Source organism: Thiomicrospira pelophila DSM 1534, from assembly GCF_000711195.1.
GTDB classification, from domain to species: domain Bacteria; phylum Pseudomonadota; class Gammaproteobacteria; order Thiomicrospirales; family Thiomicrospiraceae; genus Thiomicrospira; species Thiomicrospira pelophila.
Genome location: NZ_JOMR01000001.1, coordinates 692,058 through 749,728, shown reverse-complemented (window position 1 = coordinate 749,728; position 57,671 = coordinate 692,058). Strand labels below are relative to the sequence as shown.

Annotated in this window: 56 protein-coding genes and 2 tRNA genes (2 of these 58 cut by a window edge); 5 read left to right on the top strand and 53 right to left on the bottom strand. The window is 43.8% G+C overall.

All coding sequences use genetic code 11. The annotated features are described in order from the left end of the window. The 16 genes from N746_RS10935 to N746_RS0103480 form a co-directional block, all read right to left on the bottom strand. A protein-coding gene (locus tag N746_RS10935) for an HD domain-containing phosphohydrolase (protein ID WP_029933988.1) crosses the window boundary here: on the bottom strand, positions 1-1,740 show its 5' portion. Its footprint begins 639 nt before the window's first position; only the first 1,740 of its 2,379 coding nucleotides appear in the window; the start codon lies at positions 1,738-1,740; its stop codon lies off the left edge, out of view. Between the two features lie 18 nt (positions 1,741-1,758). Then, complete coding sequence (locus N746_RS0103555) at positions 1,759-3,912, bottom strand: CHASE2 domain-containing protein (RefSeq protein WP_029933987.1); 2,154 nt, start codon at positions 3,910-3,912, stop codon at positions 1,759-1,761. 2 nt (positions 3,913-3,914) lie between these two features. After that, positions 3,915-5,273: a tetratricopeptide repeat protein gene (locus N746_RS0103550; RefSeq protein ID WP_029933986.1), complete on the bottom strand. Its 1,359-nt coding sequence runs from the start codon at positions 5,271-5,273 to the stop codon at positions 3,915-3,917. Further along, the gene (locus N746_RS10605; RefSeq protein WP_051678493.1) at positions 5,270-6,727 is read right to left on the bottom strand and encodes a FecR family protein; all 1,458 of its coding nucleotides are present in this window, start codon (positions 6,725-6,727) and stop codon (positions 5,270-5,272) included. Before N746_RS10605 ends, N746_RS0103550 begins: the two co-directional genes overlap by 4 nt. 223 nt (positions 6,728-6,950) lie before the next feature. Continuing rightward, entirely contained in the window at positions 6,951-8,525 is a 1,575-nt protein-coding gene (locus tag N746_RS0103540; RefSeq protein WP_029933984.1) for a peptide chain release factor 3, read from the bottom strand. A gap of 28 nt (positions 8,526-8,553) precedes the next feature. Continuing rightward, positions 8,554-9,567 (bottom strand): protein translocase subunit SecF, encoded by a 1,014-nt coding sequence (gene secF / locus N746_RS0103535; protein ID WP_029933983.1) that lies wholly within the window; start codon positions 9,565-9,567, stop codon positions 8,554-8,556. Between the two features lie 9 nt (positions 9,568-9,576). Beyond that, the gene (gene secD / locus N746_RS0103530; protein WP_029933982.1) at positions 9,577-11,460 is read right to left on the bottom strand and encodes a protein translocase subunit SecD; all 1,884 of its coding nucleotides are present in this window, start codon (positions 11,458-11,460) and stop codon (positions 9,577-9,579) included. Between the two features lie 81 nt (positions 11,461-11,541). Next, positions 11,542-11,916, bottom strand: a complete 375-nt coding sequence (yajC, locus tag N746_RS0103525) for a preprotein translocase subunit YajC (RefSeq protein ID WP_051678492.1) — start codon at positions 11,914-11,916, stop codon at positions 11,542-11,544. A 105-nt stretch (positions 11,917-12,021) separates the two neighbouring features. Further along, positions 12,022-13,134, bottom strand: coding sequence for a tRNA guanosine(34) transglycosylase Tgt (gene tgt / locus N746_RS0103520; protein ID WP_029933980.1), 1,113 nt, complete (start codon positions 13,132-13,134; stop codon positions 12,022-12,024). Between the two features lie 71 nt (positions 13,135-13,205). Then, positions 13,206-14,231: a tRNA preQ1(34) S-adenosylmethionine ribosyltransferase-isomerase QueA gene (gene queA, locus N746_RS0103515; protein ID WP_029933979.1), complete on the bottom strand. Its 1,026-nt coding sequence runs from the start codon at positions 14,229-14,231 to the stop codon at positions 13,206-13,208. Positions 14,232-14,425: 194 nt separating this feature from the next. Next, positions 14,426-16,420, bottom strand: a complete 1,995-nt coding sequence (locus N746_RS10600; protein WP_051678491.1) for a flagellar hook protein FlgE — start codon at positions 16,418-16,420, stop codon at positions 14,426-14,428. Positions 16,421-16,440: 20 nt separating this feature from the next. Beyond that, positions 16,441-17,121: a flagellar hook assembly protein FlgD gene (locus N746_RS0103500; protein ID WP_029933978.1), complete on the bottom strand. Its 681-nt coding sequence runs from the start codon at positions 17,119-17,121 to the stop codon at positions 16,441-16,443. Between the two features lie 10 nt (positions 17,122-17,131). Continuing rightward, positions 17,132-17,542 (bottom strand): flagellar basal body rod protein FlgC, encoded by a 411-nt coding sequence (gene flgC / locus N746_RS0103495; RefSeq protein WP_029933977.1) that lies wholly within the window; start codon positions 17,540-17,542, stop codon positions 17,132-17,134. Between the two features lie 2 nt (positions 17,543-17,544). Further along, positions 17,545-17,946, bottom strand: a complete 402-nt coding sequence (gene flgB, locus N746_RS0103490; RefSeq protein WP_029933976.1) for a flagellar basal body rod protein FlgB — start codon at positions 17,944-17,946, stop codon at positions 17,545-17,547. Between the two features lie 179 nt (positions 17,947-18,125). Continuing rightward, positions 18,126-19,274, bottom strand: a complete 1,149-nt coding sequence (locus N746_RS0103485; RefSeq protein WP_162173028.1) for a hypothetical protein — start codon at positions 19,272-19,274, stop codon at positions 18,126-18,128. Positions 19,275-19,338: 64 nt separating this feature from the next. Beyond that, positions 19,339-20,307, bottom strand: a complete 969-nt coding sequence (locus N746_RS0103480) for a chemotaxis protein (RefSeq protein ID WP_029933974.1) — start codon at positions 20,305-20,307, stop codon at positions 19,339-19,341. Positions 20,308-20,504: 197 nt separating this feature from the next. Between N746_RS0103480 and flgA the strand changes: the two genes are divergently transcribed. From flgA to N746_RS0103460, 4 genes are all read left to right on the top strand, one after another. Further along, a complete protein-coding gene (gene flgA, locus N746_RS0103475) occupies positions 20,505-21,137 on the top strand; it encodes a flagellar basal body P-ring formation chaperone FlgA (protein WP_051678490.1) in 633 nt (210 codons plus the stop codon). A 114-nt stretch (positions 21,138-21,251) separates the two neighbouring features. Then, positions 21,252-21,566, top strand: a complete 315-nt coding sequence (flgM, locus tag N746_RS0103470; RefSeq protein WP_029933972.1) for a flagellar biosynthesis anti-sigma factor FlgM — start codon at positions 21,252-21,254, stop codon at positions 21,564-21,566. Positions 21,567-21,590: 24 nt separating this feature from the next. Then, positions 21,591-22,070 (top strand): flagellar export chaperone FlgN, encoded by a 480-nt coding sequence (gene flgN / locus N746_RS0103465; RefSeq protein ID WP_029933971.1) that lies wholly within the window; start codon positions 21,591-21,593, stop codon positions 22,068-22,070. A gap of 80 nt (positions 22,071-22,150) precedes the next feature. Further along, complete coding sequence (locus N746_RS0103460) at positions 22,151-22,738, top strand: PilZ domain-containing protein (protein ID WP_029933970.1); 588 nt, start codon at positions 22,151-22,153, stop codon at positions 22,736-22,738. A 222-nt stretch (positions 22,739-22,960) separates the two neighbouring features. Here N746_RS0103460 and N746_RS0103455 read toward each other — a convergent pair. The 23 genes from N746_RS0103455 to rlmE all read right to left on the bottom strand — a co-directional run bounded on the left by N746_RS0103455 (position 22,961) and on the right by rlmE (position 44,060). Continuing rightward, positions 22,961-23,037, bottom strand: a tRNA-Met gene (locus N746_RS0103455). 70 nt (positions 23,038-23,107) lie between these two features. After that, entirely contained in the window at positions 23,108-23,431 is a 324-nt protein-coding gene (locus tag N746_RS0103450; RefSeq protein ID WP_029933969.1) for a DUF2818 family protein, read from the bottom strand. A gap of 72 nt (positions 23,432-23,503) precedes the next feature. Continuing rightward, entirely contained in the window at positions 23,504-24,946 is a 1,443-nt protein-coding gene (gene nuoN, locus N746_RS0103445; RefSeq protein WP_029933968.1) for an NADH-quinone oxidoreductase subunit NuoN, read from the bottom strand. A 25-nt stretch (positions 24,947-24,971) separates the two neighbouring features. Beyond that, positions 24,972-26,486 carry an NADH-quinone oxidoreductase subunit M gene (locus tag N746_RS0103440; protein ID WP_029933967.1) on the bottom strand — a complete coding sequence of 505 codons (1,515 nt, stop codon included), beginning with the start codon at positions 26,484-26,486 and terminating at the stop codon, positions 24,972-24,974. Positions 26,487-26,518: 32 nt separating this feature from the next. Next, positions 26,519-28,492 carry an NADH-quinone oxidoreductase subunit L gene (nuoL, locus tag N746_RS0103435; protein ID WP_425426646.1) on the bottom strand — a complete coding sequence of 658 codons (1,974 nt, stop codon included), beginning with the start codon at positions 28,490-28,492 and terminating at the stop codon, positions 26,519-26,521. Between the two features lie 12 nt (positions 28,493-28,504). After that, on the bottom strand, positions 28,505-28,810 hold the full coding sequence (nuoK, locus tag N746_RS0103430; RefSeq protein WP_029933965.1) for an NADH-quinone oxidoreductase subunit NuoK: 306 nt from the start codon (positions 28,808-28,810) through the stop codon (positions 28,505-28,507). After that, the gene (locus N746_RS0103425; protein ID WP_029933964.1) at positions 28,810-29,448 is read right to left on the bottom strand and encodes an NADH-quinone oxidoreductase subunit J; all 639 of its coding nucleotides are present in this window, start codon (positions 29,446-29,448) and stop codon (positions 28,810-28,812) included. The genes nuoK and N746_RS0103425 overlap by 1 nt, the downstream gene beginning before the upstream one ends. A gap of 20 nt (positions 29,449-29,468) precedes the next feature. Further along, entirely contained in the window at positions 29,469-29,960 is a 492-nt protein-coding gene (gene nuoI / locus N746_RS0103420) for an NADH-quinone oxidoreductase subunit NuoI (RefSeq protein WP_029933963.1), read from the bottom strand. Positions 29,961-29,973: 13 nt separating this feature from the next. After that, entirely contained in the window at positions 29,974-31,035 is a 1,062-nt protein-coding gene (gene nuoH / locus N746_RS0103415) for an NADH-quinone oxidoreductase subunit NuoH (protein ID WP_029933962.1), read from the bottom strand. Positions 31,036-31,049: 14 nt separating this feature from the next. Then, positions 31,050-33,161 carry an NADH-quinone oxidoreductase subunit NuoG gene (gene nuoG, locus N746_RS0103410; protein ID WP_029933961.1) on the bottom strand — a complete coding sequence of 704 codons (2,112 nt, stop codon included), beginning with the start codon at positions 33,159-33,161 and terminating at the stop codon, positions 31,050-31,052. Positions 33,162-33,191: 30 nt separating this feature from the next. Next, positions 33,192-34,472, bottom strand: a complete 1,281-nt coding sequence (gene nuoF / locus N746_RS0103405; RefSeq protein WP_029933960.1) for an NADH-quinone oxidoreductase subunit NuoF — start codon at positions 34,470-34,472, stop codon at positions 33,192-33,194. 2 nt (positions 34,473-34,474) lie between these two features. Beyond that, complete coding sequence (locus N746_RS0103400) at positions 34,475-34,978, bottom strand: NADH-quinone oxidoreductase subunit NuoE family protein (RefSeq protein ID WP_029933959.1); 504 nt, start codon at positions 34,976-34,978, stop codon at positions 34,475-34,477. Further along, positions 34,975-36,228, bottom strand: coding sequence for an NADH-quinone oxidoreductase subunit D (locus tag N746_RS0103395; RefSeq protein ID WP_029933958.1), 1,254 nt, complete (start codon positions 36,226-36,228; stop codon positions 34,975-34,977). The genes N746_RS0103400 and N746_RS0103395 overlap by 4 nt, the downstream gene beginning before the upstream one ends. Before the next feature lie 24 nt (positions 36,229-36,252). Then, the gene (locus tag N746_RS0103390) at positions 36,253-36,906 is read right to left on the bottom strand and encodes an NADH-quinone oxidoreductase subunit C (RefSeq protein ID WP_029933957.1); all 654 of its coding nucleotides are present in this window, start codon (positions 36,904-36,906) and stop codon (positions 36,253-36,255) included. A 30-nt stretch (positions 36,907-36,936) separates the two neighbouring features. Then, a complete protein-coding gene (locus N746_RS0103385) occupies positions 36,937-37,413 on the bottom strand; it encodes a NuoB/complex I 20 kDa subunit family protein (protein WP_029933956.1) in 477 nt (158 codons plus the stop codon). After that, positions 37,404-37,760, bottom strand: coding sequence for an NADH-quinone oxidoreductase subunit A (locus N746_RS0103380; protein ID WP_029933955.1), 357 nt, complete (start codon positions 37,758-37,760; stop codon positions 37,404-37,406). Before N746_RS0103380 ends, N746_RS0103385 begins: the two co-directional genes overlap by 10 nt. Before the next feature lie 60 nt (positions 37,761-37,820). Further along, positions 37,821-37,905 (bottom strand) — tRNA-Leu (locus tag N746_RS0103375). An 11-nt stretch (positions 37,906-37,916) separates the two neighbouring features. Next, a complete protein-coding gene (secG, locus tag N746_RS0103370; protein ID WP_029933954.1) occupies positions 37,917-38,240 on the bottom strand; it encodes a preprotein translocase subunit SecG in 324 nt (107 codons plus the stop codon). Next, complete coding sequence (gene tpiA / locus N746_RS0103365) at positions 38,228-38,998, bottom strand: triose-phosphate isomerase (protein WP_029933953.1); 771 nt, start codon at positions 38,996-38,998, stop codon at positions 38,228-38,230. Before tpiA ends, secG begins: the two co-directional genes overlap by 13 nt. 69 nt (positions 38,999-39,067) lie before the next feature. Beyond that, positions 39,068-40,408 carry a phosphoglucosamine mutase gene (gene glmM / locus N746_RS0103360; protein WP_029933952.1) on the bottom strand — a complete coding sequence of 447 codons (1,341 nt, stop codon included), beginning with the start codon at positions 40,406-40,408 and terminating at the stop codon, positions 39,068-39,070. 16 nt (positions 40,409-40,424) lie between these two features. Beyond that, positions 40,425-41,258 (bottom strand): dihydropteroate synthase, encoded by an 834-nt coding sequence (gene folP / locus N746_RS0103355; RefSeq protein WP_156018268.1) that lies wholly within the window; start codon positions 41,256-41,258, stop codon positions 40,425-40,427. Between the two features lie 86 nt (positions 41,259-41,344). Then, the gene (gene ftsH / locus N746_RS0103350; protein ID WP_029933950.1) at positions 41,345-43,288 is read right to left on the bottom strand and encodes an ATP-dependent zinc metalloprotease FtsH; all 1,944 of its coding nucleotides are present in this window, start codon (positions 43,286-43,288) and stop codon (positions 41,345-41,347) included. A gap of 154 nt (positions 43,289-43,442) precedes the next feature. Then, positions 43,443-44,060: a 23S rRNA (uridine(2552)-2'-O)-methyltransferase RlmE gene (rlmE, locus tag N746_RS0103345; protein ID WP_029933949.1), complete on the bottom strand. Its 618-nt coding sequence runs from the start codon at positions 44,058-44,060 to the stop codon at positions 43,443-43,445. 85 nt (positions 44,061-44,145) lie between these two features. Here rlmE and yhbY point away from each other — a divergent pair, with 85 nt between their 5' ends. Beyond that, positions 44,146-44,454: a ribosome assembly RNA-binding protein YhbY gene (gene yhbY, locus N746_RS0103340; RefSeq protein ID WP_029933948.1), complete on the top strand. Its 309-nt coding sequence runs from the start codon at positions 44,146-44,148 to the stop codon at positions 44,452-44,454. A 32-nt stretch (positions 44,455-44,486) separates the two neighbouring features. On the opposite strand, the gene N746_RS0103335 is transcribed toward yhbY, so the two are convergent. The 14 genes from N746_RS0103335 to leuD all read right to left on the bottom strand — a co-directional run. Further along, positions 44,487-45,707 (bottom strand): O-succinylhomoserine sulfhydrylase, encoded by a 1,221-nt coding sequence (locus tag N746_RS0103335; RefSeq protein WP_051678489.1) that lies wholly within the window; start codon positions 45,705-45,707, stop codon positions 44,487-44,489. After that, positions 45,667-47,190, bottom strand: a complete 1,524-nt coding sequence (gene purF / locus N746_RS0103330; protein WP_029933946.1) for an amidophosphoribosyltransferase — start codon at positions 47,188-47,190, stop codon at positions 45,667-45,669. The genes N746_RS0103335 and purF overlap by 41 nt, the downstream gene beginning before the upstream one ends. Positions 47,191-47,283: 93 nt before the next feature. After that, the gene (locus N746_RS0103325) at positions 47,284-47,967 is read right to left on the bottom strand and encodes an SPOR domain-containing protein (RefSeq protein ID WP_029933945.1); all 684 of its coding nucleotides are present in this window, start codon (positions 47,965-47,967) and stop codon (positions 47,284-47,286) included. Next, positions 47,955-49,235 carry a bifunctional tetrahydrofolate synthase/dihydrofolate synthase gene (folC, locus tag N746_RS0103320; RefSeq protein WP_029933944.1) on the bottom strand — a complete coding sequence of 427 codons (1,281 nt, stop codon included), beginning with the start codon at positions 49,233-49,235 and terminating at the stop codon, positions 47,955-47,957. Before folC ends, N746_RS0103325 begins: the two co-directional genes overlap by 13 nt. A gap of 9 nt (positions 49,236-49,244) precedes the next feature. Beyond that, a complete protein-coding gene (accD, locus tag N746_RS0103315) occupies positions 49,245-50,096 on the bottom strand; it encodes an acetyl-CoA carboxylase, carboxyltransferase subunit beta (protein ID WP_029933943.1) in 852 nt (283 codons plus the stop codon). Continuing rightward, entirely contained in the window at positions 50,093-50,929 is an 837-nt protein-coding gene (gene trpA / locus N746_RS0103310) for a tryptophan synthase subunit alpha (RefSeq protein ID WP_156018266.1), read from the bottom strand. Before trpA ends, accD begins: the two co-directional genes overlap by 4 nt. 1 nt (position 50,930) lies before the next feature. Continuing rightward, a complete protein-coding gene (trpB, locus tag N746_RS0103305) occupies positions 50,931-52,136 on the bottom strand; it encodes a tryptophan synthase subunit beta (RefSeq protein WP_029933941.1) in 1,206 nt (401 codons plus the stop codon). Between the two features lie 25 nt (positions 52,137-52,161). After that, on the bottom strand, positions 52,162-52,785 hold the full coding sequence (locus N746_RS0103300; RefSeq protein ID WP_029933940.1) for a phosphoribosylanthranilate isomerase: 624 nt from the start codon (positions 52,783-52,785) through the stop codon (positions 52,162-52,164). Then, a complete protein-coding gene (gene truA / locus N746_RS0103295; protein ID WP_029933939.1) occupies positions 52,776-53,558 on the bottom strand; it encodes a tRNA pseudouridine(38-40) synthase TruA in 783 nt (260 codons plus the stop codon). Before truA ends, N746_RS0103300 begins: the two co-directional genes overlap by 10 nt. Before the next feature lie 8 nt (positions 53,559-53,566). Further along, a complete protein-coding gene (locus N746_RS0103290; RefSeq protein ID WP_029933938.1) occupies positions 53,567-54,586 on the bottom strand; it encodes an aspartate-semialdehyde dehydrogenase in 1,020 nt (339 codons plus the stop codon). Between the two features lie 35 nt (positions 54,587-54,621). Beyond that, on the bottom strand, positions 54,622-55,098 hold the full coding sequence (locus N746_RS0103285; protein WP_081835971.1) for a bactofilin family protein: 477 nt from the start codon (positions 55,096-55,098) through the stop codon (positions 54,622-54,624). Continuing rightward, positions 55,020-55,976: a M23 family metallopeptidase gene (locus tag N746_RS0103280; RefSeq protein WP_029933936.1), complete on the bottom strand. Its 957-nt coding sequence runs from the start codon at positions 55,974-55,976 to the stop codon at positions 55,020-55,022. Before N746_RS0103280 ends, N746_RS0103285 begins: the two co-directional genes overlap by 79 nt. A 3-nt stretch (positions 55,977-55,979) precedes the next feature. Next, positions 55,980-57,056 (bottom strand): 3-isopropylmalate dehydrogenase, encoded by a 1,077-nt coding sequence (gene leuB, locus N746_RS0103275; protein WP_029933935.1) that lies wholly within the window; start codon positions 57,054-57,056, stop codon positions 55,980-55,982. A 25-nt stretch (positions 57,057-57,081) separates the two neighbouring features. Beyond that, positions 57,082-57,671, bottom strand: the 3' portion of a protein-coding gene (leuD, locus tag N746_RS0103270) for a 3-isopropylmalate dehydratase small subunit (RefSeq protein WP_211245119.1). The gene runs 55 nt beyond the window's last position; 590 of the gene's 645 nt are visible here — the last part of the coding sequence; its start codon lies off the right edge, out of view; its stop codon occupies positions 57,082-57,084.

Sequence of the window (57,671 nt, the reverse complement as noted above, 5' to 3'; positions counted from 1 at the left end):
CACTGGATAATTGAGCTGCATCCGCAGCGCATTTTTTTCCATTTCGGCTCGAATATGCAAAGCCCGCTGTTCCACCAACTCAATCCGATCAAAATGCCCATCCAACTTGGTCGCTTTATCCATCACCGTTTCAGGCGTAGCCAGTTTGCCAATATCGTGCATCAGGGCGGCTAACTTGATTTGTTTGGTTTGTTCACCGGTATAAGCTTTAGTCGCATAAGTGTGCTGGTCATGATGAATCGCATCTGCCAATAATTCGCTCAACGCCACCATACGGGTGATATGACCCGCCGTATAAGGTGACTTGCGCCCCATCGTATAAATAATGCTGTTTAAGAAAGATTCGAGCAAGTTTTCCAAGTCATCAATTAATTGTGCATTGGTTAAGGCCACCGCGGCTTGGGACGCTAATGACAAGGTCACCGCTTCGTCTTGTTCAGAAAAACTAACCGTTGTTAGATCGACATCCTGCTTGTTTAACAACTGCAAAACGCCAATGACTTTTTGCTCAAAATTGCGCAACGGAATCACTAGCATGGACTGAGAGCGGTAACCGGTGCCCTGATCAAACTTTTTGGTACCATCAAACGAAAAACCTTCGGCCTGATACACGTCTTCGATATTAATGACTCGATCTTCAAGCGCACAAGTAGCCGCTACCATTTTTTTATTTTCGCGCCCATCGTCTAAAACCAAAGGCAACGGCGGCCAGCTTATTGGATCGCCAGTGCCTCCCATTTTTATTCCTAGCGAGTCCGTTTGCGCGACCGTAAAATGCAGCTGATGATTTTTTAATAAATACAGGGTTCCACCATCCGCACCCGTCAGGTTTTTGGCTTCGCTGACAATCATTTCTAACAGGTGATTGATATTTTTTTCAGCCGATAATGCGACCCCAATTCGATTCAGCTTTTCAACTTGCTCGGCCTGATTAACTGGCTCATAGTGTTTGACTATCGCCCCAGTATCGAGTTGAATCTGGTCGCCTTCGTTTAGGATATTTTGGCTGGATAATCCAATGGCGTTAAGTTCCGAATGAATCTCATCTAGATAAGCGGGTTTTAAATGAAAAACATAGATTTGAACATCATGCCGTTTCAAGTTTAACAACTCTTGCGCAAGCAACTTAGGGGTTAAGTGCTGACTGGCATTCGCAAGCTGTGATAAACGATTTGGAAACGAGACATCCAACACCACCGATCTTATCGCTGGATTGGCATTAATCAGCGGCCAAATATCGGGGTTACAATAGCCATCGCCGCCAAAGACCAAAGCTTGATCGGCATGCTCGATCACATAACCGCAACTACCTTGCGTGTGATGGGCATTGATCGGCGTCAGCACCAGGCCTGGTTCTATTTCATAGCGTTTATTAAGCTCGATCGGCACAAACTCAAGCGCAAACGCATCCGATTCGATTAATCGAATATTTGAAAAATCCGGCCAAATTACACCATTAAACACATGCTGTTTAAGCGCCGCTAAGGTTTCGGGTAGTGCGAACACTTGCAGTGATTTTTGACGGATTGCAAAATAATGATCTAGCCAAAAACCTAAATCTAAAATATGGTCTAGATGCGCATGAGTTAAGAAAATGCGCTCCACTAACCGAGCCTCATCGCCCAAACCATTCAAGATATTACCCGCGTCTATCAGGGTCGTATCCGACACTTGAATGCAGGTGGGCTGAGAAGACGCTGTCCGACTGCCGTGTGCGCCTAAAAAACGAATGCTATGCATATAGTTCAAGCCTCTTAATTACTTATTGCTCAAGGTGAATACGCCGTCAAAATCAGACGGCGTATTCTCAATATAATGCTGACACCGTTCAACGTACATCGCATAAAGCGTTTGCGGGTAATCATTTTGCAAGGCTTCAAATAACCTTAAAGCCTCATCAAAGCAGGCCTGGTGGTAAGCGTCTTGTGCTTGATTATAACGTTGCGCCTCGGGTTCTTGATAATCATACCAGGCCTGGTGCTTATCGCCCAAACACTCATACACCGAAACCGGTTGCGTTTTGCCTTTCACTCTAACTTTATCTAAAAATCGAATTTTATATTGTTGCGGATCTTGTAATGCCGCGAGTGTAAACTCAGTCAGTACGATTTGCGCGCCATAGGGTTTACTTAATCCCTCAGCTCGTGAGGCTAAGTTTACGGGATCGCCGATCACCGTATAATCAGATCGGCCTATTGAACCCATTTCACCCACCACTGACAAGCCAGTGTTTAAGCCTATGCCAATTTTCAGGTTGGGTAAGCCCTCTTGGGTTAGCTGCTGATTTAAGGCATCCAAAGCAAAAATTTGTTCGATCGCGGCTTTTAGGGCTTGATCAGCATGTTGCTCTATCGGCAAGGGCGCGTTCCAATAGGCCATAATCGCGTCACCAATAAATTTATCCACCGTGCCCTGATAGCGTGTAATCACCTCCACCATCGGCGTCATATACCGATTAAGCAATTTAATTAACGCCTGCGCCGACCCCATATTTTCCGACAAGTGGGTAAACCCGCGTATATCGCTAAAGAAAATCGTGACTTCTTGCTCGCGACCTTCCAAAACCAAATTATCGGGATGATTGATGAGCTCTTCCACCACCGCCGCCGAAACTTTTTGGGCGAATCGGTTTTTAATGCGGGCTTTTTGTTGGGATTCATAAAAGTAATTCACCACGATGCCCAGTAGGAATAAACCAACCAACACAAACATCGGCATGACGGTGTTTAGCAATAAACCCTGCTGGGTAAACGCATAGTAATGCCCAAAACCAATACCAAAGAACAAACTAGCGCCGACTAGAAAACCGGCAACCGAGCCCAGCCAAATCAGCATCGCACCGACCACCAAGCTCAAAAATACGATGCTCAGAAAATCCGCCCCCAACACCCACATGGGCTTGGCAATAAATTCCTGATTTAATATATTGTCGAGCGCGGTCGCATGCACCTCGACGCCCGGATAGACGTTATCAAATGGCGTCGCACGCAAATCTAACAAACCCGCCGCCGACGTACCTACCAAAGCGATTTTGCCAGCCACTTGTTCGGCCGGAATACGACCATGAATAATGTCCGTCGCCGAAATATACTCATAACGATATGACTCGCCGCGGAAACTTAACAATAAGCGGCCATGCGTATCGGTGGGGATTCGTAAATCGCCAATATAAACCGACTCGACTCCATTATTTTCATACTGAATAGTTAAGCGATTCTCACCCAAAATAATGCGCATCATCTCCAGGCTCAAAGCCGGAAACAGCATGCCGTCATATTCCATCACTAAGGGCACACTGCGCACCACCCCATCGGTATCCGGAATCGTATTGAAATAACCGCTTGAATAAGCGCTATTTTGAACTTCCGGAATATTCAAAACCGTACGATAGGGTTTAAACAAATAGGACGCATCAGGCTTGTCGCGCTCGACAATGATGGCTTGAGAACGTGGCGCGTCGCCTGGAGCAACGGGATCAGGATTTTGGATAAACACATAACCTAAAATAGTAGGCGTTTCGGCTACGGCCTGCGCCAACATAGCATCGAAGTCTGGCAAGTTTTCCGCTTGCATCCCCAAACGTTCGAACACACGTTTGGGCGAACTGTTATCGGCTTCGGCAAACACCACGTCCAGCCCAATCATACCAACATCCAAATCCGCTAAACCTTTCAACAAAGCCGAAACCTGGTCGCGTGGCCAAGGCCATTGACCGATTTCTTTTAAGCTCTGTTCATCAATATCAATAATCACAATCGCCGGATCAGCTGGCAATTCGCCACGCCAGATCATCATTTGATCTTTGATTTTTAATTCGAAGGGTTCTTGCAGGTGAGGAGCATAAAGCGTGATGTATAAACTCGCCAGTAACACACTCAAGGTCAAAACAACTTGGATAATGACCCTGGTCATATCTAAAACCGGTAAATGTAATTTAGATTGGCCTGGGTTTTATTAAACTCGTAAGGGCCTTGGTTTGATTTGTGGAAAGCCTGACTTAGATTCGCACTCACCAGAGAAACACGGTTAAGCTGATACTGGCCGCCCAAGTCAAAACGGGTAATTCGGTCAGAGCGTTTATTTGCAAACAAGGCAGTTTCTTGTTGATAGTCAGTATTGGTAAACGAAGCTCCAGCCATTAAACGCCAGCGTGCGCTTAATACTTTGTTGACGTTTAACTTGAATATTTTTTCGGTTAAAGAAGCCGGATCCGAAGCCGCATTTTTTGCTTGTTGACGATTTTCATAGCTAAAATTTGCGGCTAACACCAACGGCTTTTCACCAATCGCATGTCGATAACTCATTGAATAGATATTCGACCAAGCATCTCGAACTGCATTGTCGCCATCATACTGCATCGAACGTAATTTATAAGCCGCCGCTAAGGTTTGATTGGCGGACAGGAGTTGCTCTAAACTCGCCCCTAACGAAGCATTAGAAAGATAGTCTTCGCCATCCACAAACACTCGATCCACCTCAAGTGGAAACGCTACTTTATAAATATCATGTTGATAACTGGGAGCCGTCAGAGCACCAAAATATGTCACATTATTTTGTGAATAATCCTTATTAAGGCGATTAAACCCGACAAACTGACTATTAAGCGTCCAAGCTCCACGCTCGCCTAAATCATAGCCGTGATTGTAAACCAGCGTTTGACCAAACCCATAATCTTCGGCTTCGGCATTGCCCGACAGTTCTAAGCCACCAAAACCGTCCAATGCAAAGTTATTACCTGCACCAATATCGTTGTTCACATTAGAATCATAACCTAAGGTAAAAACCAGTGTGGTAGCATGAGAATGTTTGGATTGTTGCTTATCAATACGCGCTTTAAAATCGATCACATTTTGACGTACCTTATCTGGTAAGTTGGTGCTCAACGCCCTATCCAACTCGGCATGTGCCAATGCATACTCACCCATTTCAAAATAAAGTTTCGCCAACTCTAAACGCGTGCGCACACTTTGCGGGTTCAGCATTAACACCCGATCAAATGCGGCAATGGCTTGATCTGTTCGCTTTAAAGCGGCCGCGCTCATCGCAAAATAAAAATTAACCAAAGCATTGGATGGTGCTCGATTTAATAAGCCCTCAAATGCCACATAAGCTTGATTAAACTGCCCATGATCGAACAAGGACTTTGCTGTTTCAAAATCGGTTTTTAAGGCAGCTTGAGTTTGCGAATTAGTATCTTGTTCGCTACTAGAGACATATAACGGAAAGCCGCAAAGATTTAAAACCACAAATGATTGAATGAAAAACTTAATCACGGCTTAACCGCCTTAAAGACACCATTGGCTTCATAGTAATCCAACGACTGCCCCTCAGTTCCAAAACTAAAAATCCCACCTACTGAATTAGCTTCTTTACCAAAGAATTTGCCGTCCATATAACCGTAAGCAAACGCAGATTCTTGATTAACATCACCCGATGTACTCACACTAAATCCACCAGATTCAACATAACCTGAATCAATCATCATATTCCAATCCGTACTCGCTGAACTAAACGAAACATGCCCATTAATGGCACCTGTAGCAAAGTTAAACTCCAAGCCTAAGCTACTAGCGCTAATGTCTTCAACCGATTCATTAACGAGAACCTCACCTAAAAGGTGGCCTGCATAAGAATATGAGCCCCCTTGCTGAATCAAAGAGTCAATATGATCGGCTGCAGCGCTAGCTTCGGTGCCACCCACCCAGTAACCAAACATGCCATCCTGCTCCCAAGTACCCCAGCCCACGTTATCATCAAAGGTTCCGAGTAAATCAGTTTGTGAAACTTCAAACGTATAACCTAAGTAGAGGTCATCTTGGACAGGCTCGCCCTGACAATCGATACAAGGATCCTGTATAAAATAATCAGATAAATAAGATGGGACCTTCCACCCTACTACTGACAAACTCGAACTTGACGATAGCTGACTATCGATTTCTTGTTCAATTTGAGCATTCAATGCTTGATCGACAAGACGGGTATCCACATTCTGTTGATCATTATTTATAGAGTCGTTTTGATCGGCTAAATCGTCCGAATTTTCAAGTTCTTGAGTTTCGTCATTTGTACCCGCTTGGTTTTCTGAACCTTCACCAGACCCGCCTTCTGTTTGGCCACTTTCACCTTCTTCGTTCATGTGTTGCAACTCTTGAGTCGTCAAAGGTTTAGGCGGCTCAGGCGGTTGGCCTGGCATAATATTGGTAAATTGACCGGCTGGTACTTCAACACTCAAACCGGTTTGATCTTCAATAACATAAATAAGGCCGCTAAGCGTCGCAATCATTTCTCGCTCAGGTGTAACGCGACCGCTAAAGATCGTGCCACGAATCCCGATGGTAGCGGTACGGGTTTTGACTTTAAATTTATCAGGGGCGGCTTTACCGATTTGGCCAGTGATCGCCTTAAACGTGCCTTTGGCGATATTGAATTTGGCTTCAGCTTGGTTAGAGCCTTCATTTAAAAACGTCTCAACACCGAATTCGGTGTTACGTCCAAGCGTAATCACGGTGTTATCACTAAAGCGTAGCTGAGCACGCGCGTTGTCGCGCGTGAGAATTTTGTCTTGCTCAAAAATAGACGATCCGGTTTTTGCTTCGATTAACTGATCCGCACGTTGAATTTCAACCTCGCCAGTAGCCAGCACAATCGTACCCACCGACGACCAGGCCTGGTGACTAAAAAATAGGATCAAAATAAACAAGAATAGAGGGTTTGGACGCTTAAACATGAGCTATCCCCTTGTCATAAAAGTAGTGATTAGGTAAATCTTACCAAACATAAATCCAAAAAACGTCTAAATTACAACACATTAGAATTTACTAACACCTTAATCGTAATTTTTATCTACAAAAACTAAGACTTGAGATAAAGCCTTCAAAAACGACAAAGCCACCAGACCTGGTGGCTTTGTCGTTAGCTACGCTTAGCCGATAACTGAGTTTTAATCTTATCTAATGTTCACGGGTTGCCGTGAACTTTAAATTCGGCCAACGTTCTTCGGTTAATTGTAAATTCACTCTTGTGGGCGCAATGTAAACCAGTTGGTCTGCAGCATCATACGCTACGTTATCGGTGACTTTATCGAGAAACTTTGAAATTTCGGCCTTATCACCCAGCACCCAGCGAGCCGTTGCAACACTTACCGGTTCAAACTGACAGGCCACTTTGTATTCATCGGCTAGACGTTGCGCTACCACTTCAAACTGCAACACCCCAACTGCGCCTAAAATTAGGTCATTGTTGTTGATAGGTCGGTAAAGTTGGGTCGCGCCCTCTTCTGAAAGCTGTGTTAACCCTTTTTGCAAGGCTTTCATTTTCATCGGATCTTTCAACTGTGCACGACGGAATAACTCCGGCGCAAAGTTTGGGATTCCGGTAAATTTAAGGTCTTCACCCTCGGTAAAGGTATCACCAATTTTGATTGTTCCGTGGTTGTGCAAACCAATAATATCGCCTGGATAAGCGACTTCAGCTTGCTCACGCTTATTAGCTAAAAAAGTAATGGCTTTAGAGATTTTGACGTCTTTGCCGATGCGCACATGTTTGAGCTTTTTACCGGCCTCATACTTGCCTGAGACAATCCGCATAAACGCAACCCGGTCGCGGTGAGCCGGGTCCATATTGGCTTGAATTTTAAACACAAAACCAGTCATTTTTTCTTCAGCCGCATCCACAAAACGCGTTTCGGTTTCGCGACCTTTTGGCGGTGGTGCATACATGGCAAACCCATCAAGCAATTCTTGTAAACCAAAGTTATTAACCGCTGAACCAAAAAATACCGGCGTGAGTTTTCCGCTTAAAAAAGCGTCCAAATCAAATTCATGACTTGCACCACGCACCAATTCAATTTCATCACGCAACTCTTGTGCTTGACTGCCCAGGACTTCATCTAAACGCGGATTATCCAAGCCTTCCAACAACTCACCCGCTCCAGCACGCTGACCATCCGCTTGGGCAAACAGGCGCACCGTATCATTATAAAGATGATAAATACCCTTAAAACGTTTACCCATACCAATCGGCCAGGTCATAGGGGCGCATTGGATTTTGAGAATGTCTTCGACTTCATCCAACAACTCAATCGGTTCTTTACCTTCACGGTCCATCTTGTTAATAAAGGTCAAAATCGGCGTATCACGCAAACGGCAAACTTCCATCAATTTAATAGTACGATCTTCCACCCCTTTCGCGACGTCGATTACCATTAAGGCGGAATCCACCGCCGTTAATACACGATAGGTGTCTTCCGAAAAATCCTCGTGACCCGGTGTGTCGAGCAGGTTCATCATCACATCTATATAAGGGAACTGCATCACCGATGAGGCCACCGAAATACCACGCTCCTGCTCCATTTTCATCCAGTCGGACGTCGCGCCTCGGTCTGTTTTTCGACTTTTAACCGCGCCCGCCATCTGAATGGCACCACCATAAAGCAATAACTTTTCAGTAACGGTAGTTTTACCGGCGTCGGGATGCGAAATAATCGCAAAGGTGCGGCGTTTGGTTTTTTCTAAAATTAACGACATCGAATCTCTTTACTCACTTAATACTCATTTAGTCTTGCAACTTACGCTTGGCTTCGGCTTCTAAAAATGCGCGCTGCAATTCATCTTCTTTTTCGTCGGAATCATCATCCGCTTTAACCGGTGGCATCAAGTCTTGCTTTGAAACGCCTAACATTAAAGCGACATTGCTCGCTACATAAACCGATGAGTATGTCCCCACCACGACACCAATGATTAACGCAGTGGCAAATCCATGAATAATTTCTCCACCTAAGAAAAACAGCGCCACTAGTACCATTAAGGTTGTTAAGGAGGTCATCAAGGTACGCGACAGCATGTCGTTTAGAGCTTTATTTGTAACTTCGGATGGCGACCCTTCACGAATCATACGAAAGTTTTCGCGTACACGGTCAAACACCACGATAGTATCGTTCAGTGAGTAACCAATAATCGCCAGTAAGGCGGCTAATACGGTCAAGTCAAATTGAATTTGCGTCCAGGCAAACACGCCTACCGTAATCACCACGTCATGCACTAAGGCGGCTATCGCGCCTAATGAAAAACGGAACTCAAAACGCAACGCCACGTAAATTAAAATACCAATTAAGGCATACAAAACCGCCAGCGCGCCATCCGAAGTCAGCTCTTCGCCAACTTGTGGGCCGACAAATTCGACTCGACGTAATTCAATCGTTTCATCACTCGCGGCTCTTAAGCTCGCCATCACTTCGTTACTTAAAGTCGCTGAAGCCATATCTTCACGCGGTGCAATACGAATCAACACTTCACGTGATGAGCCAAAATGTTGCACTTGAGCTTGTTCGTAACCGGCTTCAACCAGCTGGTCTCGCAAAATATTCAACTCGGCACCATTTGGATAAGACAACTCAATAATGGTTCCACCGGTAAAGTCTACCCCTAGGTTGAGACCTTTCACCCATAACCCAGCGAGTGAAGCAACTAACAACACCAAAGATAAAATCATCGCTGGTGTACGAACTTTCATAAAGTTGATTTTGCCTAGATCAACGGAAGTCTGGGTCTTTGTTTGTTCTTGTGTCATGTTGACCTCCTAAATAGACAGTTTCGAAACACGTTTGTTACCGTAAATCCAATTTACAATCGCACGTGTTCCTAAGATGGCCGTAAACATTGAGGTTATGATGCCGATCGTTAGCGTAATCGCAAAACCTTTGATCGGTCCGGTACCAAAACTAAATAATACAATCGCCGCCAACAAGGTGGTAATGTTGGCATCCGCAATGGTAATAAAGGCTTTTTCGTAACCGGAGTGTATCGCGGCTTGAATTGAGCCATTTTTAAGCTCTTCTCGTATCCGTTCAAAAATCAATACGTTCGCATCTACCGCCATACCGACTGTCAATACAATCCCAGCAATCCCAGGCAAAGTTAAGGTAGCTTGCATTAGCGACAGTACGGCCACAATTAACACTAAGTTTAAAACTAGAGCCATGTTTGCAATCATGCCAAAGGTTTTATAACGCCATGCCATTAGAATCAGTACCAGAATAAAGCCGACCACAACCGACATTAGACCTTGGTCTATATTGTCCTGGCCCAAACTTGGACCAACCGTACGCTCTTCTACAATTTCCATTGGCGCGGCTAACGCACCAGCGCGTAATAATAACGCTAAATTTTGGGCTTCTTGTGGGCTATCTAAACCGGTAATCTGGAAACGATTAGCGAACTGATCACGAATCACCGCCGCGTTAATAACATCGCGCGTGACGACACGTTTTTTAACCATCTCACCATTTTCTTCAACCGTATCTACTCGGCTTTCAATAAACACCACCGCCATACGATTACCAATATTGTCACGTGTGGTATCTAACATACGACGGCCACCGGCTCCGTCTAAGGTAACACTCACCTGGGCTGACCCGGCTTGGGCATCAATACCCGATTGAGCGTTAATGACGCTATCACCGGTAACGATCACACTGCGTTGCAATAAAATCGGACGACCATCACGGAACTGATAAAGTTGCGACTGACCTGGTGCGACACCGGTACGTTGCGCACGTTCGGCATCGCCACGTTCATCAACTAAGCGAAACTCCAAGGTCGCGGTTGCACCCAAAATTTCTTTGGCGCGCGCGGTGTCTTGCACACCAGGTAACTGCACCACAATACGGCGCTCACCTTGTTGCTGAATCACTGGTTCCGCCACACCTAACTCATTAATACGGTTACGCAAGGTGGTAATGTTTTGCTGAAGCGCGAACTTTTTGGTTTCAGTAATGACACTGTCCGACAATCGCAATGAAACGCTCGCCTGTTCGTTTTCATCAACCGATAGGATTTGCATTTCGTTGGCGTATTCGTTTTCTAGTTCGACTAAACCTTGATCGCGCGCATCCGCACCTCGGAAAACCACTCGAAGCGTTTCATCTTGATAATCAACCGATTGATAACGCACTCGTGCTTTGCGCAAAAGGTTACGAATTTCATCATCGTAACGGCGATACGCGCCTTCCACGGCCGCATCCATGTCGACGTCCATTAAGAAGTGAACCCCCCCACGCAAGTCGAGACCCAAATACATCGGCTGACCACCTAACGACCGTAACCAAGTAGGCGTCGCAGGCGCTAAATTTAATGCGACCACGGCTTGACGCTCGAATAACTCACGTAATACATCGTTGGCTTGCAACTGGGCTTCGACATCACTAAAACGCAGCAGATACTGATTGCCATCAAACTCCAAGGTTTTCGGCACCAGGCCTGATTCAGTCAAGCGTGTTTCAATAGCCTGCGTGGTGTTTTGATCAAACTGACCCGCCTGTATCGGAGAAACCTGAACCGCCGGATCATCACCAAACAAGTTCGGCATGGAGTAGGTTAAGCCTAAAACCACGACCGTAATCAGTAGAAGGTATTTCCATGCCGGAAAGCGATTATTAATAATATTACGTTGAGATTCAAACATATGATTTGCCTTTTCAATGGCCGCTAGAATTTTGTTTCATCATTAAAAAAGGGGCCTTAGCCCCTTTTTTGACTTGACTGATTAAGCTTCGCTATCCGCTTCAGCTTGATCCTTCTTATCGTTGTTTGCCGTGCCTTTTAGCGTGCCTTTTGGCAATAGGCGGGCGATGTTTTGACGGTCTACTTTTACCACTACATTGTTAGCGATTTCTAGATCACAAAACGCTTCATCTAAATCACGAATTTTGCCACCCATACCGCCGTAAGTAATAATTTCGTCACCCTTAGACAGTTCGCTCACTAACTTGCGGTGTTCTTTTACTTTTTTCTGCTGTGGGCGGATTAGCAAAAAGTAGAAAATTACAAATAGTAAGATTAGAGGAATCAATCCTTCCCATCCAGCACCACCAGAAGCGGCTGCACCTTCAGCCATTGCATCGCTAATAAAAAAGCTCATATTCCTACTCCATGTATTTAAAAAAATGTGTCGCGGTATTTTGGCATAAGCCGACCTAAAAATCAGCTTTTTTCAGCAGGCCTGGTGGTTTTGGTTGAATAAAACCTACAAGGGCGGCACGTCCAAATCGCGTGCCGCATAAAACTCAGCGACAAACGCTTCTAAGCGCTGATTGGCAATCGCATCACGTAAGTCTTGCATTAAAGCTTGGTAATAATGCAGATTATGGATGGTGTTTAAACGCGCGCCCTGAATTTCGCCGCACTTATCTAAGTGGTGCAAATAAGAACGCGTGTAATTTTTGCAGGTATAGCAATCACACTGTGCATCAATCGGCGCCAAACTGGTTTTGTGCACGGCATTGCGAATTTTTACCACGCCTGTGTGCGTAAACAAAAAACCGTTACGCGCGTTACGTGTCGGAATCACGCAGTCGAACATATCAATGCCTCGACGTACGGCTTCGACAATATCCTCCGGCTTACCCACCCCCATTAAGTAACGTGGGCGGTCTTGTGGTAAATGCGGTTCGGTCACTTCTAAAACACGTAGCATATCTTCTTTAGGCTCACCTACCGATAAGCCACCAATCGCATAACCATCGAATCCGATCTCTTGCAACTTCTGAGCCGATTCTTGGCGCAAGTCTTCGTACATGCCACCCTGCACTATGCCAAATAAGGCCGCCGGATTGTCGCCGTGGGCTTGTTTTGAGCGTTCAGCCCAGCGTAAGGATAAACGCATAGACACATCGGCTTCCATATGAGTGGCTGGGTAAGGTGTGCATTCGTCGAAAATCATGACGATATCGGATCCCAAATCACGCTGAATTTGCATAGATTCCTCTGGCCCCATAAAGATTTTAGACCCATTCACTGGGTTACTAAACAGCACGCCTTGCTCGGTAATCTTGCGCATTTTACCCAGACTAAATACCTGGAAGCCACCAGAGTCGGTCAAAATCGGACCCTTCCAATGCATAAAATCATGTAAATCGCCATGCAATTTAATAATGTCGGTGCCGGGGCGAATTGCCAAATGAAAGGTGTTTCCCAGAATAATCTGCGCGCCAGTTTCCACCAGTTCTTCAGGTGTCATGCCTTTTACCGAGCCATAAGTTCCCACTGGCATAAAGGCCGGGGTTTCTACCGTACCACGTTCGAACCTCAAGCGCCCACGACGAGCCCGTCCATCTTTCTTATCTAATTCAAACTGCATATATTTTCCAATTTATTGAACCACCAGGCCTGGTGGTTAGCCGTTAAGCATCCGGATTGTATTGTTTTGGCTTAATCGGTTTTCTTAAACACCAGCATGGCGTCACCATAACTGAAAAAACGATATTGCTGCGCTACAGCGTGTCGATAAGCCGCCATGGTTTTTTCGTAGCCGGCTAAAGCACTCACCAACATAATCAAGGTTGATTCTGGCAGATGGAAGTTGGTTAACAGTACATCAACCTGTTTAAATTCATAACCGGGTGTAATATAAATATCCGTTTCGCCGCTATAAGCTTGCAACGATCCTTGGTTAGACGCTGACTCTAAACAACGCACACTGGTGGTTCCCACCGCAATCACGCGCCCGCCTTTTGCGCGCGTTTGATTCACCTGCTCCACCAAACCTGGTGATACCTCAATCCACTCCGAATGCATGACATGTTCGGCAATATTATCGACCTGTACGGGTTTAAAGGTGCCGGCTCCAACATGCAGGGTGACAAAACCCAACTCCGCCCCTTTCGCTTGGATTGCGTCTAACATCGCCTGATCAAAATGTAAGCCAGCCGTTGGCGCGGCTACAGCACCAGGCCTGGTGCTGTAAACGGTTTGATAACGTTCTTTATCTTCCTGTTGGTCCGCTCGCTCAATGTAGGGAGGCAAGGGCATATGACCGTAAGTTTCTAGCCACTCTAGTGGCGTTTTCTGTGCATCAAACAAGACTTCAAATAATGCGCCTTGGCGCCCGACGACTTCAATCTCAAAAGCTTGCTCCATGGTGAGCCTGGCGCCAGTTTTAGGAGATTTGCTGGAACGAATATGACATAACGCGTGATTATGATCCAAGATACGTTCAATAAGCACCTCAACTTTACCGCCCGTCGCTTTTTCGCCAAATAAACGCGCCGGAATTACGCGCGTATTATTAAACACTAGCAAGTCATGCGGCTGAATATAGTCCAGAATATCGCTAAACTGCTTGTCTTCAAGACGATCGGGCTGTAAAACCAGCAGACGGCTATCGCGTCTTTGCGCGGCCGGTTGCTGCGCAATTAAGCTTTCCGGTAAATCAAAGTAAAAATCTTGGCGTTTCAACTAACCAGCCTCAAGTCTAAAAAGCGTGTATTTTCGCTGATTTAAGGTAAAAGGTCACGCACCAATTTAGAAAACCATCAAAAGCTAAGCACCAGGCCTGGTACTCACCAAATATCAACCGACTCGGCAACTTTTGCCAAACCAATAAAAAAGCCGGCATAAAGCCGGCAAGACCAGAAAACGAATATAAAAGCTTACAGCTGTAAAATAGTCTGCGTTAGCTGCTGCGAGGTAGACAATACCTGGGCACTAGCTTGGTAAGTACGCTGGGTTTGGATCATTTTCACCAACTCACCTGCCGTATCCACGTTTGAATATTCAAGTGAACCCGCATTAATGGTACCCATACCGCCCGACTGAGCCATACCGATCATCGCCGCACCAGATCCAAACGATTCAGCATAGGTCTGACCACCGAGTTTTTCGAGGGCGTTTAAGTCATTAAAGTTCGCCACCGCTAACTGGGCCACCGGAATAGAACGACCGTTTGAATAACGCGCCTCGATCACACCATCACGGCCGGTAGTTAGCCCCACCAAATCACCGATACGATAACCGTTCTGTGTCACACCACGTAGCGTGTAATCACCGGAATACATAGTCATGTCAGAAAAATCAACATCAATCGCTAACTGCAAAGTCGTCGGATCCTCCGCACCCAGTGGGTCGGTGGCACCAGTTTTAGGGCTGTCAATAACCCAGTCCAACTTACCTTTACGGCCTGAAACTTCAACCCAATCAGCCGGACTCAACTCACGAGAGGTAGGATCCATGTCTGCGGCCAAATTCTCACCTTTAGGATCTGTACGGTCCGCTGGTTGACGCGTTTGTAATAGGTTGCCGTTCGTATCGAAACGCAACTCGAAAATCACACCGGCTTCATTGGTCTCTACACCATTTGTTTGATCATAACGATGACCACTTGTAGTCCACTCACCCGTGTCTTCGTCATAATCTTCTACGGTATACTGCACAATCCAACTGGTATACTTTTCACCTAAATCATTTAGATCCGCGGTTTTACGACCGTCGTAAGTTACGCCGTTATCACCGTCGAGCTCGTACTGGTACTCCGCATAAGTTGTCGCTTCATCTTCAGCCAGCGTATAAGCATCAGTTGCAAGTGCAGACAACACAGTATTATTACCTAACCCTTCATTAGTGAAGTCATCAGATATTCTAGTTTGAAAGTCGGCAAATGTTGTCTCTAGTGCTGTTTCAAATGGATCAATCAGGTCCTGCACCGCTGTTTGTGCGTTAGGATCGGCTACTAAATCCCAGTTGGCCGCGTTATCTATCTCATTTCGAAAGCCGGTGGGGGTTAATGCTGATAATGCAGGGCCTATATAATTATAAGACGCTGGGTCGGCATCAATTTTGGCCGCAAGGTCATCAATCTGATTATTTAAGTTCACCAAGGCATTTGAGTAATCATTGTAAGCTTCTTGAAAGCGTGACAAACCCACTACCGCTTCAACCACATCGCGCTTATAGAAATTAGAGGTTAAACGGTGTTCACCACCTAAAGTATCATGGATAGTTTTTTGGGTTGAAAAATCAGGGAAGCCCCCAAATGGACCCACGCCCGGCTCTTCTGGCTTAGTTAACTTCAACAAGTTATCTGTTGAGCCTACGGTGGCGGTTGGGTTAACATCAAATGGGTCAACATTGTATTTTTCTTGACCATCCAAGTTAATGTCATAAGTCATTTCGTCGGTAGCGCGTGGTGTTTTGTTCAATTCCATCAAATTGATCGACGATAAGGTCGTATTAAACACCGGGTTCAACTCTTTTGATAAGGCTTCATTTAGCGTATAACCTTGCACCTTATTGCCAGCTTGGTCGGTCATAAAGCCTTCTTTATCCAACTTAAATGAACCATTTCGGGTATACACATTACCGTATTTACCGGTTTGGTCATTAAGAATAAAGAAACCCTCACCATCCAACGCCAAGTCCATTTCACGACCGGTGGCGGTAATCGTACCCTGCTCAAAACTCTGCGTAATGGCTTCAACCCGCACCCCGTTACCGGGTGATTTTTGTGCGCCTGAAAACATATCGGCAAATTCAGCACGACCACTTTTAAAACCGATGGTTTGTGAGTTGGCCAAGTTGTTTGAGATAACGCCTAAGCCTTGCGAAGACGCGTTTATTCCACTTAAAGCATTTAGATCATATGCAGACATGATTTACTCCTTCTCAAGTCTTAACCGATTTCTCGCACAGCATCCATATCAACTTTTTCACCCGTTGATAAGGTTAGCTTTAACGAACCATCAGCATTAATAGCGACACTGTAGACGCTGGTCGAAACGACCGTTTTAATTCCTTTAATATTGCCTTCTTCATCATAACCATAAGCTGTGATGTCATAGGTTCCACTTGCCGCTGGGCCACCATCATCATTCAGGCCATCCCACTTCACTGAAGTTTCACCTGTATTCAATGTACCCATGGCTTCCATTTCACGAACTACGCCATCTTCATTGCTAATTACAATTTTGACATCCGACAATGGTTCGTCTGTATCCAAACGGAAGTGGCTTTCGTATTCATCACTATGATTAAACGCATCACCCTCAGCCACAACTGCACGCCCTACCAGGCTTGCAGCTTGCATCACTTGCATATTCTGGAAGCCAGCGGTCATAGAGGTCACAGACTTATTTAACTGCTGAGTCGCTTCGAGCTGACTCATCTGGGTTAAATCGGTTACAAAACTACTCGGATCCATCGGCTTAGTAGGATCCTGGTTCATCATTTGCGTACTCAACAGCATTAAAAAATCCTGCTGCCCCATCTGTTCTTGCGGAGCAAATTGGCTAGCCGAGGTTGATTTATTTTGCATTGACTCGACAAAGTCTGTACTACTTGGAATAGTGCTCATAATCTACGTCCTATTTGCCCAATTGAATGGTGCGCAGTAAAAGTTGTTTTGAAGTATTTAATACTTCAACATTGGTTTCATATGTTTTTGAAGCCGACATCATGTTGGCCATTTCTTCCACCACGTTGACATTAGGGCGGTAAATATAACCTTCCTCGTTCGCCATCGGGTGGTTTGGATCATATTCCATCTTCAACGGCGCCTGACTTTCAACAATTTCTTTAATTCTGACGCCGCCTTTTGGCTCACCGGTACGTTGATCCAAAATAGTCTGAAACACGGGCTGTTTAGAGCGGTAGGTTTCATCGGCATTGGAACTGATACTGTCAACGTTCGCCATATTCGAGGCCACCGTGTTTAAGCGCACCGTTTGGGTGTGCATGCCAGTACCGGAAATATCTAGAATATTAAACAATGACATAATTATTGACCTTTCAGCGCGCCGCTGATTCCTTTAATACGACTATCGATAAATTCGAGAGTAGCTTGATATTGCATTGCATTTTCGGCAAATTTTGCCTTCTCAATGTGAGTTTCCACTGTATTGCCGTCTAACGATGGCTGGGTCGGCATGCGATAACGCAAATGGTCAGAGGTCGTCATTTCGGCAAAACCTTCCAAGTGACGAGAATTAGTACGCTGCATATCCGGCTTAAAACGGCGATCTTCCATGCCTTGAGCTTCATGAATGGCTTTACGAAAATCAATATCACGCGCTTTAAAATTAGGCGTGTCCGCATTGGCCAAGTTATTCGCCAATACTTCGGATCGATCCTTGCGCACATGAAGCGCTTGTTCGTGAATACCAAATATTGAATTAGACATGGAAACCTTCCTTGTTTTACCTGTGAAAAGATAAAAGCAATCTGAGTGCCAACCTGACAATAAAAATAAAAAAGAAAGAGTTTTTAATTAAAGAAATGAATCTTGAAGCCGTTAAAGCTCAATCACCAGGCCTGGTGGTTGGGCTTTAACGCTAATTTGAAATAGGGTGAAAGGAAACCCTACCAGGACCGAACAACATCACCAATTTGAACACGGCCATTCTGGGCCACCAATTCACCCACGGCGAATTTGGGCATAATCCGTGTAATTTTTAAAAAGCCTGAAGGCGTTTCATCCATACCTAAGTTGCGCCCTTGATAGCGCACCGGGTTGCCGGTTCTTTGATATATTGATAACTGATCACCGACCTGCACACCGGATTCTTCAGATAAAAACAGTACATATTCACCGTTTCGCACATCAATAATCTCGGTTTCCAACAATTCGCAATTTAAATGATTGTAGAGGCGCTCCGTTTGTTGATTTAAAATCGCATTGAAAGCTTGCCCTGTATCAGTTTTAAAAAATGCTGCGGTACCAAATGGTCGGTCACGCCCAACGCGCACATCGCCACGAACTTCAAAACCTTCACGCTGCTGCTTAACAATACGGTGTTTGTTTAAATCAACTAAATACCAATCAATCTCAACATAACGTCGGTTCTTTTTAGAATCGTAACCATAAAAGTTACGTACTCCATCCATGAACCCCTTGTTTTCACTTTGCGAAGCGGCTGAACGCACCACCGACATCAACAAAAACTGCCCACCCGTTTGGTCCTGAATTGGGCGCAACACGTCTGGTTCTAAATTAGGTGTCACCAAATTACCAGGCTGTATGGACTGAGCATAGTCAATTAAATCTAAGTTGTTGTAACCCGACTCTTTTAAACGACGGAATAATTCATTTTGATAACCGGTAATTAAATTTGAAATATCATTGGCTTCGCGACTATTTTCAATCACAGTCGGCGCAATCACCACACGATTTTGATAATGCGTTCCAAATGAATGACCGCAGGTGCTCGGGTCTTCGGTTAAACATACATTCAACTCAACTTCATACTGTTTAAGCTCTTCGTCTGCATATTCATCCATAATACCAAAGCGCTGAATTTTACTGCGAGTGGTAAAACGACTGGCTTGATTTTTCAGCTGAAAGTTTTCAGCGTCTGAACGCGCCGAGATATGTAAATTATTTTGCATACTGGCCAATTCTAGGCCATTACGAATCGCCATCTGGCGAGCATAAGCACGGTCAACACCATCCATAGAGGCTACACCGGTAACGGCCACGCAATTATTGGCTTGAGCCGAAGTGGCTATCATCAGATAAAAAGCTAAGGTTACAAACCCGCTCAGGTTTATGCGGGTAAAGCTTAAAGATACTATATTACTCAGTCGCATTTACCGATTCCACTTCATCAATACGTTTGACAATCTCTCTTGCCAGTTCTTCTGAGTGCCACTTAGACAAAAACTTATTCGCGCCGACTTTTTCAGTTAGCTTATCGTTGAAGCCCCCACTTAAAGACGAGTTTAAAATCACATACAAGTCCTTCAAACGATCATCTTTACGAATACTGGTGGTTAAGGTGTAGCCATCCATCTCAGGCATTTCAATATCCGAAATAACCATTAACACTCTTTCACTAACTGGATTAGCCACCCCTTCGTCAGCCTCATCAGCCCATTTTTTCAAAAAATCGAGTGCTTTTCGACCATTGTTAACAATTACATGCTTAATACCCAGCTTATCTAACACACTCTTTAGCTGCGTTCTGGCCACGGTTGAATCATCCGCACCCAATACAAAATAACCATGACCTTGCGTTTTACCTATATTATGCTCGACAAACTCCTCCGACATAACACCCGGCATACCAGAAACCTCGGCTAACACCTTCTCCACATCTACAATCTCGACAATCACGCCCTTAGCGCGCGTAATACCGGTCAAATAGTTAACGTGATGCAAAGACTCGGGCGGTGGTAAAATGTCCTCCCAGCGCAAATGTACAATTCGGTCGACGTCTTCAACCAAAAAACCTTGAACAGAACTATTAAACTCGGTAACGATAGTTAAGGTATCCGCCAATTTGTCACGCGGTATTGGTGGTAAATCCAAGGCTTGTGCCAAATCAATCATCGGCATGGTTTGGCCACGAATGTCCGACACCCCCACAACACGCGGGTCGGACTTGGGTACGGGAGAAATATCAGGCGTACGAATAACTTCACGAACTTTAAAAACATTGATGCCGAAGAGCTGTTTACCCTGGATATTAAACAATAACAATTCCATGCGATTCATACCTGCCAACGAGGTACGTTGATCAACACTCTTTAGAAAATTCGACATCTCAAAGCCACCTTATATTACAATGTTCCATTCCAATCCGAACTATCGGAACAATATACCTTAGAATCCATTCAAAAGTGTAGAACTTAATCCCACACTAGACTATGTTACCTATTATTTTTATGCGCCATACAATATCGAAATCCCTTTTTATTGGATTGATCAGCGGCCTCTCATTACTATGGGGCGGGCTGACTATGTCGCAAAATCAGTCCTTAGAAGAAATTCATGAACTGGTTTACGAACAAGTAAAGCAAAACATAGACCAACAAATACATGAAGCCCAGATTGATGTAAGAAGCTTACCCTCAACACTTACCCTTCCGCAATGTTCAATGCCACTCGAATTAAGTCAACGTGATCCAAGTCAAATTCATGGTCGCTTAACCGTCAGTGTCAATTGCACCCAACCTTCTTGGCGTGTATTTGTCTCAGTCAATATAGATGGCAAAATACCCGCCATTGTTTCCACTCAAGGAATCTTACGTCAAGCCGTTATTAACAAAGACGATGTCGAATTGACACTAACACCTTTAAATGAAATACGTCGCGGATCTTTGCAATCGCTTAATAATGTCATCGGTATGCGCGCCAAGCGGGCAATCCCAGCCAACCGCGTATTAACCCTACAAATGCTCGACATTCCTTACTGGGTGGTCGAGAAAGAAGAAGTGACGCTCGTTACCCGTGTTGGCGGGGTTGAAATCAAAACCACCGGCATTGCGCTAGAAGATGGTATGCAACAGGACCAAGTCAAAGTAAAAAATATAAATTCTGATATTACCGTAACCGGCATAGTAATTGCTCCAAAGACCGTAGAAATTCCATAACGTTATAAATTTATTTGAAAAATAAATTAAAGTTTCTTAATTTCTTGCCGTTATCTATTTCAAGAGCGACAGTAATACTGCTACAATAGCGTTTAAAATCATGAGGGTAAAATCATGGATATCAAGAACATACAGAACAACTTAGCTAACTCAAGAGCTAACGAGACCTACAAAACACAAGAAAAAGCGACGCCTGGACAAGGTTCTACGGCAGAAAACACCGAAAAACCACAAACAGATCGTGTAACACTTACATCTATGTCGGCACAATTACGTGAACTTGAAAAACGTGCTGCCGCCGCTAATGTAAGCAACGAATCTCGCATTGCTGAACTTAAGCAAGCCATCTCTGACGGCACTTACAAAGTTGATGCGGCAAAAATAGCCGACAAGCTCATTAAAACGGAAATGCTTTTTGCCAAGGCTTAAACTTTCCTAAGGTAAAGCTTTATCATGCCACAAACAGTTCATCCACATGACCTTACCCTCCATTTAAATGAACTGTTTGAAAACTTAACAGCCTTCCAATCCATTCTAGAAAATGAAGCTCAACTTCTAAAAAAACATGACCTCAACAGCCTCGTTGACTTGTTACCCAGAAAACAAACCCAATCAGAACAGATAAATAATTTGGTTCAACAAATTGAAAGCCAATTTGACCTGCCATCCAATTTAAATGAACTATCGAAACATATTGAGCTACAAAAATTCCCTCAGATAACACAGCAAAACTTAATTAAAATAGTAGAAATAGCCGAAGCTTGTCGTAACTTAAATATACGCAATGGCACTACGATCCAAGCCTTGGACAATATCAACGCACAACTCACCAATTTATTTACTGACAACCCCGCCACCCCTGTCAGCCTTTACAATGCAAGCGGTGTGAAAAAGCACTCAAGCAATAGCAAAGCTTCTCTCGGTAAAGCTTAGGCACACTAATTGCTCAAAGTTTTATAACAGAGTATATTTTGTACTAGAATAACAATATAAAGCCTTACAAGGGATTCAAAATGTCTAAAGAACAACGTTCCTTTTTTCGAATTGATGCCATGTTGCCATGCAGCTATCGCATCATTCCAAGTAAAGAAGCAGAACAAAACCCGCTGCCTGCAAACCCGGACGCTAATTACATAGAAAAGTATTTTATGGAAAATTTGGGTGAGCTAGATGAGCAGATAAATGAACTGATTAGCCAAATTGGCACGAAAAGCACCATTTTATCTGCCGTTTTAACGGCCATTAACAGCAAGGTGAATTTCTTTCTGCAAACAATGGATCAAGACCAATTGACCCACAGCATTCCCCAAAGAATGGTGAATATCAGCGCGGGTGGCTTAGCCTTTGACGTGCCAGAGAAAATTAGTAAAGACGATAAAGTTGATTTACTGCTAAAACCCTTACCAGAAGAGCATCCTATTTTAGTTCGATGCAATATCGTTAAAATTTCACTAAAAGGCAACGTAAACCAGGTTGCTCTCGAGTTTGAAGATATTACCGAAGATGATCGTCGTAAAATTGTCTACTTCATCCAAACCAAAGAGATTGAAATGGCCAATAAAAAGCGCGAAGAATCTGACGCCCCCTTCGCTAGAGGTTAAAACGAAGCATATGCAAGCACCACCTGGCCTGGTGCTTGCTAAAAGACGATCTCTCATACCTCAAAACTAACCTAGCTAGTTTCATCGCCTTATCGATCAATTAAAATACGTATAAATAACCATAGAAAATCCCACAATTTCCCCCACAGTGGTGAAATTTGGACAATAAAAAAGCCCGATTCTCAAGAGCTGTAACTCATTGAAAAATCAGGCTTTTATTATTGGTAGCGGGGGCAGGATTTGAACCTACGACCTTCGGGTTATGAGCCCGACGAGCTACCAAGCTGCTCCACCCCGCGTTAATTGATGTGCGTATTATACTGTCTGAGAACCAGAATACAAGCCTTTATTTGGTTTAATTTCTAATGATTATTTCTTGGCTTTATCTAGGTACATTTTCAAGTTATATCGATAAATAAAACCTGGAAATGAAAAGATTGTAAACATGAACAGATTGATCACATAAAACTCCCATTGCTGGGGTTCTATATTGCCCATAGTCTTGTATTCCAACCAAATGCCAATCAAACCAACAACGACTAAATAAGTTAGCCATTCAATTAAGTTCAGCCAAAGCGCCTTAGGCTTCGACAGAGCTACAAGGACAAATAACCTATTCGATAGTATCCAGGGTACATTAGCCAATACAATGGCTAAAAACAACAATATCCATACTGCTTGATCAACACTCATTTTCTATTTCCTCTTAATACAAATAAGGCGCCATATGGCGCCCTCTTTTAAAACATTTGGAGCCTTAGACTATTAAGCAAGCAAACTGTTATAAGCGACGCTCATTAACCATGCTGGCATTAAACCTAATACTAGCAATGCAAGCGAGAACACACTTACGCCGGCAGCCATTTCTTTTGTGGTGGCCTTTAATTCGCCGTCAACTGGTGAACTATCAAAGTACATAACCTTTACAACTCTTAAGTAGTAGAAGGCACCCGCAACGGCCGTAACCACACCAACAATAGCCAGCCATACGAAACCGGCGGTAATAACTTCTTGTAACACCACTACTTTAGCGTAGAAGCCAATAAATGGTGGAATACCGGCCATCGAGAACATAATAATAAGCATCATAGCGGCTAACCATGGGTTGCGCTGATTTAGACCTTTAAAGTCCTTAATTTCATCAAATTCAAAACCTGTACGAGCCAGAGTGATAATCATACCAAACGCTGCGACACTGGTTAATGCATAAACTAATACATAAAACATTGCCGCTGAATAACCTTCTGGCGTAGCCGCAATAAAGCCCAGTAGCAAAAACCCAATATGAGCAATACCAGAATAAGCCAGTAGTCGTTTAAAGTTGGTTTGGGCAATCGCAATCACCGTACCCACGACCATCGACAACACAGCCATAATAATCAACAATGGCTGCCAATCAAGTACCAGGCCTGGTACACCATCAACTAACAAGCGATAAACGATTGCAAAGGCGGCAATTTTTGGAGCCGCACCAATAAAGAGTGTTACGGCCGTTGGCGAGCCATGATAAACATCTGGCACCCACATATGAAAAGGAACCGCGCCCAATTTAAAGCCCAGGCCGATCACAATAAACACAACCCCAAAGGCTAATACGACAGAGTCGGCTTTACCGGACTCAACGATTGATTTTACTTCTGGAATGGTTAAGCTGCCCGTTGCGCCATAAATCATCGATAGGCCGTATAGTAAAAGACCGGTAGCCAGTGCACCCAACACAAAATACTTGATGGCGGCTTCAGTAGCTTTGCTTGAATCACGCTGCATCGCAATCATCGCGTACATGGCTAGTGACATAATCTCTAAGCCAACAAATAACGTAATAAAGTTATAAGCCGACACCATGACAAACATACCCAAAATGGCAAATAAGCCAAGCGTAAAGAACTCACCTTTGTAAAAATCATTTTGCTTTAAGTACTCTCTTGAGAACAAGAACACGCCTAAAGAAACAATGACAATAAATATCTTCAATACATCCGCAAACGCATCGCGCACAAAGCTTTGATCAAAGGTCACCACCGGAGCGGTGGTAAAACTAATCAAAATTAGGATGCCCACTAAAAACAAAGTGAACTGCGTGGCATAGTAAGTAGCATTAACAAATCGCTTAGACCACATCGTGTCCGCAATGAGAATAAACGACGCCAGCGTTAATAGCACAATCTCTGGAATGGCTGGCATAAAATCTGGAATAACAAAATTCATAGTTTTGACTCACCTAGTCTCATAGTTACAGTTTTGATGTGGTTGCTTGGATTAATAAATTATCAACCGAGCTGTGCATCACTTCTAACAGCGGATTTGGCCATACACCCAGCAAAATAATGACAAACGCCAAGGTAGCCATAATCGCGAATTCTCGACGATTTAGATCCTGCAATTTGGCGACTTCTTCGTTTGCAACGGATCCGAAAATCACGCGCTTAATCATCCATAAAGTGTAAGCCGCGCCAACAATCAAGGTTGTGGCGGCTAATACGCCGAACCATACATTGGCTTTAAACGAGCTTAAAATAACCATAAACTCACCGACGAAGCCTGAAGTACCCGGCAGTCCCGCGTTAGCCATAGCAAATAAAACCGCAAAGAAGCCAAACCATGGCATGCTGTTAACTACCCCGCCATAAGCGCCAATTTCACGCGTATGCATACGGTCATACAACACACCAATTGCCAAGAACATCGCACCCGATATAAAGCCGTGCGAGATCATTTGAACCATCGCACCTTCCATACCCAAGGCTGCACCTTGAACGTCACCGGTTTTGCTAACAATGCTGTACACCAAGAACAAGCCTAATGTAACGAAACCCATGTGCGCGATTGATGAATAAGCCACCAGTTTTTTCATATCGCTCTGAATCAAGGCTACGAACGCAATGTACACAATTGCAATCAGGGATAAGGCAATAATCAGCCAATCCAATGTCATGGATGCATCTGGCGTAATTGGTAAACTAAAACGAACAAAACCATACCCACCCATCTTCAACATGATCGCGGCTAGTACAACCGAACCTGCAGTGGGCGCTTCAACGTGCGCATCCGGCAACCAGGTGTGTACCGGGAACATGGGGATTTTGACCGCAAACGCAATTAAGAAAGCCAAGAAAATCAAAATTTGCGCGGTCATACCAATCGGCATCGCGTGGAAATCGAGGATTGAGAAACTGCCTGATTGGAAATACATGTATAAGAAAGCCACCAACATGAACACCGAGCCCATGAAGGTATAGAGGAAGAATTTTAAGGTCGCATATACACGTTTTGGCCCACCCCACTTACCAATTACGATAAACATCGGAATCAGCAAGGCTTCCCAAAACACATAAAACAAGATCGAATCTAGCGCTACAAATACACCAATCATTAGACCTTGCATGATCATGAATGCGCCCATGTATTGTTCTACACGGTCTTTAATCACTGTCCAGGCTGAGGCGATTACTAATACCTGGGTAAAGGTGGTTAATAACACTAACGGCATAGATAAACCGTCAACACCCAAGAAGTACTCGATATTGTATTGCGGAATCCAACTTGCACGCTCAACAAATTGCATCGCTGAGGTAGTGGTGTCAAACGCCACGTAAAGCGGCAAAGACAGTAGGAAAGTTAATACAGCCGCACCCAAAGAAAACCATTTGGCAAACTCTGGGTTATTGCGACCTGCAAACAATACAATCAAACCCGCAATGATCGGTAACCAAATAAGGGTACTGAGAATCGGATAGCCTAAAGACATGAAATCGTTTTCCTTTTCTTATTATTCTTTAATTACCAAAGTGCCCAGATCAATAAGCCTAAAAGACCAAAGATCATGACAAAAGCATAATGGTACATATAACCAGTTTGTGACTCTCTGAACATGGTCGCCATATCTGATACGCGACGTACCGTACCATTAACCATACCTGTATCAATGACACGCATATCGATAGAGCGCCAGAAGAATTGACCCAAGCGGATCGAACCTTTTACAAACACAATGTCATTTAAGCGATCAAATCCATAGGCATGTTCAAGCACATAATTTGCTCGCGTACATTTACCCTGAATCCAAACTGGAATATCAGGTCGCTTCATGTAGAACAGCCATGCCAAAGCCACACCAGCAAGTGCTAACCAAACTGGCAAAGTCATAAAGCCATGAATAATAAATCCTAAAACGTTATCAAACTGGGTTGCATAGATATTCGCTAGAACATCATGCGACGGTAGCACCGTAATCGCATCTGAAAAATAGTTACCTGACAACACAGGCTGAATCATGAACAAGCCCAATACAACCGATGGAATCGCCAGCAAAATTAATGGAATCGTCACGACTTTGGGTGATTCATGAATTTTATGTGATTTCACATAATCACTTTCTTCGCCATGGAACACTAAGAAGAACATTCTAAAGCTATAGAAAGCCGTCACAAACACGCCCATCAACAATAATGTATAGGCAAAACTCGATCCCCAAGAGTCGGTCTGATTAACTGCCAATAGAATGCTGTCTTTAGAAAAGAAGCCTGAAAAGCCTGGGAAACCTATCAATGCTAGTGAGCCTAACAGCAGTGCCCAATATGTCACTGGCATGTGTTTTTTCAAGCCGCCCATTTGACGAATATCTTGAATATGGTGCATTGCAATAATCACTGAGCCCGCTGCGAGGAACAGTAAAGCTTTAAAGAATGCATGCGTGAGTACATGAAACATACTTGCTGCGTAAGCAGACGCACCTAGTGCGGCTGTCATGTAGCCTAATTGCGAAAGGGTTGAGTAGGCGACTACACGCTTAATATCATTCTGAATAATGCCTAATAAGCCCATCATGAATGCGGTTAAGGCGCCCACGACTAAAATGAAGGCAAGCGCGGCTTCTGACATTTCATAAGCCGGTGATAAACGGGCGACCATGAAGATACCAGCGGTAACCATTGTAGCGGCGTGAATCAATGCTGAAATAGGCGTTGGACCTTCCATAGACTCTGGTAGCCAAACATGCAATGGCATCTGTGCTGATTTACCCATCGCACCAATGAATAATAGAATCACCATGACGGTAATCACAGACCACTCAACCCCTGGAATGAAACTCATCATGGTATGTTCGTGCTCAGCTAAACGATCAAAGAATTCTTGATAGTCGAGTGTATTGAAATACACAAACACCATCGCGATACCCAAGATAAAGCCGAAATCACCCACGCGGTTAACTAAAAAGGCTTTCAAATTCGCAACGATTGCCGACTCACGCTTCATATAGAAACCAATCAACAAGTAAGAAACCAAACCTACTGCTTCCCAACCAAAGAACAATTGAAGAAAGTTATTGGCCATAACCAGCGATAACATTGAAAAAGTAAACAACGACAGATAGCTAAAGAAACGCTGATAATAAGGGTTGCTATGGTCGTAATCTTCATCGTGATCCATATAGCCAATGGTATAAATATGAACCATTAAAGATACAAAGGTGACCACCAACATCATAGTCGCCGTTAAACTATCAATCAAAAATCCTATTTCAAAACGAATGCCATCACTGACCATCCAAGTATAGAGCGCGGCATTGTAGACTTCAGCTCCATTAAAGATGTACTCAAGGAACACATAGGCAGATAGCACCGTCGAAACAGCCACACTTAAGATAGTCACGCTGTGCGCGCCTCGACGGCCTATTCTACGACCAAACAAACCCGCGGCGATCGCACCAAAGAGCGGCGATAGCAGTATAACGGTAAGAATAAAATGCAACATTTCCATCTAGTCTTACCCCTTCAGTGAACCAAGATCATCAACGTTAATACTGTTTCGGTTACGAAACACCAATACGATGATAGCTAACCCGATCGCGGCTTCGGCGGCCGCGACAGTTAGAATAAAGAAAACGAAAATTTGCCCCGCCGTATCATTTAAAAAATAAGAGAAAGCAACCAAATTTGTATTAACCGCGAGCAACATCAACTCAATTGACATCAATAAAATAATCACATTTTTTCGGTTAAGAAATATCCCAGCCATGCTCAGAGTGAAAAGTATGGCACTAAACACCAGATAATCAGACAGTGCAACCATTACTCGTCCTCCTCTTGTTTCTTAATAGGTTCTTCTTTGGTGGCTTTCATCTTGACCATTTTAAAACGATCTTTTGCTTGTACCTTGACTTGCTTATCAATGTCTTGGTACAACACTTCGTGAGGTAACCTGCGACGTATAGTTAAAGCTATCGCGGCCACAATGCCGACTAGTAATAACACGGCGGCTAAAATGAAGGCATACGCATGTACGGTGTATAGCTCTAAACCAATCGTAGCGGTATTACTATAGTCAGCTGAGAATTTAAGAGGCTCGCCCGTCTTTTCTAAACCAAAATGTGCTGGCCCGAGCACCATATACATCAAGGCAAAAATGGCCACCGATGCCAGCACACCAATTGGTAAATAACGTGTAAAACCTTCTTTTAATTTAACCAAGTTAATATCCAGCATCATGACGACAAACAGGAATAACACCATCACTGCGCCTGCATAGACGAGAATCAAAACGATGCCTAAAAATTCAGCCTGCGCCGTAATCCACACCCCTGCCGTCGAAATAAACGCCAACACTAACCATAAAGCTGCTTTAACTGGGTTGTTAACACTGATCATCATTAAAGATGCAATCACCGCAATGCCGGCTAATACATAAAATATAAGTTGCTCAAAAGTCATAAAATCGAATTCCTGTAGATTTAACGGTACTTAGCATCTGCAGCTCGGTCAGCTGCAATTTGGGCTTCATGCTTGTCACCAAATGCTAACAACTTATCTTTCGTCATGATGTGAGGCCCGCGTTCGTCAAAAGCATATTCAAATACGCGTGTTTCTACCACGGCATCAACCGGACAAGCTTCTTCGCAAAAACCACAGTAAATGCACTTAAACATGTCAATATCATAAACCGTGGTACGACGCGAACCATCACTACGCTCTTCGGCCTCAATGGTGATCGCGTTAGCTGGGCAAACCGCTTCACACAATTTACACGCAATACAACGCTCTTCACCGTTGGCATAACGGCGCAAAGCGTGATGACCACGAAAGCGTGGAGACATAGGTGTTTTTTCTTCTGGGTATCGAACCGTTATTTTCTTTTTAAAGAAATACTTACCCGTTACCGCTAAACCTTTAAATAACTCTATGAGACCAAAGGTCTTAACCTGATGTTTTAGAAATGCAACCATGTTCAAACCTCACTCAATTAAACCAGGGACCAATGCTGAAGTAATGCATTAAACCAACTACAAATACCCAAACGATGGTGACAGGAATCAATACCTTCCAGCCCAAACGCATCAACTGGTCATAACGATAACGTGGGAAGGTCGCACGGAACCACAAGAAACAGAAGAGTAAGAAGGCAACTTTTAACAACAACCAAACAAACCCTGGAACCCAAGATGTTAGTGGATCAAGCAAAATAATGCCTTCAAATGGTGAATACCAGCCACCTAGAAACATAATCGCCGTCATGAATGAGATCAGAATCATCATGGCGTATTCAGCTAACATGAAAATACCAAACGTGATCCCCGAGTATTCAACATGAAAACCAGCGACGATTTCTGCTTCACCTTCCACTACGTCAAACGGCGCTCGGTTGGTTTCAGCCAGGCCTGAAATAAAATAAACAGCAAACATCGGTAACAAAGGAATCCAGTACCAGTTCCAGAAACCACCCTGCTGGCCATGCACAATTTCGGTTAAGTTCATGCTACCAGCGACCATGAGAACAGTAACAAGTGCAAAACCCATTGCAATTTCATAGGAGACCTTTTGCGCTGAACCACGCAATGCGCCTAAAAAAGCATATTTCGAATTTGAAGCCCAGCCGGCAATAATAACCCCATAAACCACAATTGAAGACACGGCTAATACATACATCACGCCCACATTTAAATCTGAGGCAACCACCCCTTCATCAAATGGGATAACGGCCCAAGCCGCAATCACGGGGGCAAAAGCCAAAATCGGAGCAATAAGAAATAGATAAGCATTTGACTCAGCAGGCCGAATAACTTCTTTCATGATGAGCTTAATAACGTCTGCAAACGGTTGCAGTATTCCATATGGCCCAACTCTATTTGGCCCCATTCTGACCTGCATAAAGCCAATAACTTTACGCTCGGCTAGAGTTAAAAAAGCCACCGCCAAAATAACGGGGACCACAACAATTAAAACTTGGATCACCAAGGTGATCATAATAGCCAACCAATCCCATAAGAAAACGCTTAGCCAGCTTTCTAAAGCATTAAACATACACTTTTCCTTTATTATTCAGGTTGACCAATTGGGCGCGCATCCGGTGTTGCTTGCAATGCAGGCGAACGACGCACCAAAGCATCTACCGAGTAAGGCGACACGAAATCGGCAACATTAGTTGACGTCAATTTATCAACTAAGCTGATCTGCATGTCTTCATAATTAGTCGACATCATTTCTAAATTAAGCGCCTGAATCTCCGTTAAAATCTCATTGGTATTGACGTAGTCAAAACCTGCCTGGTCAAACATATTGCCCAGCACTCGAAGAATCTTCCATAACGGCTTCGCTTCCGCTTTGGCATTTGCTACCATTTTGAAGCTCTGCCAATCACCTTGAGCATTAATGTAAGTACCTGCGTTCTCAGCAAACAAAGCCATCGGTAGCATGAAATCAGCATAACCACGCTGTGCAACACTATCAAAACCTGTGATATTAATAACTAACTCTGCATTCTGCATCGCTTTCAAAGCTTCAGAAGCACGCACTGTATCTTGCTCAGGCTCAACACCCAAGTTAATGAATACTTTTTTACCTTTCTCTAACCAATCGTTAAGGTTATCCTTTGCATTATCTGATAGTAATAAGTTTGCACCCTGTGTATTCGCAGACATTGGCAAATTACTAAAAACACTGCCGGTGGCTTTTGCTAATAAAGCTGCTAGGCGAGCTAAGATTGAATAGTTTTCATCCATCTGTGCGCGCAGCCCTAAGATAACGCAAGCTTTATCGGCTTTTAATAGAGATTCAGCGACAGCTTTGTGTTGATCAGATGGTTTAACATCTGACAACCAAGCCTGGTTGTCCAACTTAGCTAATTCAATCGCGGCTTTAGTAATAGCGGCTAGTTCTTCAACCATATCGGATGTGACTAGTTCGTTCGTGACCTTGTAGTTGTAATCCAAGGCAACTGGGTTAAGTGTATTAACTTGGGCGCCCGCTAAGTGCGCTTTACGCACTCGATTGTTTAGGAGCGGTAATTCTTTACGAAGGTAAGAGCCAACCATGAAGACCGAGTCTAAATTCTCAACATCACTAAAAGACTGTCCCAAAGAAGTGCTAATCCCAGCAGCATCTCCACGGAAGTCTTGTTGACGTAAACGAGACTCAATTGAACGTACACCTAGAGCGTTAAATAACTTTTTGGTTAAATAAAGTTCTTCTAATGTCGTATTAGGTGAAATCAATACCGCAATATCTTCTGGTTTACTTAAATAAGGTTTTAATTTTTTAACCAGTTTTTCTAATGCCGATTCCCACTCAACTTGCTGCCAGCCTGTGTCGCTTTTGACCATAGGTGAGGATAAACGATCCACTGAGTTTAAAGCTTCGTAGGAATAGCGATCTCGGTCCGAAATCCAGGTTTCGTTAATGGCTTCGTTTTCGGCCGGAACCACCCGCATTACTTCACCATTACGTGTATGAACCAAAATATTCGAACCAATACTGTCGTGCGGTGAAATCGTCGGATGCGAGATTAACTCCCAAGCACGTGCTTTATAACGGAAGGGTTTGGAGGTTAAAGCCCCCACTGGGCACAAGTCAATCATATTGCCAGACAACTCTGAGTCGATCGATTTTTCTATATAAGTACCGATCTCCATCCATTCACTACGGCCCGTAGCACCCAATTCTTTTAGACCCGCGACTTCTTGACCGAAACGTACACAGCGTGTGCAGTGAATACAACGTGTCATGTCGGTTTGAATTAAAGAGCCAACATTACGATCACCTACAATTCGTTTCGCTTCAGAATAGCGAGAGACGTCATCACCATAATCCATAGCAACATCTTGAAGCTCACACTCACCACCCTGATCACAAATTGGACAATCCAAAGGATGATTAATTAACAAAAATTCCATAACGGATTTTTGAGCGGCAATGGCTTTGGGGGATTTTGTGTTGACACGCATACCATCCGTCACAGGTGTAGCACATGCCGGAATCGCTTTCGGGGCTCCCTCAACCTCAACCAAACACATGCGACAGTTTGCTGCGATAGAAAGTTTTTTGTGGTAGCAAAAGCGTGGGATAGATACCGATGCGCCATCCGCCACATCAATTAACATGTCTCCTTCACGCGCCTCTACAACCTGACCATTTATCTCGACTTTTACCATAATTCTTAACCTAATATTCGACGCTTAAATTTAAGCGCGGTCGAAAATACTGCATCCGTGATCAATATAATGACGGAACTCATGTTCAAAATGCTGCAAGAAGCTTGTCACCGGGATCGCCGCTGCATCTCCTAAACCACAAATTACGCGTCCCATAATTTTGCCTGAGACGTCTTTTAATGTTTCTAGGTCTTCTGGGCGACCTTTGCCCTGACGAATACGATGTACCACACGATACATCCAACCAGTGCCTTCGCGACATGGCGTACATTGTCCGCATGATTCATCATAGTAAAACCAAGTTAAACGCTCTAGGGCTTTAACCATATCGGTTTGATCGTCCATAATAATGACCGAGCCAGCACCAAGAAATGAACCTGCTTTAGCAATCGAATCATAATCCATCGTCATAGCGAGCGCCTTATCAGCGGGCAATAAGGCGGTTGAAGAACCACCAGGAATCACCGCTTTTAACTCTCGGCCTTTCCATACGCCGCCCGCTAACTCAAGTAAATCTTTAAACGGTGTACCAAGCGGGATTTCAAAGTTGCCCGGCTTTTCAATATGACCTGACATGGAGAAAAGCTTGGTCCCACCTGCATTCGGCACACCCAGCTTGGCAAACCAATCACCACCCTTAGCCAAAATCATCGGAATAGAAGCCAAAGTTTCCGTGTTGTTGATCGTAGTAGGACGACCGTACACGCCATAACTAGCTGGGAAAGGTGGCTTAAATCTTGGCTGCCCCTTTTTCCCTTCCAAAGACTCTATTAAGGCCGTTTCTTCGCCACAAATATAAGCTCCAGCGCCCTGATGTGTATGAAGGTCGAAGTCGAAGCCCGAATCTAAGATATCTTTACCGAGTAAACCTGCCTTGCGAGCTTGCATAACTGCCCCAGTAAAGCGCTCGTAAGGCTCCCAAAACTCACCGCGAATATAGTTATAACCAGTATTAGCGCCAATTACATAACCGGCAATCATCATGCCTTCGATGAGCTGATGCGGGTTGTAGCGCATAATATCACGGTCTTTAAATGTGCCCGGCTCACTCTCATCTGAGTTACATACAATGTATTTCGGTCCCGGTGCTTGACGGTTCATAAAGCTCCATTTCAAGCCTGTAGGAAAGCCTGCACCACCGCGCCCACGTAAATTAGAGGTCTTCACTTCATCAATAATTTCTTGCGGGCTTAAATCACCCGCAAGAACTTTTTTCCAGACCTGATAACCACCCTGTGCAATGTAGGTGTCGATATCCCAAGAGTTTTCTAGATGGTTATTGCGATAACAACAAAGATTTAGTTCAACCATAATTACTCCAAGTTATCCAATATGACATCTAGTCGAGTTTCGGTTAAGTCTTCATAATAAACCTTACCTACTTGCATCATAGGAGCGCCGCCACAGGCTCCTAAACACTCAACTTTTTTGATAGAAAACTTACCGTCGGCCGTAACTTCACCCACACCGACACCGAGTTTTTTCTGAAGGTAATCAAGTAATTCATCACTGCCGCGTAACATACAAGAAATATTTGTACACAAACAAATCTTATGACGCCCGACAGGTTTATGTTCAAAGTTAGAATAAAAGGTCGCAACTTCATAAACAGAGATTGGTGTCATCTCTAAATAACTAGCAACCTGATCCATTAAATCACGAGTTAAATGACCACCATTTACTTCTTGAACAATGCGTAAAGCCGCGATCACGGCTGATTGTTTTTGATCGTCTGGATAACGAGCTAACCAGCGATCAATACGGGTTTTAACGTCCCCTTGAATGATGTTGCTATTCTCTGAACTAGCCGTGCTCATCGATCAATCTCCCCAAATACAATATCCTGCGTACCGATAATCGCGACCACATCCGCAATCATGTGTCCTTTAGCCATTTCATCCAAAGCCGCAAGATGCGGAAAGCCTGGTGCTCTTACTTTCAATCGATATGGTTTATTTGCCCCATCCGACACCATGTAAATACCAAACTCACCCTTAGGGTGTTCAACCGCACTATATACTTCACCTTTCGGCACAATAAAACCATCTGTAAAGAGTTTAAAATGATGGATCAGCGCTTCCATATTCGATTTTGCATCTTCTCTAGAAGGCGGCGTGACTTTATGGTTGTCAGCAATGACTGGCCCCGGATTTTTCTTTAACCAATCCACACATTGCTTAATAATTTTGTTTGATTCACGCATTTCGGCAACTCGTACCAAATAGCGGTCATAGCTATCGCCGGTTTTGCCAACCGGAATATCGAAATCTAAGCGATCATATACTTCATATGGTTGGGTTTTACGTAAATCCCATGCGATCCCTGAGCCACGTAACATTGGACCGGTAAAGCCTAACTGTAAGGCTCTCTCAGGCGATACGATACCGATATCTACTGTACGCTGTTTCCAAATACGGTTATCCGTTAATAAGGTTTCATATTCATCAATATAACCTGGAAAACGCTCAGTAAAGGCTTCAATAAAATCAAGTAACGAGCCTTCACGAGTTTCGTTCAACTTATCAAGTTTTTTACCCTTATGCCATTCAGATTCACTGTATTTCGCCATGGTATCAGGTAGGTCACGATATACTCCACCGGGACGATAATAAGTAGCGTGCATTCTGGCACCCGACACCGCTTCATAGCAATCCATCAGGTCTTCGCGTTCGCGAAAAGCATACAAGAACACCGTCATCGCACCGATATCTAAAGCATGCGCGCCCAACCACATCAAGTGGTTTAAAACACGTGTAATTTCGTCAAACATGACTCGAATATATTGTGCACGCTCAGGCACTTCGACACCCAGCATTTTTTCAATGGCCATAACATAGGCATGCTCGTTTGACATCATCGAGACATAATCCAAACGATCCATATAACCTATTGATTGGTTGTAAGGCTTATATTCAGCTAACTTTTCAGTACCACGATGCAACAGTCCGATATGGGGATCAGAGCGCACAATGGTTTCACCATCCAACTCTAGTACAAGGCGCAATACGCCATGTGCAGAAGGATGCTGTGGACCAAAGTTAAGGGTATAGTTGCGAATTTCAGGCATAGCTATCTCAATCCTTATCAGAACTTAGTTGCGAATGACTCGTGGTACATTCACTCTATTCTCAATACTTACTGGCTCGTATACGACACGACCTTTTTCTGGGTCATAACGCATTTCTACATGGCCAACAAGTGGAAAATCTTTACGCAATGGATGCCCAACAAAACCGTAATCCGTCAAGATACGACGCAAGTCTGGGTGACCATTAAATAAAATACCAAACAAGTCAAATGCTTCACGTTCAAACCAGTTTGCAGATGACCAAACCTCTACAACCGATTCAACCATAGGTTGTTGGCTATTTGCAGGGTAGGTCTTAACACGGATACGTAAATTGTTTTGAATCGAGAGCAAATGATAAACCACAGCAAAACGGCGCTCTGGGTACAAGTCCTCGGTATCACTTGCAATATCAAAATCAAAAACACCACGACTGAAGCCCGAGTTACTTGCTTGTGCACTTTCCCAGTTCGCCAAACCATAACTTAAATAATCAACACCACAAAGATCAACTAGTTGTTCAAACCCCAGTTCATCACGTAACCGAACCAATAATGACTTAGTATCTTCAGGTGCAAGTTCAATGGTTAACTCGTCAAACTCAACTTTCATGTTGACTAATTTATTGCCAACTAAATCTTTCACGCGAGCTTGTAAATCTAATACAGACTGTTTCATAGAATTCTTCCGTTACCTAGTATGAACACGCTATCTAGCGATCGTGTTAGTGCTTCGGATTTTATTTTGGAGCTGGATAATTCCGTACAATAAAGCTTCAGCCGTCGGCGGACAACCCGGAACATAAACGTCTACTGGAACGATACGGTCACAGCCTCTTACAACTGAGTAAGAATAGTGATAATAACCACCACCATTAGCACAAGAACCCATTGAGATCACCCAGCGCGGTTCAGCCATCTGGTCATACACCTTTCTAAGAGCCGGAGCCATTTTATTAACCAAAGTTCCAGCTACAATCATGACATCGGACTGGCGAGGGCTAGGGCGAAAGATAATACCAAAACGATCTAAGTCATAACGCGCCGCACCGGCATGCATCATTTCAACCGCACAACAAGCCAAACCAAATGTCATTGGCCACATCGAACCAGTACGCGCCCAGTTAATTAACTTGTCTGCAGAAGTTGTGATTACTCCCTCTTTCAATACGCCTTCTATTCCCATTCTAGCGCCCCCTTCTTCCATTCATAAATAAAGCCCACAACCAACAAAGACAAGAAAACCGCCATTGACAGTAAGCCAAATAAGCCAATTTCATCTAACACGATGGCCCATGGGAATAAAAATGCAATTTCGAGGTCAAAAATAATGAATAGAATGGCGACCAAGTAAAAACGCACATCAAATTTCATGCGAGAGTCCTCGAAGGCCTCAAAACCACACTCATAAGGAGAATTTTTTTCAGAATCAGGCTTGTTTGGCGCCAACACAAAACTCATTACAAGTGGACCGATACCAAACAGTACACCCAAAACAATAAACGCCAGTACAGGTAAATAGTTTTCTAGCATCGGTTATGCCCACCTCTTCTAGGATTAATAATAAGCCGGAACAGTCCGGCTTATAAAAAATGGTGCCGATGGCCGGACTCGAACCGGCACAGCTTTCGCCACTACCCCCTCAAGATAGCGTGTCTACCAATTTCACCACATCGGCTAGTATTAAAATCAGTTTGGAACGACAGGCGTATCCGTATCTACTTCTTCTTTAGGTGCGGGTGCTGCTTGTTCCGACACCACACTCTTATAACCTTTCACTTCTTTACTGGCAATATAAGCCAGGGATAAGCTGGTAATAAAAAATAAGGCTGCTAAAACCGCCGTGGTTCTAGATAAGAAGTTTGCAGAACCTCGACTACCAAATACAGACTGTGATGATGAACCACCACCAAAGTTTGCACCGGCATCAGCCCCCTTACCCTGCTGTAGTAAAACCAGCACAATTAACACAAATGCAATCACAATATGGATTGCTAGAATTATTTCGAACATGCATCACCTGCTGCTTCACATATGGCTAAAAAATCAACTGCATTTAAGGACGCACCACCAATTAGGCCACCATCAATATCAGTCTGAGAGAACAACTCTTTTGCATTATTGGGCTTAACACTACCACCGTACTGAATAATTAAGCTCTCAGCTATGGTTGCATCTTGCTTAGCGACCAAACCACGAATAAAAGCATGCACATCTTGAGCCTGCTGTGGTGAAGCCGTCATACCGGTACCAATTGCCCAAACTGGCTCATAAGCCACGACTACTTTAGCAAAAGCTTTAACGCCAACCTTATCTAAAACGGCTTGCATCTGCGAGCCTACAACTTTTTCAGTCACATTGGACTCGCGCTCTTTTAGGGTTTCGCCTACACATAAAATAGGAGTTAAACCTTCAGCCAGTGCAATAGAAACCTTGTTGGCGACCTGTTCGTCGGTTTCAGCGTATAAAGTACGACGTTCTGAATGACCAACGATCACGTAATCGCAGCCAACATCCTTCAACATTACGCCCGTTACTTCACCTGTAAAGGCACCTTGTTCAGCAACATCAGCCATATTTTGGCCACCAACTGAAATCTTAGTTTCAACTAAGCCTTGCTTTACATAATCGATATAAACAGAGGGAGGGCACACAGCCATATCCACTGATTCTAAAGGCTTCGCACCCTCAACCAACTCGGCTAACAATGTTTGAATCATGGCTTTTGAGCCATGCATTTTCCAGTTTCCTGCAACAAACGGTCTTCTCACTCGACTATCTCCAACCAAAAAGTCCGACAATATTAGCGGCTTTGAACCAAAAAAACAATATTGACAATTTTATGAAAACGCTTTCCCTACCAGCCCGGCCAGCTTTTCTACGTAGTTTGTAACCACTTCTTGATCTGCAGCTTCAACCATAACACGAACCACCGGTTCAGTACCGGATGCACGAATCAATACACGCGCCTGTCCTGCATAGTCAGCATTAAACGCATCAATAGCCTTAACTAACTCAATATCAGAATTTAAATCAAAAGGCTTAACTACTTTTACATTTACTAAGCCCATTGGGTACTTCTCCACTCCCTCTAGTAGCTTAGATAAACTTTTGCCCGTTAGCTGCATCACACTCAAGACTTGTAACGCAGCCACAATACCATCACCTGTTGAAGACTTATCTAGACATAAAATATGACCCGATCCTTCCGCGCCCAGCAACCATCCTCTTTGTTTGAGTTCTTGCATAACATAGCGATCCCCTACATTTGCACGAATAAACTCCAAACCTTGTTTCTTAAGGGCGTTTTCAATTCCCAAGTTAGTCATTAAAGTACCAACTACACCTGTTTGCTCATCATAAGTATGTGAAGCCAGAATATAAAGCAGATCATCCCCATCAAGAACCCGTCCGGAGCTATCAATCATCATTAAGCGATCGCCATCGCCATCTAATGCAATCCCTAAGTCCGCTTTTTCTTGTTTAACTTTTTCAATTAGAGCCGCTAAATCTGTGGCACCACAACCTTGATTAATATTTAAACCATTCGGTTTATCACCCATTGTGGTTACTTTTGCACCTAACTCTTCAAACACGTGCGGGGCCACATGATAAGTCGCGCCATGTGCACAATCAATAACCAAGTGAAGCCCATCTAACTTTTCACTCAAAGGGTAAGTGCTTTTACAATATTCGATGTATCGTCCGGGCGCATCTGAAACACGTTGAGCACGACCTAAAGCCGCCAATTCGTCTAACTGACTATCAATTAACATAGGCTCATCAAATGCTGCTTCGATAGCCAACTCCATTTCATCCGAAATTTTTAAACCGCTCTCATTAAAAAACTTGATACCGTTGTCATAGTGTGGGTTATGTGAAGCGCTAATCACAATACCAATATCGGCGTGAAAGGTACGGGTTAAATAAGCTACCGCAGGCGTCGGCATCGGACCCAGCAATAACACGTCAACACCAGCATAAATTAAACCCGCCTCCAAGGCTGACTCGAACATATAACCTGAAATTCGTGTGTCCTTTCCGATCAGAACTTTTGAAGCACCCCGAGCTTTTAATACACGCCCTGTTGCCCAACCTAGTTTTAGAACTTGATCGGGCGTCATCAAACCTTGCCCTACCCGACAGCGTATTCCATCTGTTCCAAAGTACTTTTTATTCATCTCTTAATCCCAATCGTTACAAGGAGTTGCTCGTTAAAGATCTAGCCAGACTGAGTGCCTGTGCTGTTTCCGCTACATCATGCACGCGCACAATTTTGGCTCCGCGTTGCACCGCCAATAACGCCGCGACAACACTGCCAAGCATCCGTTTATCAATCGGTGCGTCACCCAACAATTCACCAATCATAGTTTTACGCGAAACACCTACTAAAACTGGAAAACCTTGTAGAGTTAAGTCTGTCAAATTTTTAAATAAGGTTTGGTTGTGCCCAAGGCTTTTACCAAAACCAAAACCTGGATCAAGCACCAATCTCTTTTTGTCGATTCCTGCTTGCTGACAAGCCTCAATTCTTGCTTTTAAAAACTCATGAACTTGTGTAAGTACATCATCATAGACAGGCTTAGCTTGCATGTTTTCTGGTTGCCCCTGCTTATGCATTAAACATATTGCGGCATCAACTGAGGCTAACAAAGCCAACGCACCATCCGACTGGAGTGCATTGACATCGTTAATCATATCTACACCTAAAGCAAGTGATTCACGCATCACTTCGGTTTTATAAGTATCAATCGATACCCAACAATCCGAATACTCTTTGACCAACTCTACCGCCGGCAAAACACGGTCTTTTTCTTCTTCCAAGCTCACACTTAAAGCACCAGGCCTGGTGGATTCACCACCGATATCAATGATGTGTGCGCCTTGCTCTGCCATACTTTGAATGCGATATTTCAGCTGATCTTGTTGTGTATAAAGCCCTCCATCGGAAAACGAATCCGGGGTTACATTCAAAATACCCATAATAAGCGGCTCAGCACTATCCGCTTGCATACTATCAACTAAGTTCATAAAACCACCCACAAAAAAGCCCTAGTTGACTTAATGGGTTAGCTTAACCAGCATTAAAACAAGTAGGGCTCTAGCTAAACGCTAAATTAATGAAGCTTGGGCTCGGCTCCAGCCGGCTTTTCATCTTCTCCGGTCAGATCATCTGATACCATTTCCGGTGCACTAGCCTCTGGATCATTTGGCTTAACCGGTGCACTTGGCTCACCCCAATCTTTTGGTGCGCCGGGTTCACGACCTTCCATAATGTTTTTTATTTGCTCAGCATCAATTGTTTCGTATTGCATTAAAGCTTCCGCCATAATTTCAAGTTTATCTTTATGTGTGGTTAAGATATCTTGTGAACGCTTGTAATTATCATCAATTACACGACGCACTTCACTATCAATTAACTTCGCCGTTTCATCGGATACATGACTGGTACGCGAACTAGATCCTAAAAAGTTTTGCTCTTCTTCTTCATAGAGTAACGGTCCTAATTTATCAGACAAACCCCATTTTGTTACCATGCTACGCGCCAGCTTGGTAGCACGTTCAATATCATTACTCGCCCCTGTCGTCACTGCATCCGGACCGAAAGTCATTTCTTCGGCAATACGACCACCATATAAACTTGAAAGTTGGCTTTCGAGCTTACGTTTGCTGTAACTCCAAGAGTCCTCTTCTGGCAAATACATGGTTACACCTAATGCACGTCCACGTGGGATAATACTCACTTTATATACTGGATCATGCTCAGGTACTAAATAACCAATAATGGCGTGTCCCGCTTCATGATAAGCCGTTAGGCGTTTTTCAGCCTCGCTCATCACCATACTCTTACGTTCAACGCCCATCAGGATTTTATCCTTAGCGCGCTCAAAGTGGTTTTGAGTCACAGTTCTTTCGCCTAAACGCGCAGCAAACAAGGCCGCTTCATTAACCAAGTTGGCCAAATCGGCACCTGAAAAGCCAGGCGTACCACGCGCAATCAAGGCGGGTTTTACATCATCAGCTACAGGCACTTTACGCATATGTACTTTTAAAATTTGTTCACGCCCACGCACATCTGGCAAGCCAACGGTGACCTGACGGTCAAAACGACCAGGACGCAATAAGGCGGGATCCAAAACATCAGGACGGTTCGTGGCGGCAATCACAATCACGCCTTCGTTGCCTTCAAAACCATCCATTTCAACCAGCATTTGGTTTAGCGTTTGTTCGCGTTCGTCATTGCCGCCACCCATACCGGCTCCACGACTACGTCCCACTGCATCAATTTCATCTATAAAGATAATACAAGGAGCATGCGCCTTTGCTTGCTCAAACATATCACGGACACGTGACGCCCCGACACCGACAAACATTTCTACGAAGTCGGAACCTGAAATCGTAAAAAAAGGCACCTTAGCTTCGCCCGCAATCGCTTTAGCTAGCAATGTTTTACCTGTGCCAGGCGGACCCACCATCAAGACACCACGCGGAATTTGACCACCTAGATTTTGATATTTTTCAGGGTCACGTAAAAAATCGACCAGCTCAGAGACTTCTTCTTTAGCCTCATCCGCACCAGCGACATCATCAAAGTTAACCTTCACCTGATCTTCTGACAACATGCGCGCTTTGCTTTTACCAAACGACATAGGGCCACCTTTACCGCCCATGCCACCGCCCATTGAGCGCATAAAGAATATCCAAATCGCGATCAATAACAACATTGGGAACCACGAAATGAAAATCTGCATTAACAAACTTTGTTTTTGTGGTGGCTGAGAACTTACGGTTACACGATTTGCAAGTAAATCACCCATCAAGCCAGCATCACCCGGGTTATAAGTGGTAAAGGCTTCGCCTGACGAATACACGCCACGAATCGTCGAACCTTCAATATTGACGCTACTGACTCGGCCATCACGCACTTCATCAATAAACTGTGAGTAATCTAAACGGCTGGAGGACTGATAGTTTGATGACCCGAAGTGATTAAACACAGACATCAAAATTAAGGCTACCGCAGCCCAGATCAGTAGATTTTTTAGCATATCGTTTTTCATTTAGTTTTCCTTAAAAACCATGCTAAGCATAGTGTTTTAACAATGTCACATAGAGCAATCATACCATGCAGATAACACCCGAGCAAAAAGAAGAATAAGTTTTAATTATGACCTAATAAAAATAAAACGAACATTTATCAAGTTTAAAAACATGTCATTTCTTACCCATACCTAACACATAAATTTCTTTGCTGCGTGGTCTTGAAGCTTTAGGTTTTCGGCTAATCACTTTCATATAGTCAGCGCGCATGTTTTGCAAGAGCTGATCAAAACCTTCACCCTGAAAAACTTTCATAATAACCGTACCATTTTTTCTCAATACTTGACTCGCAAGCTCCAGAGTTAATTCAACCAGGTGCATTGCGCGAGGGATATCAACCGCCTTATTACCACTCATATTCGGCGCCATGTCTGACATAACGAGATCGACCTCACGATCACCCAGTGCATCCAATAAGTTTTGATAAACCTCATCTTCTCGAAAATCGCCTTGAATAAAGCTAACACCCGCATAAGGGTCGACCGGCAAGATATCCAATGCAAACACATGACCTGTCTCGCCAACTTGCTGCGCCGCCCATTGCGACCAACCGCCCGGTGCGGCACCTAGATCGACAACCACCAGGCCTGGTTTAAACAGTTTGTCTTTCTCATCCAACTCTTGCAGCTTATAAATGGCACGTGACCGCCAACCATCTTTTTGTGCTTGCAAGACATATGGGTCATCAAAGTGTTCTTGTAACCAGCGTGCGCTGGATTTGGATCTGGACATATTCGTTTGGTTCCCGCTGATTTAGTTCTCGGACGAAGTTGTTTTCATTTAAAATAGCTTTTTTAGCTTTTGAGTAGTCACCAACATGAAGACCGATTCAACCTTAACCGCAAATCAAAAAAAATACTTACGTGGCATTGCACATGGCCTAAACCCCGTTATCATCATTGGTTCGCAAGGTGTCACAGACAGTTTAATGGCTGAGTTAAACAAGTCGCTAGAGCATCATGAATTACTAAAGGTTAAAATGGCCGCGGGTGAGCGTGAAGATCGCAAAGCGATTATCGACTATGTAATCTCACACTCCAAAGCCAAGCTGGTGCAGACGGTAGGTAAAATGTTTGTTATTTATCGTGCTCGCGCCAAAAACCCTGAATTAGTGTTACCTAAATAATTTTTGTTAATTCTGTTATTAGCTCGAACGGATTAAATCAATTGATCTAATCCGCGTTGCAAGTCGGCTTGAATATCAGCCAAGTTCTCAAGACCAACCGACACTCTGACCAAGTTATCGGTAATACCTGTTGCTAAACGTTCTTCAGCCGCCACTCTGCAATGAGTGGTTGTGGCTGGATGCGTGATGCTGGTTTTAACATCGCCTAAATTGGCCGTAATAGACAGCATCTGGGTTGCATCAATTACTGACCAGGCCTGCTCTCGTCCACCTTTGATGCGAAAACTCACTAATGCACCACCAGCGGTTTGTTGTTGTTGAGCCAAAGCATATTGAGGATGCGACTCTAAGCCTGGATAAAATACTTTTTCTACTGCAGGATGTTCACTTAGCCAAAGTGCAAGCTTATGCGCACGCAAACAATGCGCTTCCATACGAACATGTAATGTTTCTAAGCCCTTGATGAAAACCCATGCGTTAAACGGACTCATACTCGGCCCTGCAGTTCTGATTACACCCCGAACTTCTTCACCCACCAGTTTCTCGGAACCGATGACCGCGCCGCCTAAGCATCGACCTTGCCCATCGATGAACTTGGTCGCAGAGTGAATGACGATATCCGCACCCAATTTCAAAGGTTGTTGCAAAATCGGCGTGCAGAAACAATTATCCACTATCAAAAGTGCATTATGCGATTTTGACAGCTCAGCCAAATAACCGATGTCCGCAATTTCGGTTAAAGGGTTAGAGGGGGTTTCTAAAAATAACGCCTTAGTATTAGACTGAATAGCCGAGCACCAGGCCTGGTGATCCGTTTGCGGTACAAACGAAACCTCAATACCAAATTTGGCAAGATATTTAGTAAACAAAACCTTGGTGGTACCAAATATACTGCTGGATGAAACGATATGGTCACCATGCGAAAGCAATCCCATAAAAGTAGCCAAGATTGCCGCCATACCAGAAGCCGTCGCAACACACGCCTCACCGCCTTCCATAGCAGCCAAACGTTTTTCAAATGTGCGAACAGTTGGATTGGTAAATCGCGAGTATACATTACCCGGCACTTCACCACTAAATCGGTCGGCTGCTTGCTGGGCACTCTCATATACAAAACTGGAGGTTGGAAAAATAGCCTCACTATTCTCTTGTTCATGAGTTCGTTCGTAGCCCGAACGTATGGCTAAAGTTTCTAACAAAAATTCGTCCAATTTAATGTCCTTGATTATGTAAACCAATGGTTTCTGGGGCATTGTTTTTTTGTTTCGCTTTGGCTCCATCGTTACGGGCATTGGCAATACTTTGCAAATACTCCTCGGTAATATCGCCAGTCACGTATTCGCCACTAAAGCAGGACGTATCAAAACAAGATATCTGCTGACTACCAACACCAACCGCTTCTACTAAATCGGTTAGATCTTGGTAAATGAGTTTGTCTGCACCAATAAATGCCGCCACTTCTTCTTCCGTTCGATTATTAGCAACCAACTCGTTCGCCGATGGCATATCAATACCATATACATAGGGGTACCTGACGGGTGGTGCGGCGGAAGCAAAATAAACTTTGTTCGCACCCGCTTCTCGTGCCATTTGCACAATTTCACCTGAGGTGGTACCACGCACAATCGAATCATCTACTAGTAATACATTTTTACCTTCAAACTCTAAACCAATCGCATTCAATTTTTGGCGCACTGATTTCTTACGTTGGGTTTGCCCCGGCATAATAAACGTGCGTCCTATATAACGGTTTTTTATAAAGCCTTCACGGTAAGGTAACCGCAGCTTCTCTGCAAGCTGTAATGCAGCCGTTCGACTCGTATCCGGAATCGGCATTACCACATCAATATCGTGATCGCCCCAAATACGTTGAATTTTTTCAGCCAACTTTTCACCCATACGTAAACGGGATTTATAAACTGAAATATCATCAATCATTGAATCTGGACGTGCAAAATAAACAAACTCAAAGATACAAGGTGAATACTGAGGGTTGTCGTGACACTGCTCAAAATAAATCTCACCGCTTTCCATGACAACAACCGCTTCGCCGGGGGCCAAGTCGCGATAATGTTTAAAACCCAAACCATCCAAAGCGACGCTTTCTGAGGCCACAATATAATCTGTTCCGCCTTTAGGGTTCGTACGTTTACCCACGATAACCGGTCGCAACGCAAACGGATCACGGAAAGCTACCATACCGACACCAGAGATTAAACCTATCGCCGCATAACCCCCTCGAACGCGATTATGGACACGTTTAATAGCACTAAAAATATCATGTTGATCGACAAACAACTTCTGCTGCTTCATCAACTCGTGAGCAAATACATTCAGTAATACTTCCGAGTCAGAGTTAGTATTGAGATGACGTTGGTCCTGCTGGTAAATTTCTTGGCTCAGCTGCTCAGCATTGGTTAAGTTACCGTTATGACCCATCACAATACCGTACGGCGAGTTCACATAAAACGGTTGAGCTTCAGAGCTGGAGGATGACCCAGCGGTTGGATAACGCACATGACCTATGCCAGTTGAACCATGCAGATCCCGCATGTGACGGGTATGGAACACATCTTTAACTAAGCCATTATCTTTGCGCTGGAAAAAGCGCCCATTATCATGAGTTACAATCCCCGCCGCATCCTGTCCACGATGCTGCAGAATAGTTAGCGCATCATATAGCTCTTGATTAACAGGTTCTCCACTCGCCGAGACAATTCCGACAATACCACACATGAACTTACTCACTTATCTTAGATTTAAATCAAAATTTCCAGCCACTATCGAAACAGTCAGCTGACTAAAAACGGTTTTAAAATATTTTACTCATTATCGGATTTGAACAATCACTGAATTAGTAACCAATTCCTTATCCAATACTGTTTTAGCTTCTTGGGCCTCTTCAAAGCTCGAAAATGGTCCGACGCGAACCGAGTAAATTTTTTGAGTTTTAGTAGAAAAGTCACCGATCGTAACTTTATAACGCATTTCTAACACACCCAATGTTCGATTAGCTGACTCAATTGAGCTATAAGAAGCCACACGCACCAACCAAGCTGGAGACTTGTCTTCTGAAGGTATTACTGGCTCTTTAATTTCGGCCGTCTCTTCTGTTGACATAGGTTGGTCTAGTTCAATAGAATCGTCCGGCTTCTTAGGCTCAGCTATTACACTCGTTTCGATTGATGGCGTTGTTTGTGCGGAATCTTTTGGCGTTATATCTGTTTGTTTTTGACTTGAAGCATTCGACTTAACTGGTTGGGGATCGGATTTTATATCAGAGCCTGTTTTGCTAGTTTCTGCAACATACTCTGAAGCTGGATCGCTGGACTGGCTAGGCGAACTTACAGGCATGACTTCTTCCGCAGGTATTGAATTATCTGACGTTGAGTATAGCCAAGGCTGTGCTTTTTCGTAGTCAACTGGATTGGCATACCAACTCGGCACCAATAATATCAACAACGCCAGCCAAATCACCGCGCCGGTTATTCTATATTTTGTTAACTCATCCATTCTGTCAACTCTGTCATTGCTTGTGAAACGGTAACAAAAGAACCATAGACCAAAACCCGTTTTTCTTTTGATTGACGTGCATAGATGACGGCATCAGCCATCGAATTAAAAGTCTGCTGATGGTCTGCTGCCACGCCAGCTAATCTTAACACCTCTTGAAGCCGAGCTAAAGGCGCAGAACGTTCAACGTGTAAATCAATCAGTAGCCACTGACTGGCAAAAGATTTTATTTGAGACGTCATCGCCTGAATATCTTTATCAGATAAGGCTGAAAAAATAACTAAATATTCAGTTTTATCCGACTCTGATGTTAGATGTGCGGCTAAAGCATCAACCGATTGTGGATTATGAGCCACATCAAACAACCAGGCCTGCTGGTCTACTTGAATAGTTTGTAAGCGGCCAGGATGCTGCACTTTTTTCAACCCCCCTTCAAAAGCCGCTTGATCCATTTTTAAACAGGCTTGATTCTTTAATAAAGCCACTACGCCCGCCGCGTTTTGCAGTTGAAATTGACCAGCTAAATTAGGTTCTGGCAAAGTTATTGATTGATGCTTGGTTTTGAAGTGCCAGTTTCCGTTGTTGGACTCAAAATCATAGTCCCGACCCAACAACTTTAAATCAACCTTTAGATTTTTTGCGTGTTCGAGCACCGTTTTAGGGGGGGTTGGATCCGAACATACCGACAATCCATTCGGTCGCATAACACCTGCTTTCTCGAAACCGATTTTGTCACGATCCGATCCCAACCACTCAATATGATCCACATCAATGGCGGTTAATAAACAAGCCTGGGCATCGACAATATTAACGGCATCTAAACGACCACCCAATCCGACTTCAAGCACGACTACATCAATATCGGCCTGTTTAAAAATAAACAAAGAGGCTAAAGTAGCAAACTCAAAATATGTAAGTTTTATGCCCTGACGTGCTTTTTCAATTGCATCAAATGCCGCCACAATTGACTGATCGGTAACAGGTTGCGCGTTTAATTGAATGCGTTCATTAAAACGCAAAATATGCGGGGACGTATAACTGCCAACTTTATAACCTGCTGCCTTCAAGATAGCCACCAGCATCGCGACGCTAGAGCCCTTACCGTTGGTGCCTGCAACGGTAATCACAAAGGGAGCCGGCGTCAATACATCAAGCTGTTTAGCTACCTCTCGAACTCGATCCAACCCGAGTTCGATTTCTTGTGCATGCAATTTGAGCAACCAGTCTAACCAATCAGTCAAACTACTGCGAATGGTTGGTAGATTCAATTCAATCTCTTATTGATTCATTAACATCCGTGCCATAGATGCCAACTCTTTATTGAGTTGGTGGCGATGAATAATTCGGTCAATTGCACCATGCTCTAACAAGAACTCACTACGCTGAAAACCCTCGGGTAATTTTTCACGCACTGTTTGCTCAATAACACGTGGTCCCGCAAAACCAATCAATGCCTTTGGTTCAGCAACATTCAAGTCACCTAACATCGCAAAACTGGCCGATACGCCACCCATAGTTGGATCAGTCATAACAGAAATATAAGGCAAACCTTGGGCTCGTAAGCGACCTAAAGCCGCACTAGTTTTCGCCATCTGCATTAATGAGAACAACGCTTCTTGCATTCGCGCTCCACCACTGGCAGAAAAACATACAAGAGGACAACGACGAGCTAAAGCTTCATTTACAGCGCGAACAAATTTCTCGCCCACAACTGAACCCATTGACCCGCCCATATATTTAAACTCAAAGGCAGCAGCTACTATTTCTAGCCCATCAATAGTGCCGACCTGTGTGATCAAGGCGTCTTTCTCACCCGTCGCTTTTTGAGCCGCTGCAATACGATCTTTATATTTTTTCTGGTCTCGGAATTTAAGTGCGTCGACCGGGGAAACATCTGCCGAAATTTCAGTGATTTTGCTCCCTTCATCAAAAAAAGCGTTTAAACGCTTACGTGCACTCAAACGCATGTGATGGTCACACTTAGGGCACACTTCGTCATTTCGCTCAACTTCTGAACGATACAACACACTTTCACACTTTGGACATTTCATCCACAAGCCTTCCGGCACTGATTTTTTGCGATCTGTTACCTGCTTAATGCTGGGTAAAATTTTCTCAAACCAACTCACAATATCTCTCCCTTATCGGCTTGATCCAAAGCATGTCGAAACACGCGCATTTGTTTAGTCAAAGCCTGTTTAATTGCTGATAAACCTTCTTGCTGATGCTGCTCGATCAAGTTAACCAAAGCAGAACCTATAATGACCGCCTCACCAACTTGTGCCATTTGATAGGCGGATTCAGAATCCCGAATGCCAAAACCTATGCCGACGGGCAAATTAACCTGTTTTTTAAGCAGCTCCACCTGTGTTTTTACATTGCCTGCGTCTAATTTTCCGGTACCGGTTACACCTTTTAGCGAGACATAATAAACAAATCCACTGCCTTGCTCAGATACAGCTTTCAATCTAGATTCAGGCGTCGTTGGCGAAACTAAAAACACGCGTGCTAAATTATGTTTGGTTAATAATTCCGTATAACCCGCGGTTTCTTCAGGCGGCATGTCCACCGTTAATACACCATCTAAACCAGCTTGCTCCGCTTGTTGGGCAAAGTACTCAAAGCCCATCGCTTCAATCGGATTTAAATAACCCATCAATAAAACTGGGGTGTCATTGTCGGTTTCTCGAAACTGTTTAACAATCGACAAAACTTGTCTTAAACTCATGTTATGTTTTAGCGCACGCTCAACTGCTTTTTGGATAACAGGACCATCCGCCATCGGATCTGAAAACGGTACACCCAGTTCAATTAAGTCCGCACCTTCAGCCACCATTAATTTCATTAATTCAAGTGTAGCATTAGGCTCTGGATCACCCGCTGTTATATACGGAATTAAGGCCGTTTTATTGTCCGTCTTTAATTGCGCTAAACGGGTGTTAATTCTATTTATATTAGTCATCTCAGAAATCAAACCCTTCAATCTTCGCTATGGTATTCATGTCTTTATCGCCGCGTCCTGATAGATTAATGATAATAGTCTGATCTCTACGCATCGTAGGGGCTAGCTTGGTAGCATAAGCTAATGCATGACTGGTTTCTAACGCTGGAATAATGCCTTCCATACGGGTTAAATCTCGCCAGCCTTGTAAAGCTTCATCATCGGTAACAGCGACAAACTCGGCACGCCCAATGTCTTTTAACCACGCCAGTTCCGGCCCAACACCTGGGTAATCTAATCCCGCTGAAATTGAATGCGTGCCCGAAATCTGGCCATTTTCATCCTGCATTAAATAGGTGCGATTACCATGTAATACCCCTGGTTTCCCTTTACACAAAGGAGCCGCATGTTGACCTGTCTCTAAACCATGCCCACCCGCTTCAACACCGTAAATCATTACTGACTCATCGGCTAAAAACGCATGGAACAAACCCATCGCATTCGACCCACCACCAACACAAGCGATCAGCGCATCAGGCAACTTACCTTCTTTTTGCAGAATTTGCTCGCGTGCCTCACGACCGATAATAGACTGAAAGTCACGCACCATCATTGGATAAGGATGCGGGCCGGCGACGGTTCCAATAATATAGAAAGTATTATCAACATTGGTGACCCAATCACGCATAGCCTCGTTCAAGGCATCTTTAAGTGTACGAGTACCCGATTCAACCGGCACAACCTTAGCGCCCAGCATTTTCATACGAGCAACATTTGGTGCCTGACGCACCACGTCATCCGCGCCCATATAAACCACGCATTCCAAACCTAGACGGGCTGCAACCGTTGCACTCGCCACACCATGCTGACCGGCGCCAGTTTCAGCAATAATTCGTGTTTTACCTAGCTGTTTTGCCAACAAGGCCTGACCAATCGTATTGTTTATTTTATGAGCACCCGTGTGGTTCAAATCTTCACGTTTTAAATAAATCTTGGCACCACCGAGACTATCACTCCAGCGTTTCGCATAATAAAGCGGGCTAGGGCGTCCTACATAATCCTGATAATCAACTTTTAACTGCTCTAAAAAATCAGGATCATTTTTAATTTTCTGGTATTGCAGTTTTAGCTCTTCTAAAGGCGCCATCAGAGTTTCAGGTGCAAACACACCACCGTATGGACCAAAGTGGCCCTTCTCGTCAGGAAATTGAGCGTAATCAATTGTCATTTAATCATCCATTTTCATCTAATTTTTACAGGGTAGCCTGAATAAAGTCGGTTATTTTTTGGGGGGATTTTATGCCTTTTTCTAACTCAACGCCACCACTTACATCCATGGCCCACACATTCGGAATAGCTAAAGCACGTTGAATATTTTCGAGCGTTAAACCGCCCGCTAAAACGATTGGTTTCATCGAAGATTTCGGAATCCATTGCCAATTAAACACTTCACCTGTCCCGCCAGGGACACCAGGCTTGTAAGTATCTAGCAATAAAGCTCGAGCATCCTTATATATCTCAGCAAGTTGCATTACATCAGTATCAGCCTGCATGGCTACCGCCTTAATATAAGGACGTGAAAATTGACGACAAAATTCGGCCGTCTCCTCGCCATGAAATTGCAGCAAATCAATCTTCACTTCATCTATTACTTGCTTAATCAGTACTGGATCAGCATCTACAAATAAAGCGGTTGTGGTTACAAAAGCGGGCAAATTTTTGATAATTAATTTGGCTTGTTCAATTGTCACAGCGCGTGGACTAGGTTCGTAAAAAACCAAGCCTATCGCATCCGCCCCTGCTTTTGCTGCGGCTACTGCATCTTCTGGGCGTGTAATACCGCATATTTTAACCCTGACGCGTTTTGCTACTGCCATAAAACCTCATTCAGCGAAGCCTGCGGGATCGAAAACTCGGGTGGATAGAATGCATTAATAAAGTACAAACCCGTAGCTGGTGCCGTTGCCGTTGCTTTGGTTCTGTCTTGCAATGCCAATAAATCAGCAACCCATTCAACTGGTGCTTCAGCTCGTCCGATTTGCATTAAGGTTCCAGCAATATTTCGAACCATATGATGTAAAAAAGCATTCGCTTTTATATCGATAAACACAAAATCACCTCGACGTGTCACCTCAACAAACTGTATCTCTCGTCGGGCGTGACTGGCCTGGCATTCTGACGCTCTAAAGGATGAATAATCCTGCTCACCCAGTAGTGGTTGAGCCGCTACGTGCATAAGATCTTCACTTAAAGGCTTACGCTCCCAAGTGACTCGACCGCTTAATACCGCACTGCGAACCGGCCGATTAAAGATCACATATCGATACTGGCGAGCAAATGCACTAAAGCGAGCATGAAAATCTTTATCAACCGATTTCACCCAACTAATGCGAATATCATCTGGTAAATGGGTATTAGCACCTTCTAACCAAGCTCTAACAGGACGATCAACCGATGTTTCGAAGTGAACGACTTGTCCTATCGCATTCACACCTGTGTCGGTACGACCAGCACAAAAAACCTCAATCGGCTCAGCGGCAATACGACTTAAAGCCTGTTCGACAAAAAACTGAACGGAATCACAATGGCGTTGACGCTGCCAACCACAATAGTTTTGACCTAAGTATTCGACTCCCAACGCCCATTTCATTTTAACAATTACAGGTATTTTTCAATCAATACTTCAGCTATCTGTACGGTATTGGTTGCTGCACCTTTACGTACATTGTCAGCCACAACCCAAAGGTTCAGACCACGTTCGACTGTGATATCCTCACGAATACGACCCACATACACTGGGTTCGTATCGGCCGCATCGGATACAGCGGTTGGATAGCCACCATCTGCATGCTCATCTATAACCACCAGGCCTGGTGATTTTTGCAATAATTCACGAGCTTGTTGAGCCGTAATCTTCTGCTTTGTTTCGATATGTACGGCTTCACTATGCCCAAAGAAAACCGGAACACGTACCGCAGTAGGGTTGACTTTAATGGACTCGTCACCAAAGATTTTTTTCGTTTCCCAAACCATTTTCATTTCTTCTTTGGTATAACCGTTTTCCATAAATACATCAATTTGAGGAATACAGTTAAACGCAATTTGCTTTGGATAAACTTCAATTTCAACCGGTTTAAGATTCAGTATATTAGCGGTCTGTTTAGCCAGTTCTTCGATCGCTTCCTTACCTGTTCCAGATACCGCTTGATAAGTGGCGACATTGATACGTTCAATACCTACAGCATCATAAATCGGCTTTAGCGCTACCATCATTTGGATGGTTGAGCAGTTTGGGTTCGCAATAATTCCACGTTTTTTATAACCAGCAATCGCGTCTGGATTTACTTCAGGTACAACTAGGGGTATCTCATCGTCATAACGGAATTGAGAGGTATTGTCGACAACCACGCATCCAGCTTCTGCGGCTTTCGGTGCATAAATAGCAGACACACTTGCACCTGGTGAAAACAAACCTATTTGAGCTTTTGAGAAATCAAATTTTTCTAGGTCCAATACCTCAACCCACTCACCTTTGAATTCAATTTTTTTGCCTGCAGAGCGACTGCTTGCGAGCGGGTACAAGTTTCCAATAGGGAAATTACGCTCTTCTAGCACTTTTAAAATCGTTTCACCCACGGCACCCGTGGCCCCTACTACTGCGACATCAAACTTTCTCATAAGAAACTCAACCTATCCTTTGCTTTACGCTTTAGTTATGCTTTTTTCTCTTCTAAATCAGACTCTTCGTCATGATTAGAATCAGATTCTTGATCAAATTTAGGCTTTTCAATCTGAGCAGGTTTTTCATCTTCAACACCTACAATAATACCGCTTTCGCTTAGTTCGCGACTTTGACCAATAAACTTACCGCCAGTCTCAATAGTTAGCTCACCACTAATTAATTCACCTACTAACTTGCCGGTTTCTAAAATTTCTATACGCTCACAAGCCACTTTTCCTTCTAACTTTCCACTAAGGAAAATAGAACGTGCCTTGATTAAACCATTTAGGCTTCCGTTTTGCCCAATTGAAATATCGTAACTGGTTTCAACAATCCCATCGATATGACCATCAACATGCAAAGCACCTTGCAAATCAACGATTTCACCGTTTACTGAACATCCCTCAGCAATAATTGTTTTTCCACCTTCTCGACTTGGTTTCTGATCGCCTGACTTAAAGATCCCCATGGTATACCCTCTACTTTATCAAAAATACTATCGTAATCTTCCAAGCCCCACTGCACAAACGGAGCCGGATTTAATTTTCGTTGAACAAAATTTACTTCATAGTGCAAATGTGGGCCCGTTGACACCCCCGTCGAACCAATAGCGCCAATCAAATCACCCTTATTAATAAACTGACCTGTTTTCACATTTAAACTATTCAAGTGGCCATAAAAGGTTTTAAACCCATAAGCGTGACTCAAAATGATGAGATTTCCATAGCCACTACTTCGATGATAGCCTGAATACTCAACAACTGCATCTGCCGTCGCTAACACCGGTGCGCCACGTTCACCACGATAATCTATACCATAATGAAACTCACGTGTCCCTCTAACCGGATGAGTTCGCCAACCATAACCGCTTGTAACCCCTCTAAAAACACCAACCGGACGTCCATTTGGAATATGGTCCAACATAATCTGCTTTTCTAAAGTAGTTAACTGCGTTATTTTTACTCGCTCAATTATTGGTGAGTCCATTTCTGGCTGAACACCAATCAACTCCTCCAAGCCTTGCAAAGTTTGGTCTAAGAAGCCAACCTGCTTAATTTTTTCTTCTAGTTCATTAATTAACTGTGCTTTTTCTTCAACTAGATTTGAATATTCATTTTGACGTTCATCTAACGCTCTAAGAAATGACATTTCCGCTTGGCGTTTTAAGGTTTGAATTTCTTCAACCTCTTTATTCAACCACCAGATAGAGCCTGCACCACCTGTAACTACTAAGAAAAAAACAATCAATAAAACCCAGACAAACTTTTTAATAAACTGACTGAACGAGTAATGACGTGCACCATGTACATCCGTTATCGTAATTGTAAAATGTTGTCTAGATGACATCCGTTATCCTAAAGCCTTAACGACAGCAGACCCCATTTCAGAAGTCGATACTTTTTTCATGCCTTCTGAATAGATATCTCCTGTTCTTAATCCCTGATCGAGTACTTTACTAACAGCCTGCTCTATTTTAAGAGCCAAATCCTCACGCCCCAAACTGTAGCGTAACATCATGGCTGCAGACAAGATGGTAGCCAAAGGGTTGGCTAGGTTTTGACCTGCAATATCCGGTGCAGAGCCATGACTTGGCTCGTACATACCTTTATTATTTGCGTCTAATGACGCAGAAGGTAACATACCAATTGAACCGGTCAACATTGAGGCTTCATCCGATAAAATATCACCAAACATATTACCCGTTACAACCACGTCGAACTGTTTTGGATTCCGTACAAGCTGCATGGCGGCGTTATCTACATACATATGTGTCAACTCCACCTCTGGGTATTGCTTAGCTAAATCCGTCATTACCTCACGCCACAACTCTGTGACCTCAAGTACGTTAGCCTTATCTACTGAACATACTTTTTTATTGCGTTTCATCGCCGCTTGAAATGCCACATGACCGATGCGCACGATCTCTGATTCAGAATAAACATAGGTGTTATAGCCTTGACGTTCACCATTTTCTAACGTGCGGATGCCACGTGGCTGACCAAAGTAGATACCGCCTGTTAATTCTCGTACAATCAATATATCTAACCCGGATACTACTTCAGGCTTTAAGGTGGAGGCATCCGCTAACTGTGGATACAAAAACGCGGGGCGCAAATTAGCAAACAAACTTAATCCTGAACGCAATCCTAGCAAGCCCTTTTCTGGACGCACTGAGATATCAAGCGACTCCCACTTATAGCCACCTACAGCTCCAAGCAAAATGGCATCAACATCACGTGCCATTTGCATGGTTTCATCTGTTAGCGGGTGGCCGCTCGCATCATAAGCGGCGCCCCCAATCAAACCACTTACCATTTCAATATCTAAACCATGATTTGCTTTAAGTGCATCTAAAACCTTGACCGCTTCTGCTACGATTTCTGGACCAATACCATCACCTGGTAATAACAATACTTTTTTTGTCATCTAACCTTTCCCTAACAATCTTGATTTATGCGAACAACCATGGCGTAGCTTTACGCATTTTTTGTTCGTATGCTTTTATATCATCCGCATGCACTAAAGTTAAACCTATGTCATCCAGTCCATTTAACAGACAATGACGTCTAAATGCATCTACTTCAAAGACTATAACTTCCCCAGCCGGCGTATGAATTTGCTGTGTTTCTAAATCAACAGTTAATTCGTAACCTTCTTGAGACTCAACCGCTTTAAATAAAGCATCCACTTGTTTTTCAGATAATGGAATGGGCAAAATGCCATTTTTAAAGCAATTGTTGAAGAAAATATCGGCAAAGCTTGGCGCAATCACCACATCAAACCCGTAATCTTTTAAGGCCCAAGGCGCATGTTCACGACTAGAACCGCATCCAAAGTTTTCACGTGCCAACAAAACTTTAGCACCCTTATAGCGTGGCTGGTTCAACACAAAATCTGGATTTATCGGACGCTGAGAACAATCCTCTCCTGGCTGCCCTACGTCTAGATAGCGCCACTCATCAAACAAATTAGGGCCAAAACCTGTACGCTTAATTGACTTCAAAAACTGTTTCGGAATAATGGCATCCGTATCAACATTTG

Bases quoted from the DNA above. Each gene is read 5' to 3' on its own strand.
- N746_RS0103555 (WP_029933987.1), bottom strand. From the start codon at position 3,912: ATGACCAGGGTCATTATCCAAGTTGTTTTGACCTTGAGTGTGTTACTG.
- N746_RS10605 (WP_051678493.1), bottom strand. From the start codon at position 6,727: ATGTTTAAGCGTCCAAACCCTCTATTCTTGTTTATTTTGATCCTATTT.
- N746_RS0103540 (WP_029933984.1), bottom strand. From the start codon at position 8,525: ATGTCGTTAATTTTAGAAAAAACCAAACGCCGCACCTTTGCGATTATT.
- secF (WP_029933983.1), bottom strand. From the start codon at position 9,567: ATGACACAAGAACAAACAAAGACCCAGACTTCCGTTGATCTAGGCAAA.
- secD (WP_029933982.1), bottom strand. From the start codon at position 11,460: ATGTTTGAATCTCAACGTAATATTATTAATAATCGCTTTCCGGCATGG.
- yajC (WP_051678492.1), bottom strand. From the start codon at position 11,916: ATGAGCTTTTTTATTAGCGATGCAATGGCTGAAGGTGCAGCCGCTTCT.
- tgt (WP_029933980.1), bottom strand. From the start codon at position 13,134: ATGCAGTTTGAATTAGATAAGAAAGATGGACGGGCTCGTCGTGGGCGC.
- N746_RS10600 (WP_051678491.1), bottom strand. From the start codon at position 16,420: ATGTCTGCATATGATCTAAATGCTTTAAGTGGAATAAACGCGTCTTCG.
- N746_RS0103500 (WP_029933978.1), bottom strand. From the start codon at position 17,121: ATGAGCACTATTCCAAGTAGTACAGACTTTGTCGAGTCAATGCAAAAT.
- flgC (WP_029933977.1), bottom strand. From the start codon at position 17,542: ATGTCATTGTTTAATATTCTAGATATTTCCGGTACTGGCATGCACACC.
- flgB (WP_029933976.1), bottom strand. From the start codon at position 17,946: ATGTCTAATTCAATATTTGGTATTCACGAACAAGCGCTTCATGTGCGC.
- N746_RS0103485 (WP_162173028.1), bottom strand. From the start codon at position 19,274: ATGATAGCCACTTCGGCTCAAGCCAATAATTGCGTGGCCGTTACCGGT.
- N746_RS0103480 (WP_029933974.1), bottom strand. From the start codon at position 20,307: ATGTCGAATTTTCTAAAGAGTGTTGATCAACGTACCTCGTTGGCAGGT.
- flgA (WP_051678490.1), top strand. From the start codon at position 20,505: ATGTCGCAAAATCAGTCCTTAGAAGAAATTCATGAACTGGTTTACGAA.
- flgM (WP_029933972.1), top strand. From the start codon at position 21,252: ATGGATATCAAGAACATACAGAACAACTTAGCTAACTCAAGAGCTAAC.
- flgN (WP_029933971.1), top strand. From the start codon at position 21,591: ATGCCACAAACAGTTCATCCACATGACCTTACCCTCCATTTAAATGAA.
- N746_RS0103460 (WP_029933970.1), top strand. From the start codon at position 22,151: ATGTCTAAAGAACAACGTTCCTTTTTTCGAATTGATGCCATGTTGCCA.
- N746_RS0103450 (WP_029933969.1), bottom strand. From the start codon at position 23,431: ATGAGTGTTGATCAAGCAGTATGGATATTGTTGTTTTTAGCCATTGTA.
- nuoN (WP_029933968.1), bottom strand. From the start codon at position 24,946: ATGAATTTTGTTATTCCAGATTTTATGCCAGCCATTCCAGAGATTGTG.
- N746_RS0103440 (WP_029933967.1), bottom strand. From the start codon at position 26,486: ATGTCTTTAGGCTATCCGATTCTCAGTACCCTTATTTGGTTACCGATC.
- nuoL (WP_425426646.1), bottom strand. From the start codon at position 28,492: ATGTTGCATTTTATTCTTACCGTTATACTGCTATCGCCGCTCTTTGGT.
- nuoK (WP_029933965.1), bottom strand. From the start codon at position 28,810: ATGGTTGCACTGTCTGATTATCTGGTGTTTAGTGCCATACTTTTCACT.
- N746_RS0103425 (WP_029933964.1), bottom strand. From the start codon at position 29,448: ATGACTTTTGAGCAACTTATATTTTATGTATTAGCCGGCATTGCGGTG.
- nuoI (WP_029933963.1), bottom strand. From the start codon at position 29,960: ATGGTTGCATTTCTAAAACATCAGGTTAAGACCTTTGGTCTCATAGAG.
- nuoH (WP_029933962.1), bottom strand. From the start codon at position 31,035: ATGTTTAATGCTTTAGAAAGCTGGCTAAGCGTTTTCTTATGGGATTGG.
- nuoG (WP_029933961.1), bottom strand. From the start codon at position 33,161: ATGGTAAAAGTCGAGATAAATGGTCAGGTTGTAGAGGCGCGTGAAGGA.
- nuoF (WP_029933960.1), bottom strand. From the start codon at position 34,472: ATGGTTGAACTAAATCTTTGTTGTTATCGCAATAACCATCTAGAAAAC.
- N746_RS0103400 (WP_029933959.1), bottom strand. From the start codon at position 34,978: ATGAGCACGGCTAGTTCAGAGAATAGCAACATCATTCAAGGGGACGTT.
- N746_RS0103395 (WP_029933958.1), bottom strand. From the start codon at position 36,228: ATGCCTGAAATTCGCAACTATACCCTTAACTTTGGTCCACAGCATCCT.
- N746_RS0103390 (WP_029933957.1), bottom strand. From the start codon at position 36,906: ATGAAACAGTCTGTATTAGATTTACAAGCTCGCGTGAAAGATTTAGTT.
- N746_RS0103385 (WP_029933956.1), bottom strand. From the start codon at position 37,413: ATGGGAATAGAAGGCGTATTGAAAGAGGGAGTAATCACAACTTCTGCA.
- N746_RS0103380 (WP_029933955.1), bottom strand. From the start codon at position 37,760: ATGCTAGAAAACTATTTACCTGTACTGGCGTTTATTGTTTTGGGTGTA.
- secG (WP_029933954.1), bottom strand. From the start codon at position 38,240: ATGTTCGAAATAATTCTAGCAATCCATATTGTGATTGCATTTGTGTTA.
- glmM (WP_029933952.1), bottom strand. From the start codon at position 40,408: ATGAATAAAAAGTACTTTGGAACAGATGGAATACGCTGTCGGGTAGGG.
- folP (WP_156018268.1), bottom strand. From the start codon at position 41,258: ATGAACTTAGTTGATAGTATGCAAGCGGATAGTGCTGAGCCGCTTATT.
- ftsH (WP_029933950.1), bottom strand. From the start codon at position 43,288: ATGAAAAACGATATGCTAAAAAATCTACTGATCTGGGCTGCGGTAGCC.
- rlmE (WP_029933949.1), bottom strand. From the start codon at position 44,060: ATGTCCAGATCCAAATCCAGCGCACGCTGGTTACAAGAACACTTTGAT.
- yhbY (WP_029933948.1), top strand. From the start codon at position 44,146: ATGAAGACCGATTCAACCTTAACCGCAAATCAAAAAAAATACTTACGT.
- N746_RS0103335 (WP_051678489.1), bottom strand. From the start codon at position 45,707: ATGCCCCAGAAACCATTGGTTTACATAATCAAGGACATTAAATTGGAC.
- purF (WP_029933946.1), bottom strand. From the start codon at position 47,190: ATGTGTGGTATTGTCGGAATTGTCTCGGCGAGTGGAGAACCTGTTAAT.
- N746_RS0103325 (WP_029933945.1), bottom strand. From the start codon at position 47,967: ATGGATGAGTTAACAAAATATAGAATAACCGGCGCGGTGATTTGGCTG.
- trpA (WP_156018266.1), bottom strand. From the start codon at position 50,929: ATGACTAATATAAATAGAATTAACACCCGTTTAGCGCAATTAAAGACG.
- trpB (WP_029933941.1), bottom strand. From the start codon at position 52,136: ATGACAATTGATTACGCTCAATTTCCTGACGAGAAGGGCCACTTTGGT.
- N746_RS0103300 (WP_029933940.1), bottom strand. From the start codon at position 52,785: ATGGCAGTAGCAAAACGCGTCAGGGTTAAAATATGCGGTATTACACGC.
- truA (WP_029933939.1), bottom strand. From the start codon at position 53,558: ATGAAATGGGCGTTGGGAGTCGAATACTTAGGTCAAAACTATTGTGGT.
- N746_RS0103290 (WP_029933938.1), bottom strand. From the start codon at position 54,586: ATGAGAAAGTTTGATGTCGCAGTAGTAGGGGCCACGGGTGCCGTGGGT.
- N746_RS0103285 (WP_081835971.1), bottom strand. From the start codon at position 55,098: ATGGGGATCTTTAAGTCAGGCGATCAGAAACCAAGTCGAGAAGGTGGA.
- N746_RS0103280 (WP_029933936.1), bottom strand. From the start codon at position 55,976: ATGTCATCTAGACAACATTTTACAATTACGATAACGGATGTACATGGT.
- leuB (WP_029933935.1), bottom strand. From the start codon at position 57,056: ATGACAAAAAAAGTATTGTTATTACCAGGTGATGGTATTGGTCCAGAA.